The sequence below is a fragment of the Delftia tsuruhatensis NBRC 16741 genome (assembly GCF_001571325.1).
In the GTDB taxonomy this organism is placed as follows: Bacteria; Pseudomonadota; Gammaproteobacteria; order Burkholderiales; family Burkholderiaceae_C; genus Comamonas; species Comamonas tsuruhatensis.
Window position 1 is genome coordinate 1 of record NZ_BCTO01000011.1, and the last position, 50,247, is coordinate 50,247.

The following is a 50,247-nucleotide window of genomic DNA, read 5'->3' on the forward strand; positions in this document are numbered from 1 at the left end:
TTCCTCGGTGTCCCTGGTGTGAGGACGCGCCAGTTTTTAAGGTATTGCTGACTAGCTTTCAACTTTATTCGCGCAGGGGGGGCTTGACAGCTTCTGTAGGCTGAAACCGAGGGCGCCCGACACCGTGGCCTGCTTCCTTCATGGGATCGCAGGCCACGGCTGCGATGGGGCCGGTCTTTCTGCGAGAATTCGCGGGTTTCGCCTGCAAGGGCATACGGTTGAAGCACAAATCGCTATGACATTGGTAGCAATCATTCTGGCCACCCTGGCCGCCGGTATTGGCAGCGTCTGGGTGGCCGCGTTGTTGATGGGGCTGGGAGGCAACCGCTCGCCGGGCATGATGCCGCAGCGGCTGTTGAGCCTGGCGGCGGGCGCGCTGCTGGCCACGGCCTTCATGCACCTCTTGCCCGAAGCCTTCGAGAGCGAGGCCGGCGCGCACGACCTGTTCGTCACGCTGCTGGTGGGCCTGGTGTTCTTTTTCCTGCTGTCCAAGGCCGAGCTGTGGCACCACGGGCATGAGCACGGCGCGCCGCCGGCCCATGAGCACGATCACCACGAGCATCACGATCACCAGGGCCACGCCCATGACCATTCCCATGGCCACCATCATGGCCACCGCCACGGCGGCTGGGCGGTGCTGACCGGCGACAGCGTGCACTGCTTCGGCGATGGCGTGCTGATCGCCTCCGCCTTCATGGCCGACATGCGCCTGGGGCTGATCGCGGCGGTGTCGGTGCTGGCCCACGAGGTGCCACACCACATGGGTGACATCGTGGTGCTGCGCCAGTCCAGCTCCAACCGGCGCGTGGCCCTGATCAAGGTGTCCATGGCCGGGGCCGTGACCACGCTGGGCGGCATTGGCGGCTATTTCCTGGTCGGCCAGCTGCAGGAGCTGCTGCCGTACTTCCTGGCCGTGGCCTCCAGCAGCTTCATCTACGTGGCGCTGGCCGACCTGATTCCCCAGCTGCAAAAGCGCCTGAGCGCACGCGAGACCGTGGCCCAGGTGGGCTGGCTGATGCTGGGCATCGTGCTGGTCACCGTGGTCAGCCGCGCGGCGCACGCGCACTGAGCGGGCGGCGTTTCAGGCTATCCCGCACCGGCCTGCACGGGCGTGCTGCCCAGCAGGTCGGCATAGTCCACGGCGTACTTGATGAAGGCCGCATGGCCGTCGATGCGCAGCTTGCGGCGCAGGTGCAGCCGGTGGGTTTCCACGGTACGCACCGAGGTGCCCATCAGTGCCGCAATCTCCTTGTTGGAGCGGCCCTCCGAGATCCACTGCAGCACGCTGGCCTCGCGCGGCGTGAGGGCGCGCCGGGGGCCGGCACCGGCGCCGTCGTCCTCGACCACGGGCTGCAGGCCGGGGCTGAAGTACAGGCCGCCCGCGTAGACCCGGTCTATGGCCTCGATGAGCTGCTGCGCAGGCGCGTCCTTGAGCACATAGCCGCGCGCGCCCAGCGCCACGGCGCGGCGCACGTATTCGGGGTCCTCGTGCATGGACAGCACCAGCACGCGCACCAGGGGGAACTGATCGCGGAACAGCGCGGCCAGGTCGATGCCGCTGGCGCCCGGCATGCGGATGTCGGTCACCACCAGGTCGGGCGACAGCTCGCGCGCCAGCGGCAGGGCCTGGTCCATGCTGGCGGCCTCGCCCACGACACGGATATGGTCGGTGGCCTGCAGGCGCATGGACACGCCGTCGCGCACAAGAGGGTGGTCGTCCACCAGGAGGATGCGGATCATGGGGTTCATGCAGCGGCCTGTGGGAGTTCGAATTCCGGTGAGGGAGACAGCGGCATGCCGCCGCTGCGGTAGAGCACGGCGACCAGCCGGGTGCCCCGGGCGCCCGAGCTGATGCTCAGATGGCCGCCCAGGCCCTCGATGCGCTCGCGCATGTTGCGCAGGCCGATGCCGCCCTGGCGGTCGCGCTGCACGCGGCGCATGTCGAAGCCCTGGCCGTCGTCGCTGACCTGCAGCACCACGCGGCGGCGCTGAAAGTGCAGGCTGACGTCGATGCGCGTGGCCTGCGCATGGTTTTGCGCATTCGTCACGGCCTCCTGGGCCACGCGGAACAGGGCCGTGGCGTGGCTGGGCGGCAGAAAGCGGGTCTCGCCCCGGCAGCCGAACTGCATGCGCAGGCCGTCCTCGGCCTGCATCTGCTGGCTCATCAGTGCCAGGGCCGGGGCCAGGCCCAGGTCGTCCAGCAGGGCGGGGCGCAGGCCGTGGGAGACGCGCCGTATCTCCACCAGCGCGTGGTTGAGCTGCTCCAGTCCCTGGTCCACCATGCGCTGGGCCGTGGCCGGGTCCTGTGCGGCCAGGCGCCTGAGCTGGGCCTGGGCCGTCTCCAGCAGGAACTTGGACGAGACCAGCACCTGGACCACCCCGTCATGCAGGTCGCGCGCCACGCGCGTGCGTTCTTCCTCCTGCGAATGCACCACGCGCTGGGCCAGGCGCTGCAGCTTGGTGCTGGACACGCGGTGGTCGCTGAGATTGAACGCCAGCCCCGCCACGCCGATGAGCACGATGCACAGCGCCGCAATGCCGAAGATGCGCCAGCGCGTGGCCGCGATATTGGCCTGGGCGCTTTCGTCGATCTGGCGCAGCGCCTGCTCCACATCGTCCAGGTACAGGCCCGTGCCCAGCGACCAGCCCCATTCGGGGACCGTGGCCACGTAGGCGAGCTTGGCCTCGGTACGCAGCGAGGACGGCTTTTGCCATTGGTAGCGCACCAGGCCGCCGCCGCTGCGCGCGGCATCCAGGATGATCCTGGCGGGCCCTGCGCCGCCCGGGCTGTTGGGATCGCACAGGTCCACGCCCGACAGGCCCATCTGCCGCGCATCCAGCAGCACGTTGCCGTGTTCGTCGTAGACAAAGAAGTAACCGTCCTCGCCGAACTGCATGCGCGCCAGCGTATCCAGCGCCTGGCGCCGCTGCACGGATGGCTCCTCGCCGCTGGACTGGATGCGCGCCAGCGCCGTGGTCGCCAGCTGCACGTAGTGCCGCAGCTCGGTCTCCTTGCTGTGCAGGTAGGCGGTCTCGACCAGCTCTCGTTCCTGGCGGGCCAGCTCCAGTGTCTGGTGTTGCACGGTCACCGCGACCAGGCCCAGGGCCAGCGCGATGGCGGCAATCGACAGAAGCGCAAGTTTCAGCGGAAGTTGCATGGGAGCCTGTGTGGGGTGCACCGACGATCTTTTCCGCCCAGTGCACGGACCTTGTCAACAGGGCTTGCGCGCATGGCGCCGGGGCCCGGCAGCGGACCTTGAATGGCGGGCGTCGTATCTGCCAATGGCCTGTGCGCGCTGCATATCCACGCGCGCAGGAAAAGGAATTTGAATATCCCAAGGAAAATGCCATGGATAATATATTTCGCGCACGAAAGAATATCCCATTGACATAGGGAGTCCGATATGCATTTTCTTGGTGCGTTGTCCCCTTTTTGGGGTCTTGAATAATGGTTTTGCCGTATTGTGGTGCGCCGTCCCTCATCTGTCTGACATGCCTGGCTACGGTTGAGCAGATTCCGTGCCAAGCCGTTGTTTCAGAAGAGAGTTATCCTGCTGCGTAGCACTGCGCAAGCGGTCCTGCGTAGTGGTGCGTAGGGGAAAATTCATTATCGAATGCTCCAGATCCCTGCCTAGAATTTCTCCGTGAAATCACTGATTCGAATCATTTTGTGTCAATGATTCATGTCGCCTTCGATGACCCAATTAAATGGTGACGAAGTGTTTCCGGGGCGCCGTTGCAGTAATGCGCGGAACGGCAGTGGCAGTTTGTATTCTTGTTTCAGAAAGGCAATACCATGGATATTCGATCGAACCTGCGGCGCGTGGCGCTGGCATGCGGTGTGGCGGCGGCGGTAGCGACGCTGGCGGGCTGCGCCGCGCCCCACAAGCGCGAGGTGCTGTCCACCACGCAGATCTATCCGGCCATCGGCCCGTATTCGCAGATGGTGGCGCATGGCAACACGATCTACTTCTCGGGCGTGCTGCCGCTGAACGCGCAGGGCACGGCCATCCAGGGCACGACCATCGAGGAGCAGACGCGCGCCGTGCTGGACCACATCGGCGCCAAGCTCAAGTCCCAGGGACTGGGCTATGAGGATGTGCTGTCCACCTCGGTCTTCATGAAGGACCTCAACGAGTTCGCCGCCATGAACAAGGTCTATGGCGAGTACTTCAAGACCGGCGCCCCCGCTCGGGCCACGGTGGAGGTGGCGCGCCTGCCGCGCGATGTGAAGATCGAAATCTCGGCCATCGTCGGCCGCCGCTGACCGCTTGCGCAACGACAGGAGGACCGCATGAACGCACGACACCCCCAGATCGCGGCCGAGCAGGCCACATCCCTGACCGCCACTGCGGCCGCCGGCGAATCCGGCTATCCCGCGCGCTGGACTTCCAAGCGCCGCGACTTCCTGCGCATGCTGGGCTACGGCACCGGCGCAGCCACGCTGGGCCCACTGCTGGCTGCCTGCGGCAGCGGCAATGCCCAGACCTCGGCCGCTGCGCTGCGCGAGCAGCTCATGCGTGACGAGGCCTTCTGGACCGACGTGCAGAGCATGTTCATCCTCAAGCCCGAGAAGACCTATATGAACATCGGCACGGCGGGCTCCATGCCCAAGCTGGTGCTCGATGTGTTCGATACCGAAAACCGCAAGAAGGCCGCCGACTCGGGCAACGGCTACAGCAACCTGCTGGACCTGCGCAAGCAGGTGGCGCCGGGCTTTGGCGTGGATGCCGACGAGCTGGCCTTCTCGGCCAACACCTCCTCGGGCATGTGCCACGCCATCCTGGGCATCGACTGGCAGCGTGGCGACGTGGTGGTGACCACCAACCACGAGCACGGCGGCGGCGACACGCCGCTGAAGATCGCCCAGGACCGCTACGGCATCGAGGTCTCGCGCATTGCGCTGCCCGTGGGCAACAACCAGACGGCCGCCACCTACGTGAACCTGTTCGACGAGCGCATCCGCGCGCTCAAGGCCCAGGGCAAGCGCGTGCGCGCCATGATGTGGTCTTCTCCCACCTACAAGACCGGCACCATGCTGCCCATTGCCGACCTGATGGGCGTGGTCAAGGCGCACGGCCTGATCAGCATCGTGGACGGCGCCCACCTGCCGGGCATGATGGCCTACAACTATGCGGAGCTGGGCATGGACTTCATGTCGGGCGCGGGCCACAAGTGGCAGTGCGGCCCGGGCTCCACGGGCATCCTCATCATCCGCAACAAGATCCGCGCCTCCAACCCGCTGCCCCTGCCCAAGTGGTACCCGGTGCACACCAGCGCCTACCCGGCGCTGGAGCGCACGACCACGGCCAAGGAGACCTACGACATCGCCGCCTCGGTCACCTCCTGCGGCAGCGTGCACACGCCCATGTTCATGGCGCTGGCCCAGGCCTGCGCGCAGTGGGACAGCATCGGCCGCAAGAAAATCGAGACCTATGACCTGACGCTGTCGTCCTACCTCAAGGAAAAGATCGTCGAGCGCTGGGGCGTGGACTCGCTGTACTCGCCCAAGGACGATCCCAAGCTGCTGTCGGCGCTGACCTGCTTCAACCCGTTCCAGAACAAGGACGACGTGATGAACGGGACCAAGTCCTCGACCTTCGTGGCGCGCATGCTCAGCGACTATCCGCAGGGCTTCGTGATCCGCAACTCCAACTTCCCCGTGATCGGCGCGGCGGCAGACCACTACGGCGTGCGCGTGTCCACGCACCTGTGGCATGACGCGCGGGACATCGATCTGCTGGTGGATGCGATGTGGGATCTGTCTAGAAAAATGTAGCCCCTGAGGCGCTGCGCGCATTCCCCCCGAGGGGGACGACACCCTCGCTGCGGGGCGGCGCGGCCGGCATAGGCCCTTGCTCGGTGTCCCTCGCGTTGGGCCATGCTTGTGTTGGGGGCGTGCTTTCTGGCGCAGGGGGCTGTCTTGGGCCGGGCTCCTTGAGCCCTGCGCCTCAGCCGGGCTGTCCTTCGTCGCGGATGGCGGCGCGGACCTGGGGGAGCTGGCGGCGCGAGACCATGAGCAGTTCGGGGATGCCGTGCAGGCGCAGGGCCCAGCCTTCGCCTTCGGTGCGGTCGTCGTGGCGCTCCAGGCTGCGCAGGGCGCTGCGGGCCACCAGCGCGTTGCGGTGCACGCGCAGCAGGTGGTCGGCGTGGCGGGCCTCCAGGTCGGCCAGTGCACCGTCGAGGATGTAGCTGCGGCCCACGGTGCGCACGGTCACGTATTTCTGTTCGGCCTTGAGGTAGAGCACCTCCGACAGGGGCAGGCGCACGGTGGCGCCCCGGTCCTGTATCAGCAGCACGGGGCCGCTGTCGCGTTCGGCCGTCTGGTGCGCGGCCGTGCGCGCGGCCTTGGCCAGGGCCTGCTGCAGGCGTTCGCGGCGCACGGGCTTGGTCAGGTAGTCGGCAGCATCCAGGTCGAAGGCCTCGACCGCGTGGCCGGCATGGGCGGTGACGAAGACCACGGCAGGCGGCAGCGGCAGGCGGCGCAGCATATGGGCCAGGGCCAGGCCGTCCTGGCCGGGCATGTGGATGTCCAGCAGTGCCAGCTCCACGGGGCGCGGGCCCGGCGCCTGCAGCACGGCCATGGCCTGGCGGGCGTCCGCCGCCTCGCTGACCTGGTGCGGGCCGCTGCCCGTGCATGCCTGCACGTCGGCCAGCAGGGTGCGCAGCCGCGCGCGGGCCAGGGCTTCGTCGTCAACGATCAGGATGTGCATGGTGCTTCTTCTTCGATAAAGCCTTCGTGGGTTGGCTGGCAGGCGGTGCCAGCGGCAGGCTGATGCGCACCACGAAATGCCCGTTGAGCGTGCGCGCCGTGAGGTGGGCCTGCAGGTCGTGCAGCAGCGACAGCCGGGCGCGCACATTGGCCAGCGCAATGCCGTTGCCGCGCGTGCCGGCTGCGCTGGCGGAATCGATCTCGGAGGGCAGGGTGTTGGTGATGCGCACCTCCACCAGATCGCCACGGCGCTCGGTGCGCACCTGCAGCTTGCCGCCGCGTGCGCTGGGCTCCACGCCATGGCGTATGGCGTTTTCCACCAGCGGCTGCAGCAGCAGCGGCGGCAGCAGGGCGCCGTGGGCGGCAGGGTCCAGTTGCCAGCGCACCTGCAGCCGTTCGCCAAAGCGCACCTGCTCGATGGCCAGGTAGCGCTGGGCCAGCTCGATCTCCTCGGCCAGCGTGGTCGTGCTGTGCGGCTCGGCCAGCGCATAGCGGAACAGGTCGCTGAGGTCCTCCAGCAGGGCCTCGGCCTTGGCGGGCTCGGCGCGCACCAGGGCGATGGCGCTGTTGAGCGTGTTGAACAGGAAATGCGGGCGTATGCGCGACTGCAGCTCGGCCAGCCGCGCCTGCGTGTCGGCGGGTGCGTGGCCGCGTGCGCGCAGCACCAGGGCTGCGACCAGCAGGGCTGCCAACAGTCCGCCGGACACGGCGCTGGCCAGCCAGGGGGCGCTGGTGCCGCCGGCCAGGTGCAGCATGGCGCAGGCATACAGCCCGGCCGCCATGCCCAGCAGCACACCGGCCGCGTACTGGCCGGAGGCGGGCAGCCGCTGCAGCGGGTGCTTGAGCAGGCAGGCGGCCACCAGCCAGACCAGCGTGCCGGGCAGGCAGGCGCCGGTCAGCAGGGCCATGCCCTGCAGCCACTGCAGGGGCGAGTCGGCGCCGAACATCGAGGCCGTTGCCACCACGGCCTGCACAAACAGCACGGCGCGCAGCACCACGCCTACGTTGCAGGCGTCAAAGACCAGCGCCGCGGGCAGGGGCGGGGGGGCAGTGGTGGGGGTCGGCTGGGTCGGCAAGGGGCGGCAGGTAGTGTTTCGGCGGGTGGGGTTCGCGCCGCATGCCCGGATTATGGTCATGCCGGGCGGGCCTGCACAGCGGTCACACCGCCCATGCACACCCATGCACGCCCATGCAGGCCCGTGTAGGCCCGTGTAGGCCCGTGTAGGCCCCTGCACGGGCGTGGCGCCGCCCAGGTCGATAGAATCTTCGCTTCCTGCCTGCGCCGGGGGGCGATGCCGCCCGCCGCCTGCGCTGCCTGCACAGCCCCATCGAAGATCGCGTCCTCACATGTCTGCCAATCAACCAACGTCCGCCTCGCACAACCAGCTCGATACCAAGGCCCAGGCCTGGTCCGCTCTCTTCGAAGAGCCGATGAGCGATCTGGTCAAGCGCTATACCTCCAGCGTGTTCTTCGACAAGCGCCTGTGGCAGGCCGACATCACGGGCAGTTTGGCGCATGCCGAGATGCTGGCGGCCCAGGGCATCATCGCCGCCGCCGACCATGAAGCCATCCGCAAGGGCATGGCGCAGATCACGCAGGAAATCGAATCCGGCCAGTTCGAGTGGAAGCTCGACCTGGAAGACGTGCACCTGAACATCGAGGCCCGCCTGACCCAGCTGGTGGGCGACGCCGGCAAGCGCCTGCATACGGGCCGCAGCCGCAACGACCAGGTGGCCACCGACGTGCGCCTGTGGCTGCGCGGCGAGATCGACCTGATCGAAGGACTGCTGGGCGAGCTGCAGCTGTCCCTGGTCGAAGTGGCCGAGAAGAATGTGGACGTGATCCTGCCCGGCTTCACCCACCTGCAGGTGGCCCAGCCCGTGAGCTTTGCCCACCACCTGCTGGCCTATGTGGAAATGTTCAAGCGCGACGCCGAGCGCATGCTGGACCTGCGCCGCCGCGTCAACGTGCTGCCGCTGGGCAGCGCCGCCCTGGCCGGCACCACCTACCCGCTGGACCGCGAGCGCGTGGCCCGCACCCTGGGCATGGAAGGCGTCTGCCAGAACTCGCTGGACGGCGTCAGCGACCGCGACTTCGCCATCGAATTCACCTCGGCCGCCAGCCTGTGCATGGTGCACGTGAGCCGCCTGTCCGAAGAGCTGATCATCTGGATGAGCCAGAACTTCGGCTTCATCCGCATCGCCGACCGCTTCACCACCGGCTCGTCGATCATGCCGCAGAAGAAGAACCCCGACGTGCCCGAACTGGCACGCGGCAAGACCGGCCGCGTGGTCGGCCACCTGATGGGCCTGATCACCCTGATGAAGGGCCAGCCCCTGGCCTACAACAAGGACAACCAGGAAGACAAGGAGCCGCTGTTCGACACGGTGGACACCCTGAAGGACACGCTGCGCATCTTCGCCGAGATGATCGGCGGCCAGGCCGACCCGGCCACGGGCGGCAAGAAGGGCGGCATCACCGTCAACGCCGAAGCCATGCGCGCCGCCGCGCTCAAGGGCTACGCCACCGCCACCGACCTGGCCGACTACCTGGTCAAGAAGGGCCTGCCCTTCCGCGACGCGCACGAGACCGTGGCCCATGCCGTCAAGCTGGCCTCGCAAAAGGGCGTGGACCTGACCGAGCTGCCGCTGGCCGAACTGCAGGCCTTCAATCCCGGCATCGAGGCCGATGTCTTCGAGGCACTCAGCCTGGAAGGCTCGCTCAATGCGCGCAACACCCTGGGCGGCACGGCGCCGGCCCAGGTGCGCAAGCAGCTGGCAGGCCACCAGGCGCGCTTGAATGCACGCCTGAACGCGCGCCTGGGCTGATCCCCCCGTTCGCCGGAGCCACGCCATGACATCCTCCCGCCGCCAACTGCTGACGGGGGCGCTGCGCGCCGCCGGCGCAGTGACCGCCGTTGCCGCCTCGTCCGCCCTGGCTCCGCTGGCCTGGGCCCAGCCGGGGCAGGCCATTCGCGTCCTCGTGGGCTTTCCGCCGGGCGGCGGCACCGATGCCATCGCACGCCTGCTGGCCGACCGTCTCAAGGACGTGCTGGGCACCACGGTGCTGGTGGACAACCGCCCCGGCGCGGGCGGCCAGATCGCGGCGCAGCAGCTCAAGGCGGCTGCGGCCGATGGCCACACGCTGTTCCTCACGCATGACCACACCATCTCCATCCTGCCCCAGGTGGTGAAGAAGCCGGGCTTCGACCCGGCCCATGACTTCGTTCCCGTGGCCGGCTTTGCCACCTTCGTGAACGCGCTGGCGGTCTCCGCCAACACGCCGGCGCGCAACCTCGCCGAGTATGTGGAGTGGGTGCGCCAGGGCGCAAAGCGCGGCAGCATCGGCATACCCGCGCCCGCGTCCACGCCGGAATTCCTGGTCAGGCTGCTGGGCGAGCACTACAGGCTGGACCTGGTGGCCGCGCCCTACCGGGGCAGCGCGCCCATGCTGGCCGACATGCTGGGCAACCAGATCCCGGCCGGCATCGCCTCGGTGCAGGACTTCATGGAAAACCACAAGGCCGGCAAGCTGCGCGTGATCGGCGTGCTGGGCACGCGCCGCCAGGCCACCATGCCCGAAGTGCCCACGCTGGCCGAGCAGGGCGTCAAGGGCTTCGAGGACACGCCCTACTACGGCATCTACGCGCCGCGCGGCACGCCCCAGGCCTTCATCGACCGCTTCTCCGCCGCCGTGGCCACCGTGCTCAAGCAGCCCGATGTGCACGAGCAGCTCACCGCCCTGGGCCTGACCGTGGGCCACATGCCGCCCGCGCAACTGGCCGAGCGCGAGCAGGCCTATACCCAGGTCTGGAAACGCATCATCCAGACCAGCGGCTTCCAGCCGCAGTAAGACAGGCGGACTGCGGGGCGACAGCCTCCGCGGCCGGCAGGCGCTGTGAACCGGCAAGCGCTGTGTCTTGGTGCTGCCATCGCCGGGGTTGGCAGCGCGGCGTGTGGCGCGAATCCTTGTGATCAGACATATATGACGCCCTTGTGCGCCGATGTCTTACAGATGGATACACCGCAGACCCGGTTCCGGGCACCTGCAGCAGGGCCTGCAGCGGATGCGGCCCGGTATCATCCCGCGCAGTGGTTTTCAGCCGCAGCGGATGCGGCCCTGCATTCGGCGCATGCGGGCGGCGGGCATCTGCCTCGTTGCAGCCCTTGCCGCCGAGCCCTGCCGCAGCGCAGGGCTTTTCATTTGCAGCCTGTGCATCGTGCACGGCGCGCGCCGCAGCGCTGAAAGCCTGCTCATTCCAAGAAAACACCGGGCCATCTGAGCCCGACAGAAGGGATTGCCATGGGGGTGCTTCGCACGACAGCGATCAAGGGGTTCCAGAGTCCGCCGGCGCACGGCCGGGCCTGGGGCCGGTGGGGTTTGGGCCTGCTGCTGGGATCGGCGGCGCTGGCGGCGCAGGCCGTGGGCGTGCGCCAGTTCAGCCCGCAGGGAGAGGTGGCCAAGGTCGAGCAGGTGGTGGTGCAGTTCGATGGCACGGCCGTGCGCTTTGGCGACCCCAAGGCCGCCGCGCCGGTCACGCTCAGCTGCAGCGATGCGGCGGCCACCCAGGGCACGGGCCGCTGGAACAGCGACCGCGAATGGGTGTTCGACTTCAAGCAGGCCCTGCCGCCCGGCGTGCGCTGCACGGCCCAGCTCGTGGCCGGTTACAAGTCGCCTGCGGGCACGGCCGTGACGGGCGCTGCCAGCTACCAGTTCCAGACCGGCGGCCCGGCCGTGCTGGACATGGCACCCGACACCTATGAACAGATCGACGAGGAGCAGTACTTCGCGCTGCGCCTGTCGGGCCCGGCCACCGTGCAAAGCCTGCAGCAGCACATGTGGTGCACGGCCGAAGGCGTGGGCGAGCGCATTCCCGTGCGCCTGATCGAAGGCAAGGAGCGCGACGAGCTGCTCAAGCACCGCGGCTGGGACAAGGCCGCTGCCAAGAACCCGCTGCAGTACGCCACGCTGGCCTGCAACCGCCGCCTGACGGCGGGCACGACCATGAAGCTGGTCTTCGGCGCCGGCATTGCCACGCCCAACGGCGTGGCCAGCCGCCAGGACAAGCGCTTCGAGTACCGCGTGCGCGAGCCCTTCGCCGCCGAGTTCAGCTGCGAGCGCGAGAACGCCCAGGCCGCCTGCCTGCCGATCCGTCCCATGCGCCTGCGCTTCAATGCCCCCGTGCCGCGCAAGCTGGCCGAGGGCATCCGCCTGAGCAGCGGCGCCTCCAAGGTGGCGCCCGTGATCGACAGCGAATACGGCGAAAAGCTCAGCGAGGATTCGCTGGTGCAGAACCTGAGCTTCCCGGCCACCATGCAGGCCCAGGCGCGCTACACGGTGGAGCTGCCTCCGCAGTTCAAGGACGCGGCAGGCCGCAGCCTGAGCAATGCCGACATGTTCCCGCTGCAGGTGGCCACGGGCGCGCTGCCGCCGCTGGCCAAGTTCGCGGCCTCGCCCTTCGGCATCGTCGAGCGCTACGCCGAAGGCCCGGACGGCCCGGCCCTGCTGCCCGTGACGCTGCGCAATGTGGAGTCCGAGCTGGCCACCAGGTCCCTGGATGCCAGCCGCGTGAGCACCAAGCAGCCCGGCAGCGATGCCGAGATCATCGCCTGGATGCGCCGCGTGGCCGACTACGAGTCCTCCGACATGGACCGCAAGCGCGCCTCGCGCGACATCAAGGGCCCGCTGCCGCCCGTGATCGACAACGAAAACCGCGACTATGTGCAGACGCGCATGCTGTCGCTGCTGGCCGGCCAGGGCGACGTCAAGACGCTGGAGCTGCCCAAGCCCGTCAAGGGCGATCCGCGCCCCTTCGAGGTGGTGGGCATTCCGCTCACGCCGGGCTTTCACGTGGTCGAGATCGCCTCGCCGCTGCTGGGGCAGTCGCTGCTCGATGAGCGCTACGGCTCGGCGCGCAGCATGTATGTGCGCACCTCGGCCCTGGTGACCAACCTGTCCGTGCACTTCAAGCTCGGCCGCGAGAACGCGGCCGCCTGGGTCACCACGCTGGACAAGGGCCAGGCCGTGGCCAATGCCAGGGTCCAGGTCTCCGACTGCAATGGCAAGGTGCTGACCTCGGCCACCACCGATGCCAGCGGCGTGGCGCGCCTGGACGGCCTGTCGCCCGAGCCGCCCCAGTGCACGGGCGGTGTCGGCTACCGCTCGCCGGCCTACTTCGTCAGCGCGCGCGCCCAGGGCAAGGACGGCCAGCAGGAGCTGGCCTTCACCTGGAGCGACTGGCAGCGCGGCATCGAGTCCTGGCGCTTCAACGTGCCCACCAGCCGCAGCGCCCAGCGCGACGAAGTGGCCCACACCATCTTCGACCGCACGCTGCTGCGCGCCGGCGAGACCGTGTCCATGAAGCACCTGATGCGCACCCAGACCGGCATCGGCCAGGGGCAGGGCGGCTTTGCGCTGCCCGAGCAGCGGCCCACGCAACTGGTCATCACCCATGAAGGCAGCGGCCAGCAGTACACGCAGCCGCTGCAGTGGCGTTCCACGGGCACCGGCGGCCTGAGTGCGGAAAACAGCTTCTCCGTGCCCAAGGGCGCCAAGCTGGGTTCGTACTCCGTGGAGCTGCGCGGCGAGGGCAACGGCTCGCGCGGGCGCAACAACCGCTTTGGCACGGGCAGCTTCCGTGTCGAGGAATTCCGCCTGCCCGTGCTCGAAGGCCGCGTGGGCCCCGAGGGCAAGCAGGCCCTGGTCGGCGTCTCCAGCCTGCCGGTGCAGGTGCAGGTGAACTACGTCTCCGGCGGCCCGGCCGCCAATTTGCCGGTGCGCGTGTCCGCCCTGGTGCGCTCCACCTGGATGGACCGCAGCGACTGGCAGGGCTTCAGCTTCTCGGCACCGCGAAGCGCCCAGGACACGGGCCAGAGCGATGACGAGGAGGCCACGGCCGCCCAGGACAGCAAGGTGGTGGCCGACAAGCTGCCCGTGACGCTGGACCGTGAAGGACTGGGCAAGCTCAAGATCGAGAACCTGCCCAAGCTGCGCGAGCCGCGCGAACTGCTGATCGAGGCCACCTATGCCGACCCCAATGGCGAGGTGCAGACCCTGCGCAGCACGCAGATGCTGTGGCCCGCGGCCATCGTGGCCGGCGTGCGCGCCGAAAGCTGGATCACCACGGGCCGCAAGCTGCAGTTCCAGGCGCTGGCCCTGGGCGTGGACGGCAAGCCCCAGGCCGGCGTGCCGGTCAAGGTGGAGGCCATCTCCCGCGTCACCACCAGCAGCCGCAAGCGCCTGGTGGGGGGCTTTTACAGCTACGACAACCAGACCGCGCTCCAATCCATGGGCACGGTGTGCACGGGCAACAGCGATGCCCAGGGCATGGTGCAGTGCGAGGCCCAGCTGTCGCAGCCCGGCGAGGTCGAGCTGATCGTCACCGCCTCCGACAAGGACGGCCGGCCCGCCCAGGCCGCCTCCAGCGTCTGGGTCACGCGCCAGGGCGAACTGTGGTTCGGCGGCGAGGACCATGACCGCATGGACGTGCTGCCCGAAAAGCGCAGCTACGAGCCCGGCGAGACCGCGCGCTTTCAGGTGCGCATGCCCTTCCGCTATGCGACGGCCCTGGTCGCCGTGGAGCGCGAAGGCATCGTCAGCACCCAGGTCATGCAGCTCAATGGCCAGAACCCCACCGTGGAGCTGAAGGTCCAGCCCGACTGGGGGCCCAACGTCTACGTGAGCGTGCTGGCCCTGCGCGGGCGGCTGCGCGAGGTGCCCTGGTACAGCTTCTTCACCTGGGGCTTCAAGGCGCCGCGCGAGTGGTGGAATGCCTTCTGGCACGAGGGCAAGGAATACATCGCGCCCACGGCCCTGGTCGATCTGTCCAAGCCCGCCTACCGCCTGGGCATGGCCGAGATCCGCGTGGGCACCAAGGCCCATCGCATCGACGTCAAGGTCACGGCCGACCAGGCCAGCTACCAGGTGCGCGGCACCGCCAAGGTCACCATCAGCGCCACGCTGCCCGACGGCAAGCCCGCCGCTGGCGCCGAGGTGGCGCTGGCGGTCGTGGACCAGGCCCTGCTGGAACTCATGCCCAACACCAGCTGGCAACTGGCCGACGCCATGCTGCGCCGCCGCGAGTGGGGCGTGCAGACCTCGACCGCGCAGATGGAGGTGATCGGCAGGCGCCACTACGGCCGCAAGGCCGTGGCCGCTGGCGGCGGCGGTGGCCGCAGCCAGACGCGCGAGCTGTTCGAGACGCTGCTGCTGTGGAATCCGAGCGTGGTGCTCGATGCCCAGGGCAAGGCCCAGGTCAGCGTGCCGCTCAACGACTCGCTGACCACCTTCCAGGTGGTGGCGGTGGCCGACCATGGCGTGTCGATGTTCGGCACGGGCCAGGCGCCCATCCGCACGGCCCAGGACCTGCAGATCATCAGCGGCCTGCCGCCGCTGGTGCGCGAGGAGGACCAGTTCCGTGCCATGGTCACGCTGCGCAACACCTCGGCCAAGGCCATGAAGGTGCAGGTCACGCCGCGCGCCACGCTGCTGGAGCTGGCAGCGCAGACCGTGGAGATTCCCGCGGGCGAGGCGCGCGAGGTGGGCTGGAACGTCACCGCCCCGGCCCAGCTGGGCCAGACCCGCGCCGAGTCGCTGATCTGGGAGATCGAGGCCCGTGACACTGCGGGTGGCGACAAGCCCGCCAGCGACAGGCTGAAAGTCAGCCAGCGCATCATCCCGGCCGTGCCGCTGACGGTACAGCAGGGCACGCTGATGCAGGTCGATGGCAGCATCAACCTGCCCGTGCAGCTGCCGGCCGACGCGCTGGCCGGCCGCGGCGGCCTGCGCATGTCGCTGGCGCCCAAGCTGGCCGAAGGCCTGCCGGGCGTGCGCGACTGGTGGGCGCGCTATCCCTACAGCTGCCTGGAGCAGGTCACCAGCAAGGCCGTGGGCATGAGTGACGCCACGCTGTGGCAGTCCACCATGGGCCAGCTGCCCAGCTACCTGGACAGCGACGGCCTGGCCAGCTACTTCCCGCTGGCCGGCGACGGCTCGGGCCGTGCGGCCCGCGGCAGCGATACGCTGACGGCCCACCTGCTCAACCTCTCGGCACTGGCGCAGGGCGTGGACAAGCGCTTCGTGCTGCCGGCGGCCGAGCGCGAGCGCATGGAAAACGGCCTGATCGCCTTCGTCGAAGGCCGCATCCAGCGCAGCTTCTGGAGCCCGCGCAAGGACCTGGACATGCGCAAGCTGGCCGCCATCCAGGCGCTGGCGCTGACGGGCCGCGCCAATCCGCGCATGCTCGACAGCATCACCATCGCGCCCAACGACTGGCCCACGCATGCCGTCATCGACTGGGTGGCCCTGCTCAAGCACATGCGCGAGCTGCCCCAGCGCGAACAGCAGCTGGCCCAGGCCCAGCAGATCCTGCGCGCCCGCCTGAGCTACCAGGGCACGCGCGTGGCCTTCAGCAACGAGCAGGACGACCAGTGGTGGTGGCTGATGCAGGGCCCCGAGGTCAACCTGGCCCGCCTGATGCTGATCAACATGGACGACCCGACGTGGAAGGAAGAGCTGCCGCGCCTGGCCAACGGCTTCATCTCGCGCCAGAGCAACGGTGCCTGGGGCACGACCACGGCCAACCTGTGGGGGGCGCTGGCACTGCAGCGCTTCTCGCAGCAGTTCGAGGCCACGCCCGTGACGGGCGCCACCCAGGCGGCTTTGGGCGCGTCCCAGGCCCGCGTGGAGTGGAGCCAGGTCACGCGCATGCGCGCCAGCGACACCGAGGGCGCGGCGCACCAGGCGTCCAGCTTCGGCGCGACCACGGTGGTCGGCGGCCTGCGCAACAACACCATGTTCCTGCCCTGGAGCGCGGTGGGCGAGGCCCGCAAGGGCCAGCTGACGGTGACCCAGCAGGGCACGGGCAAGCCCTGGCTCACGCTGCAGTCTGTGGCGGCCGTGCAGTTGAAGGCGCCGTTCAGCGCCGGCTACACCGTCACGCGCACGGTCAAGCCCGTGGAGCAGGCCGACAAGAGCCTGCCCGCAGGCCAGTACTCGCGCGGCGACGTGCTGCGCGTCACGCTGGAGGTGCAGGCCCGCACCGACATGACCTGGGTGGCCATCACCGACCCCGTGCCCACGGGCGCCACCATCCTGGGCGGCGGTCTGGGGCGCGACTCGGAGATCGCCTCCGGCGGCGAGCGCGCAGAAGGCGCGGGCTGGCTGGCTTATGAAGAGCGCAGCTTCGAGGCCTACCGCGCCTACTACCAGTACCTGCCCAAGGGCAATACGCGCGTGGAGTACACCGTGCGGCTGAACAATGCCGGCGACTTCGCGCTGCCGCCCACACGGGTGGAGGCACTGTATGCGCCCGAGATGTTCGGCGAGGTTCCCAACGCCCGCATCAAGGTGGGCGACAAGCGCTGATGCAGCGTTGATGGCGCCCTGACAAGGGGGCGGCCCTGCGGCCTATGATGGCTGCAGGACCGCCCCCTTTTTTCATCACCCTCCGCTCCATGGCACAAGTCATCCTCTCCCCGGTTCCCGCGGGCAGCGCCCTGCAGGACCGCCTCAAGACCGCCTATTTCCACGACAGCTACCAGCTGCAATTGCCGGACGACGGCAGCAGCCCCATGGCGCTGTACCTGCGCTGCGTGGGCCGCACGCCGGGCTGGATCGACTTTCTGATGCGCCTGCGCAACCGCGTGGTGGCGCCCTTCGGCATCAAGGACCTGGGCACGCTCAGCGGCGTCGATGCGCAGCGCCAGCCATCGAGCTACCGCGTAGGCGACCGCGCCGGCATCTTCCGCATCCATGCGCTGAGCGATGGCGAGGTGGTGCTGGGCGACAGCGACCGGCACCTGGACGTGCAGGTCTCCCTCATGCGGCTGCCCGGCCCCGAGGGCGCGCCGTCCGCCACCTTCACCGCCGCCATGTCCACCGTGGTCCATGTGCACAATGCCCTGGGCCGTATCTACATGCTGGGCGTGGCGCCGGCGCACCGCGTCATCGCCCCGGCCGTGGTGGCCAGGCTGGCCGGCTGACCTGGCCTGAAGGCATCACGTCAGCAAAACGGAAGCCTTCAGGGCCTGCGTCCGACGCGGGCAGACGCGAAGAGTCACGATACTTGCGGCCTTTGCCCGGCGGACATACCCCGAGCAGGGAACGCGGCCCGCCCCACAAGGGCAAGGCCGCCACCATTGCGAATCGGTTCCCGGGCACACCATTGATCACAAGAGAGAGAGGGTCTATGCCAGACATGAACACCGATCCCCGCACGGCGCCACCGGCGGCTCCGCCACCGGATGCGCCGCAGGCGGCCACGCCATCGCCTGCAGAGCCTGCACCGCGCATCACGTTCTCGGGCCCCGTCGTCATTCCTTCCCTGCTGGTGCTGGGCCTGCTGCTGCTGTACTGCGGCTTCATGCCCGACAGCGCCGACCGGCTGTTCTCCAGCGCCCAGGCCTGGGTGGTGGGGCACATGGACTGGTTCTATGCCGTCTCGGTCACGCTGTTCCTGGTCTTTCTGATCTTCGTCGCGTCCAGCCGCTTCGGCGACATCCGCCTGGGTCCCGATGATGCGGAGCCCGAGTTCAGCTTCATCTCCTGGACCGCCATGCTGTTCGCCGCCGGCATGGGCATCGGCCTGATGTACTTCGGCGTGGGCGAGCCGCTGCAGCATTTCCTCAAGCCGCCCACGGCCGTGCCTTCCACGCCGGCCGCCGCGCGCGAGGCCCTGCAGTCCACCTTCTTCCACTGGGGCTTCCATGCCTGGGCCGTCTACGGGACCATGGGCCTGGTGCTGGCCTACTTCGGCTTTCGCTACAACCTGCCGCTGACCATGCGCTCGGGCCTGTACCCGCTGCTGGGCAAGCGCATCAACGGCCCCATCGGCCACAGCGTGGATGCCTTCGCGCTGGTGGGCACCATCGCGGGTATCGCCACCACGCTGGGCTACGGCGCGCTGCAGCTGGCCGCCGGCCTGCACACCCTCACGGGCTGGGACACCTCTGCGGCGGCTTTCCGCATCGCGGTCATCGTCATCGTGGTCTGCCTAGCCGGGCTGTCGGCCGTCTCGGGCCTGGACAAAGGGGTGCGGCGCCTGAGCGAGTTCAACCTCATGCTGGCCTTCATCCTGCTGGCCTTCGTCATCGTCGCCGGGCCCACGGTCTTCCTGTTCGAGGCGCTGAGCGAGAACATCGGCAACTACGTGTCTGGCCTGGTGCAGCTGTCGTTCCGCACCTTTGCCTACGAGCCGCCCAGCCAGGAAGGCTGGTTCGGCGGCTGGACCATCCTCTACTGGGCCTGGTGGATCTCCTGGTCGCCCTTCGTGGGCATGTTCATCGCGCGCATCTCGCGCGGGCGCACCATCCGCCAGTTCGTGACCGGCGTGCTGCTGGTGCCCACGGCCTTCAACCTGCTGTGGATGACGGCCTTCGGCAACAGCGCCATCTGGATAGACACCCACGTGGCCATGGGCGCGTTGGGGCAGACGGCCTCGAACGTGGATGCGCTGCTGTTCCGCTTCTTCGAGTACCTGCCCTGGTTCAAGCCCGTGGCCTGGCTCACCATCGTGCTCATCGCGGTGTTCTTCGTCACCTCGGCGGACTCCGGGGCCTTCGTGGTGGACAACATCGCCTCGCGCGGCCATGCGCGTTCGCCGGTCTGGCAGCGGCTGTTCTGGGCTGCCGTGCTGGGTGCGACGGCCATGGTGCTGATGCTGGCCGGCGGCCTCAAGGCGCTGCAGGCCATGACCCTGGTGGCGGCCCTGCCGGTGGCCGTCATCATGCTGGCGCTGTGCTACGGGCTGTGGCGCGGCCTGCTGGCCGACCGCGCGCACTTCTCGCCCGACCTGGCTCCGGCCACCAGCTTCTGGAGCGGCCAGCACTGGCGCAAGCGCCTGGAGCAGATCGTGCACCAGCCCTCGCGCGCCGATGTGCGCAGGTTCCTGGCCGGCGTGGTGCTGCCCGCCATGAACGAGGTGGCAGCCGAAATGCACAAGCGCGGCGTCGAGGCGGTGGTCACCGAGGACCTGGACGGCGAGGGCGCCGTGCGCCTGACCGTGCCCGATCCCTCGCTGCGCGACTTCGTCTACGGCGTGCGCGCCACGCGCCGCACGGTGCCCACCTTCCTGGTGAGCGAGGCGGCCAACGAGCAGGAGCGCCGCCATGTCTACGAGCCCATCACGTTCTTCGAGGACGGACGCCTGGGCCACGACATCCAGTACCTGCGCAGCGAGGAAGTCATCGCCGACATCCTGCGCCACTACGAGCGCTACCTGTCGCTGAGCGCCGACCAGCGCACGCATCTGCTGAACCGGGCGCCGGGCCACAGCTGAGCCGTGCCTGGCAGCGCCGCCGTCGCGGCACCCCGGGCCTTTGGGTAAACACCGGGGTGCCAGCCGGCGGCCGCCTGCGGATACTGGGCGCTGCCATGCAGCTCGAATACTCCACCCATTCGCAGGAGCCACGCCATCGTTTCGACTACTGGCACGAGGTGGTCTGCCGCCACTGCATCCCGGCCGACAGCCACCGCGCGCAGGGGGATGGTGCCGGTCCCGGCGGCTTCGGGGCCACGCTGTCCGTGCGGTCCCTGGGACTGCTGGAGATCAGTGCCATGTCGGCGCCCAGCCACCGCTGGGTGCGCAACGCAGCCCACCTGCGCCTGCATGCCCGCGACGAGCTGTGGCTGGGCTATCTGCTCCAGGGCCAGGCCGAGGTGCGCCAGGGCGGGCAAGTGGCCCGGCTGAGTGGGGGCAATCTGGTGCTTTATGACGCTGCGCAGCCTTTCGAATTCTCGGTGGCGCCCCGCGATATCCTGCTGATGCGCATTCCGCGCAGCGAATTGTTGAATCGATTTGCCCGTGCACCCTTGCACGCGGGACGGGCGCTGCATGGCCATGCCCCGGCCGTGGCGCCGCTGCGGGCCATGCTCGGCGAGGCCATGGCCATGCCGCCTGCGCCGCACGGTGATGCCTTGGCGCAGCGCTTTGGCATGGCGCTGCTCGACGTGCTGGCCCTGGCGCTGGAGATGCAGGAAATGGCCGTGCAGCCCCGCGCGGAAAGGGACCTGCATGGCCGCATCCAGGCGTTCATCCAGGACAACCTGGGCTCGCCCGAGCTGTCGCTGCAATGGCTGGCGCAGCAGCACAACGTCTCGCCCCGTACCGTGACGCGGGCCTTTGCGCGGCACAACCAGACGCCCATGGGCCTGGTATGGCAGCTGCGGTTGCAGGCCAGCCGCCAGGCCCTGATGCAGGGGCGCTGCTCCAGCGTGACCGAGGCGGCCTTCGCGCATGGGTTCTCCGATGCGGCGCACTTCAGCCGAGCCTTTCGCAAGGCGTTCGGCTGCACGCCCCGCAGCCTGCTGGCCGCCTGAGCAAGGTCGCTGACCCTCCCGAACAAGCGTGGGTGCCGCCGGCTCCCTAGCATGGGGCTGCCGCGCGTCCCGTGCGGCTTTTCCAGTGCAACAACGGTGGCGCCCCGGAGCCGGGCGCCGGGAGACATGCCATGAACGACAGCGAACTGCACCATCTCGAACTGCTGGAGGTGGGGCGCGAGATCCAGTCCCGCCGCATTTCGTCGGAAGAGGTGACCCGCCACATGCTGGCGCGCATCGAGGCCGTGGACGCGCGGCTGCACAGCTACGTGACGGTGATGGCGCAGCAGGCGCTGGAGGACGCCCGCCGCGCCGACGCCGAGATCGCGCAGGGCCGCCGCCGCGGTGCGCTGCACGGCGTGCCGCTGGCGCTCAAGGACCTGCTGTGGACCCGGGGCGTCCCCACCACGCATGGAATGACGCTGCACCGCGACCATCGCCCCACGGAAGATGCCACCGTGGTGCGCAGGCTGCGCGAGGCCGGCGCCGTCATCCTGGGCAAGCTGCAGCAGACCGAAGGCGCCTTCGCCGACCACCATCCCGAGATCACTGCCCCCGTCAACCCCTGGGGCGCCCAGCTATGGCCCGGGGCCTCGTCCAGCGGCTCGGGCGTGGCCACGGCGGCGGGGCTGTGCTTCGGATCGCTGGGCACGGACACCGGGGGCTCCATCCGCTTTCCATCGGCCGCCAACGGCATCACGGGGCTCAAGCCCACCTGGGGCAGGGTGAGCCGCCACGGCGCCTTCGAACTGGCCGCGTCCCTGGACCACATAGGCCCGATGGCGCGCAGTGCCGCCGATGCCGCAGCCATGCTCGCGGCCATCGCCGGGGCGGACCCGCTGGACCCTACGGCCAGCCAGTGCAGCGTGCCCGACTATCTGGCCATGATGACGCGCGGATTCTCCGGCCTGCGCCTGGGCATGGACCGGCAATGGGCACTGGACGGCGTGGATGCCCCCTCCCGCCAGGCGGTGGAGCAGGCCCTGGCGGTGGCGCAGCGCCTGGGTGCCAGCGTGCAGGAGGTCCGCTTTCCCGATGCCACCCAGGCGGTGGAGGACTGGCCGGCGCTGTGCGCGGTGGAGACCGCCGTGGCGCACGGCGCCACGTTCCCTGCACGGCGCGAGGCCTATGGCCCCGGGCTCGCCGGGCTGATCGACCTGGGGCTGGGCCTGTCCGCCACCGACTACCAGCGGCTGCTGCTGCGCCGCGCGGACTTCACGGGCCGGGTACGCGCACTCTTCGCGCAGGTGGACCTGCTGCTGGTCCCCGCCACGGCCTTTGCGGCCCCCACGCTGCAGCGCATGGCGCATTTCGGCTCCGATGCCGAGCTGTTCTCGGGCATGCTGCGCTACACCTGCCCGTTCGACCTGACGGGCAGCCCCACGATCACGCTGCCCGGCGGACGCACTCCCGAGGGCGCGCCCGTGGCCTTCCAGTTCGTGGCCCCCGACTTCCGCGAAGACCTGCTGGTGCGCGCGGGCTGGGCGTTCCAGCAGGCCACGGACTGGCACAGACGGCACCCTGCTGCCTGAGCTGCCTGAGCTGCCTGAGCTGCCTGAGCTGCCTGAGCTGCCTGAGCTGCGCGGGGCGCCAGTCCGGTGGCGCGACACGGGCCTGTCACACAGCCTTCCTAGACTGGCGTGATGTCCTTGATCGAGATGGAAGGTGTTGCCAAGTCCTGGGGCGGCACCACGGCACTGCAGGCGCTGGATCTGCGCATTGAACCCGGATCCTTTTGCGTGCTGCTCGGTCCCTCGGGCTGCGGCAAGTCCACCACGCTGCGCATCATCGCGGGCCTGGAAAGCGCCACCTCGGGCCGTGTGCGCATCGATGGGCAGGACGTCACCCAACTGCCGCCCGCTCGGCGCGGCATTGCCATGGTGTTCCAGAACTACGCGCTGTTCCCGCACCTGACGGTGGCGCAGAACATCGGCTTCGGCCTGTCCGTGCGCAAGGTCCCGGCGGCCGAGGCACGCCGGCGCATCGACGAGGCCGCCGCGCTGCTGGGCCTGGACGCGCTGCTGGCGCGCCGGCCCGGCCAGCTGTCGGGCGGCCAGCAGCAGCGCGTGGCGCTGGGCCGCGCCCTGGTGGCCCGCGCCCGGGTCTGCCTGATGGATGAGCCGCTGTCCAACCTCGACGCCCAGCTGCGCCAGGAAATGCGCACCGAGCTGCGCGAGCTGCAGCGGCGCCTGGGCCTGACCGTGGTCTATGTCACGCACGACCAGGCCGAGGCCATGGGCATGGCCGACCAGGTGGTGCTGCTCAGCCAGGGGCGCGTGGAGCAGTGCGCCGCGCCCCAGGAGATCTACCGCCGGCCCGCCACCACCTTTGCCGCGCGCTTCATCGGCACGCCGGCCATGAACATCGCACGCCTCGACGGCCTGCACATTGCGGGCAGCCATGCCAGCGCCGCGCCCGCCGGCCTGCAGCAGCCGGGCCAGGCGCGCTGGCTGGGCGTCAGGCCCGAGGACATGCGCCTGTCGCTCCATGGCGATGTCGGCAGCGGCCCCGTGGTCGCTGCCGACATCGAGAGCCTCGAATACCTGGGCGCCGACCTGGTGCTGCGCTGCCGCGTGGGCAGCGAACAACTGATGGTGCGCACCGCTGGCAGCCAGCTCGGCGGCCTGCAGCCGGGCCAGCTCGTGGGCCTGCGCTGGGCGCGCGAGGCCACGCATTTCTTTGACGAACAGGGGCGGCGCTGCACGGCCTGAGGCCGTGGCACCGCTCCTATCTTCCTCCGCAGTTCCACCGTTTCAGCCGTTCCGGCTTTCGCACCCGAAGCACCTTCCAGGAGAGTCCGCCATGCAACGCCATGCCTTCCTCAAAACCCTCGCAGCCGCTGCCGCCCTGGCCGCCACGGGCCTGCTGCACACCGCCAGCGCGCAGACGCCGCTGGAGGTGCCGTTCTACTTTCCCGTGGCCGTGGGTGGCCCCATCACCAAGGTGATCGACGGCTATGCGGCCGAGTTCAACAAGGCCCATCCGCAGTACCGGATCACGCCCGTCTATGCGGGCACCTACCAGGAGACCATCGTCAAGGCGCTGACGGCCCACAAGTCGGGCAAGCCGCCGGCCACCTCGGTGCTGCTGTCCACCGACATGTTCACGCTGATCGACGAGGACGCCATCGCCCCCATCGACGACTTCGTGAAGACCGATGCCGACCGGGCCTGGCTCAAGGGCTTCTACCCGGCCTTCATGGCCAACAGCCAGGCGGGCGGCAAGACCTGGGGCGTGCCCTTCCAGCGTTCCACCGTGGTCATGTACTACAACAAGGAAGCCTTCAAGGAAGCCGGCCTGGACCCGAACAAGGCGCCGCAGAACTGGAAGGAACTCAAGGAAGCCGCCCACAGGCTGACGAAGAAGGACGCCAGCGGCAAGGTCGTGCAGTACGGCATCCAGATCCCGTCCACCGGCTTTGCCTACTGGATGCTGCAGACGCTGACCACGCCCAATGACGTGCTGCTGGCCAACGAGGCCGGCACCCAGGTCACGCTGGACAGCCCCAAGGTAGTGGAGGCGCTGGACTACTGGGTGGGCCTGGTCAAGGAAGGCGTGCACCCTGCCGGCGTGGTGGAGTGGGGCACGACGCCCAAGGACTTCATGGAAAGAAAGGCCGCCATCATCGTCACCACCACGGGCAACCTGACCAATATCCGTGCCAATGCCAAATTCGACTTCGGCGTGGGCCAGATCGCAGGCAATGTGCGCAAGGGCTCGCCCACGGGCGGGGGCAACTTCTACCTGTTCAAGAAGGCGCCCCGGGAGCAGCAGGAGGCGGCCTTCCAGTTCATGAAGTGGGTCACCCAGCCCCCGCTGGCCGCGCAGTGGAGCATGGACAGCGGCTACGTGGCCGTCTCGCCCGCCGCCTATGACACGCCCGCGCTCAAGAAGTACGGCCAGGACTTCCCGCAGGCCCTGGTGGCGCGCGACCAGCTGCCCGTGTCGGTGGCCGAGTTCTCCACGCATGAGAACCAGCGCGTGACCAAGGTGCTCAACGACGCCGTGCAGGCCGCCCTCAACGGCAGCAAGACCTCGGCCCAGGCCCTGCAGGATGCGCAAAAGGAAGCAGACCGCATCCTGCGCCGCTACAAGTGATGGCGCAGTGCCGCTGACCGCATGAGCTCCGCCCCCGCCTCCCTTGTCCGCGGCCGCCAGGCCGTCCATGCCTGGCTGATGCTGCTGCCGGCGCTGGTGCTGCTGGTGGCCTTCACGCACTGGCCGGCCGTGGCCACGCTGATCGACAGCCTGCATGCCACGCCGCGCGGCGGCCAGCCGGGGCCATGGGTGGGGCTGGAGAACTACGCCGTCATGGTGGACGACCCGGTGTTCTGGCAGGCCGTGCGCAACAACCTGTGGTTTGCGGCGGCCACGATTCCGCTGTCCATGGCGCTGGCGCTGGCCATGGCGCTGTGGGTCAACGAGAGGCTGGCCGGCCGCGCCTTCGTGCGCATGGCGTACTTCACGCCCACGGTGCTGCCCATGATTGCCGTGGCCAACATCTGGCTGTTCTTCTACACGCCGCAGTACGGGCTGCTGGAGCAGTTGCGCGGTGCGCTGGGGCTTCCCGCGCACAACTGGCTGGGCGACCCGTCCACGGCGCTGGCCTGCGTGACCGTGGTGGCGGTGTGGAAGGAGGCGGGCTTTTTCATGATCTTCTACCTGGCCGCGCTGCAGACGCTCAATCCCAGCCTCAGGGAAGCTGCGGCCATCGAGGGAGCCTCGCGCTGGTACTTCCTGCGCCGCGTGCAGTGGCCGCTGCTGATGCCGACCACGCTGTTCGTGCTGGTCAACGCGGTGATCAATGCCTTTCGCCTGGTGGACCATCTCTTCATCCTCACGCGCGGCGGGCCGGACAACGCCTCCACGCTGCTGCTCTACCACCTGTACGAGGTGGGCTTCCAGTTCTGGGACACGGGCTATGCGGCGGCCATCACCGTGGTGCTGGTCGTGGTGCTGGCGGCCGTGGCGCTGCTGCAGTTCTTCGTGCTCGACAAGAAGGTGCACTACCAATGAGCGCCGCACCCGTTGCCCCGCGCCATGCGCCGCCCGCGCTGTACGGCGCCACCTGGCTGGACACGCTGGCCGCCTGGCTGCTGGCCCTGCTGTGGATACTGCCGCTGGCCTATGCGTTCTGGACGGCCTTCCATCCGCCCGAATACTCGGCACGCTTCGACCTGGCCGCGCCCTGGACGCTGGAGAACTTTCGCCGTGCCTGGCAGGCCGCGCCCTTTGCGCGCTATTTCCTGAACACGGCCGTGCTGGTGGTCATGATTTTGGCGGCCCAGCTGGTGCTGGGCACGCTGGCGGCCTATGCCTTTGCACGCTACCGCTTTCGCGGCCAGGGCCTGGCCTTTGCGCTGGTGCTGGTGCAGCTGATGATCATGCCGGACATCCTGCTGGTGGCGAACTACCAGACCGTGTCGCGCCTGGGCGCCGTCGATACGCTGCTGGGCATAGGCCTGCCGTACTTCGCATCGGCCTTCGCGATCTTTTTGCTGCGCCAGACCTTCCTGGGCATTCCCCGGGAACTGGACGAGGCCGCGCGGGTGGAGGGTGCCAGCACCCTGCAGATCCTGTGGCGCGTCTACGTGCCGCTGGCGCGGCCCGTGTACCTGGCGTTTGCGCTGGTGTCGGTGAGCTTTCACTGGAACAACTTCCTGTGGCCGCTGATCATCACCAACAGCGTGCAGGCGCGCCCGCTCACTGTGGGGCTGCAGGTGTTCTCCAGCGTGGAGTCGGGCGTGGAATGGGCCACCATCACGGCCGCCACGCTGATGAGTTCGGGCCCGCTGCTGGTGGCCTTCGTGCTGTTCCAGCGCCAGTTCGTGCAGAGCTTCATGCGTGCGGGGATCAAGTGACGGCGGTGCTAAAGTCACTCTTCCCTGCTTTCAATGCCGAGGTTCACCATGTCCGGACCCGCTAGCGCCGGCCTGTTCATCTACGCCAAGCAGCCTGACAGGCTGGCGCTGTTCTACATGGAGGTGCTGGCCATGCGCATGCTGCACCACACGAGCGAGCTCATGGTGCTGCAGTCGCCGGACCTGCAACTGGTGCTGCACGCCATTCCCGAGGCGATTGCGCGGCACATCACCATCACCGAGCCACCCCAGCCGCGCGAGAACGTGGCCATCAAGTTCTTTGCCACCGTGAAAAGCTTTGCGGCCGTGCGCCCCCTGGTCATCGCCCATGGCGGCCAGCTGTGGGAGCAGTCCTGGCTGGGCCCGGGCTTTCGCGTGTGCAACGCCATGGACCCCGAAGGCAACCTGTTCCAGCTGCGCGAGCCGCTGTCCGCATGATGCAGATCCTCACCTGGAACACCCAATGGTGCCTGGGCCTGGACGGCCGCATGGACCCGGAGCGCATCGTGGCGCATGCACTGTCCATGGCCGATATCGACGTGCTGTGCCTGCAGGAAATCGCCATCCACTATCCGGGCCTGCAGGGCGCGCCCGGCGACCAGGTGGAGCAGATCCGCCAGGCCCTTCCCGAAGGCTGGAAGGTCTTCTTCGGCGCGGCCGTGGACGAATTCACGGCCGTGGGCCGGCAGCGCTTCGGCAACCTGGTGGCCACGCGCCTGCCTGCTCTGCAGGTGGCCCATCACCGCCTGCCGTATCCGCACGATGGCGGCGTGCGCAGCATGCCGCGCTGCTGCACGGCAGTGACCGTGATGGATGCCGCACTGGGCCCCGTGCGCGTGATGAGCACCCACCTCGAATATTTCTCGCGCCGCCAGCGCATGGCCCAGGCGCTGGCGCTGCGTTCCCTGCAGATCGAGGCTCTGGGCCAGGCCGAGGCGCCGCCCCAGCCCGCCAGCGACGGCTCGCCCCAGCAGACCAAGCCGCACACGCCGCATGCCGTGCTCTGCGGCGACTTCAACTTCGAGCCGCACGAGGATGAATACGCCGGCCTGTCCGCCCCCTGGGCGGCCGGCGAGCAGGGCGCCCTGAGCGCCGGCCAGTGGCACAACAGCTGGAGCGTGCTGCACCCGGACCAGCCCCAGCCGCCCACCTTCCGGTTATTCGACCGCCAGTGGGGCCCCGAGCCCGGCGCCTGCGACTTCGCCTGGGTCAGCGACAGCCTGCGCGGCCATGTGCGCGGCTGGGCCGTGGACAGCGACACAAGGCTCTCCGACCACCAGCCCGTGCTGCTGCAGCTGGATTGATCCAGGTCAGGGTCCGCCGCCAAGCCGGCCTTCGCCTACAGACAGTGTGGCGGGCCTGCTCCAAGGTCATGGGGACTGTTTTGAAGGAGCATCCATGAGCCCCAATCCGCTGTCCACGATTCTTCACCGCACCTGGTGGGTGCTGCTGCTGCGCGGCCTGGTCGCCATCGCCTTCGGCGTGCTGACCTGGGCGCAGCCGGCGGTATCGCTGGCGGCGCTGGTGCTGACCTTCGGTGCCTTCACCTTCGTCGATGGCCTGCTGGGCGTGTATTCGGCCATCCAGGGGCGCGACCAGATGCGCCATTGGTGGGTGCTGCTGCTGTGGGGCCTGGCCGGCGTGGTGGTGGGCGTGCTCACCGTGGTCGCGCCCGGCGTCACGGCCCTGGTCATGACGCTGTACATCGGCGCCTGGGCCCTGGTCACGGGCCTGCTGCAGATCGTGGCGGCCGTGCGGCTGCGCAAGGAGATCACGGGCGAGTGGCTGCTGATCCTGGGCGGCGTGCTGTCCGTGCTGTTCGGCGCCTTCGTGCTGGCCCAGCCGGGCGCGGGCATGATGGCCATGCTCTGGGTGCTGGCCACGTATGCGGTGGTCTTCGGCGTGCTCATGGTGCTGCTGTCCTTCAAGCTCAAGAAGGGCATACGCCATTCTTCCTGAGCCGCTGGTGCAAAGGCGGACAATGCCGGCTCCATGATCGAATCCCGGCGACCTTCTCCCTTCATGCGTCTTCCCCGCGCGGCCCTGGCGGCCGCGCTGCTGTTCGCGGCGGCCGGTGCCGCCCAGGCGCTGCCCAGCTTTTCCGAAGTCCGCGAAGGCCACCGCTCCTCCGAGACCGAACTGCTCTCGCGCGAGGGCGAGGTGCTGCAGCGCCAGCGCACCGACGCCAGCGTGCGCCGTGGCGACTGGGTGGCCCTGGCCGACATCTCTCCCGCGCTGCGCACGGCCCTGGTGCTCAGCGAGGACAAGCGCTTCTACGAGCACAGCGGCGTGGACTGGGCGGCCGTGTCCGCCGCCGCCTGGGGCAACCTCTGGAACCAGCGCACGCGCGGCGCCAGCACCATCACCATGCAGTTGGCGGGCCTGCTGGACGGCGACTGGCGCCAGGGCCCGGGCGGGCGCAGCGTGGTGCAGAAACTGGGTCAGACCGTCTCTGCCCAGGTGCTGGACCGGCGCTGGCGCAAGGACCAGATCCTGGAGGCCTACCTGAACCTGGTGCCCTTCCGGGGCGAGATCGTGGGCATCGATGCGCTGTCGCGCACCCTGTTCGGCAAGGCCGCGCACGGGCTGGACGCACGTGAGGCCGCCATTGCCGCCGCCCTGGTGCGCGCGCCCAACGCCTCGCCCGAGCGCGTGGGCCGGCGCGCCTGCGGCGTGCTGCAGTCGCTGGCGCCCGAGGATGCGGCGGCGCGCGACTGCACTGCCATGGAACTGCTCACCGCCAGCGTGCTGCTGCGCCGGCAATGGGCGGCCAGCGAAGGCCAGGCCCCGCATCTGGCGCGCCGCCTGCTGGCCGAGCCGCAGTCCAAAGGCCAGGCCCGCGTGCGCTCCACGCTGAGCGCGCCCGTGCAGCGCTTTGCCGTGCAAAGCCTGCAGCAGCAACTGCGTGAGCTGCAGGGCCGCAACGTGGAGGACGGCGCCATCGTCGTGCTGGACAACGCCACGGGCGAGGTGCTGGCCTGGGTGGGATCGTCGGGCGAATTGAGCCAGGCGGCCGAGGTGGATGGCGTCACGGCCATGCGCCAGCCCGGCTCCACGCTCAAGCCCTTTCTCTACGCCCAGGCCATTGCCGAGCGGCGGCTGACGGCGGCCTCGCTGATCGAGGATTCATCGGCCCACATTCCCACGCAGAACGGGCTCTACATCCCGCAGAACTACGACCGGCGCTTCAAGGGCTGGGTCTCGGCGCGCACGGCGCTGGCGTCGTCGCTCAACGTGCCGGCCGTGCGCACCCTGGTCATGGTCACGCCCGATGCCTTCTTCTCGCAACTGCAGCGCCTGGGCCTGCCGCTGCGCGAAAGCGGCGGCTACCACGGCTTCAGCCTGGCGCTGGGCAGTGCCGAGGTGCCGCTGCTGCAGCTCACCAACGCCTACCGCGCCCTGGCCAACGGCGGGCAGCTGACGCCCGTGCGCTGGGCGGCGCAGCCCACGGGCGCGGGGTCCGCAGCGCAAAAGCCGGCTGCGCCCGTGCAGGCCATCGATGCACGCGCGGCCTTCATCGTGGGCGACATCCTGTCCGATCCCATGGCGCGCGCGCCCACCTTCGGCACCGACAGCGTGCTGGCCACGCGCTTCTGGACGGCCGTCAAGACCGGCACCAGCAAGGACATGCGCGACAACTGGGCCGTGGGCTGGTCGCAGCGCTACACCGTGGGCGTGTGGGTGGGCAATGCGCGCGGCGAGGCCATGCACTCGGTCAGCGGCACCAGCGGCGCGGCACCTGTCTGGGCCGCCGTGATGGGCTTCCTGCATGCCCGCACGCCCAGCCGCGCGCCCAAGGCGCCGGCGGGCGTGCTGCAGCAGGCCGTGCGCTTCGGTCCCGATGCGTCGGGCCTGCCGCTGGAGAGCGCGCGCAGCGAATGGTTCGTGGCGGGCACGCAGCAGAGCCTGTTCGCCATGGCGGGCAGCGGCCTGCCTGCCGCATCCGCATCGACACGCGGGACTTCGGCCGCCTCGCCCGTGCGCATTGCGCGCCCGGCCAACGGCACCATCCTCGCGCTGGACCCCGACATTCCGCCAGACCGCCAGCGCGTGCAGCTGTCGGCCCGCCCCGCAGGCACGGCCGCCACGCAGGAATGGCAGGACGCCAGCCTGCGCTGGCGCATGGTCAGTGCTGCCGCGCCCGGCGCGGCCGAGCCGCCGCCCAAGGAGATCGGCCGGGGGGCTGCCGCCGCCTGGATGCCCTGGCCCGGCCGCCACCGGCTGGAACTGGTCGATGCCAAGGGGCAGGTGCTGGACAGCGTGCAGGTGGAGGTGCGCGGCGCCGGCGTGGTGGCTTCGCGCGCGGGCGGGCGCTGAAGGCCGCAGTGCGGCCCCAGGGCAACCTCAGGGCAGCATCAGGGCCGAGCCCGCACGAAGCGCTGCTCGGTCACGGTCTCGCCCCATTGCTGGCCCGGCCATTCCTCGGCCAGGGTGAAGCCTGACGATTCGTAGAGCCGGCGTGCCGCATCCAGGCCGCTGAACGTCCACAGCTGGGTGGCCTCGAAGGCCTGCTGGTCGCAGAACGCCAGGGCCTGCTGCAGCAGCTGGCGCCCCGTGCCGGCGCCGCGCAGGCCGTCGTCCAGGATGAACCAGCGCAGGTGCGCCTGGCGGTCCTCGGGGTGCTTGGCCAGGTCCTCGCCATCGATGGCCACGGAGCCCACGACGCGGTCGCCGTCCAGCGCCGTCCACAGCTGGTTGCAGGGCTTGTCCAGCCGGCTAGCGAACTCGGCCAGGCCGCTGGCCACGCGGCTTTCGAAGAAGACGCCGAAACCTGCGTGGCGTGCATAGAAGCGCGCATGCATTTCCACGATGCGGCCGATGCAGCCGGGCCGGTATCCGGGCAGGACCTGTATCTGCGCGGGTGCGGGCAGGGGCTCCTCCTGCCGATGCGCCTGCAGTGCCTGGGCGTAGAGGGCCAGCCCGCGCGAGACCGCCTGTTGCTGCGGCGGCTGCATGCGGTCCAGCGCGGCCGTCACCTGCTGGCGCCCGAAGGCCTCGATGGCGGCCAGCGTGCGCCGGCCCTTGGCGGTGAGGGCCAGCCGCTTGACGCGGCCGTCCTCGCCATCGGCGGTTTCCTTCAGCTCGCCGGCCTCCACCAGCTTGCGCACCATGCGGCTGACGCTGGATTTCTCCAGCCCCAGCGCCTGGGCCAGCTGCGAGGCCGCCATGGACCCCTGCGCGCCGATCTCCAGGATGGCGTGCACGGCCGAGGGCGGATAGTCCGTGGCCGCCAGCGTGGCCTGCATGAAGCCCAGCTCGCGCACCATCTGGCGCGAGGCGGCGCGGATGTCGTCCACCAGGGAAAGATCGTGCTGCGGCATGGGTGCTCCTTGGGGCCGTGCAGGGTTTGAATATGGTTGCATGGTACAACCATAAATGCCGCTGCGCATCTGTTGATGCAGCGATGCGTACCCCAGGCGCAAAAAAGCCGCCCGGCGCATGCGGGCGGCTGGGGCCTGGCGCAGATGCGCAAGGCTCAATTGACCATCAGGCGGAACGGCCAGACATAGGCCTGCAGCGTCACGAAGATGCCCATCAGGCAGGCCAGGGCGACGGAGTGGAAGAACACGTAGCGCAGGATGTCGCCCTCGTGGTTGAACCAGCGCGTGGCCGTGGAGGCGACGACGATGGACTGCGCATCGATCATCTTGCCCATCACGCCGCCCGAGCTGTTGGCCGCGCCCATGAGGTTGGGCGACAGGCCCAGCTGCTCGGCCGCCACCTTCTGCATGCCGCCGAACAGCACGTTCGATGCCGTGTCCGAACCCGTGAGCGCCACGCCCAGCCAGCCCATCAGCGTGCCGAAGAAGGGGTAGAACACGCCCGTGTTGGCGAAGGCCAGGCCCAGCGTGGTGTCGGTGCCCGAGTAGCGCGTCAGCGTGCCCAGCGCCAGCATCAGCACGATGGTGATGAGCGAATAACGCACCAGCCAGAGGGTGCGCACGAACTGGCTGACCAGTTGCACGGGGTTGTACTTCATGACTAGGCCGCCCACGATGGCCGACAGCAGGATGCCCGTGCCCGTGGCCGACAGCAGGTTCAGCGTGTAGATGGCGCCTTCCTTGGTGGGCTGGCGCACCACGGGCGGCACCTTCTCGACCATGTTGTGCAGGCCTTCCATGGGAAAGGCCGGTGCGAACAGGCCATTGAGCGCCGCCTTGACCGAGGGCAGGCCCCAGATGAAGACGAAGACCGTGAGGATGGCCCAGGGCGTCCAGGCGCGGATCACGTCGGCGCGCGGGTGCTGGGTCACGGCGCGGGGCGCCTGGGCCTCGCCGCCGCTGCTCTCATGGCCCTTGAGCGAGGTCGAGCGCCAGATGGTCCTGGGCTGCCATATGCGCAGGAAGCCGACCGTGCAGACCATGGAGACGATGGCCGCGATGATGTCCACCAGCTCGGGTCCGATGAAGTTGGACACCAGGTACTGCGGAATGGCGAAGGACACGCCGGTCACCAAAATGATGGGCCAGATCTCCATCATGGCCTTGCGCCCGGCAAAGGCCCAGATCAGCCAGAACGGCACCAGCACCGAGAAGAACGGCAGCTGGCGGCCGACCATGGCCGTGACCTCCATCAGGTCGTAGCCATGGACCTTGGCCAGCGTGATCACCGGCGTGCCCAGCGCGCCGAAGGCCACGGGCGCGGTATTGGCGATCAGCGACAGGCCCGAGGCGGCCAGCGGCGAAAAGCCCAGGCCGATGAGGATGGCCGCCGTCACGGCCACGGGCGTGCCGAAGCCGGCCGCGCCCTCGAAGAAGGCGCCGAAGGCGAAGGCGATCAGCAGCAGCTGGATGCGCCTGTCCTCGGTGATGCCGGCAATGGAGTCCTGCAGGATCTTGAAGCTGCCGTTCTTCTCGGTCAGCTGGTGCAGGAAGATGATGTTCAGAACGATCCAGCCGATGGGCAGCAGCCCCGTGAAGCCGCCGAACAGCGCCGCGCGCCCGGCCATGCCGGCCGGCATGTTGTAGACGAAGACCGCGATCACCAGCGCGGCAACCAGCCCGGCGCCGGCCGCCAGATGGGCCTTCATGTGCAAAAAGCCCAGTCCCACCAGCATGACCACGACCGGAATGGCCGCAAGCAGTGTGGACAGCCACATGTTGGAAAGAGGGTCGTAGACCTGTTGCCAAACCATAGGAGCTTCTCCTGAAGAGTTTTTAGGATGTTGTGCGGGGCGGATCGTTACTCCCATGGCGGTTTGGCGCACTAGCGTTAGCCCTGGGTTGGGCTGCGAGAGAGAAAATTTCAATCGGCGCACAAATCACTTCAAACCCGAACGGGTGGCCGGAGCCCGCGCACGGCACTACCATGCTCGGCAGTCCCGCGGCATGCGGGTTCCAGAAAGCCAGCAAACGTGTCCACCGACCTTTCCAAAATCACCTGCATCGAAGACCTGCGCGTCGTGGCCCAGCGCCGCGTGCCGCGCATGTTCTATGACTACGCCGATTCGGGTTCCTACACCCAGGGCACCTACCGCGCCAACGAGGACGACTTCCACCGGATCAAGCTGCGCCAGCGCGTGGCCGTGAACATGGAGGGGCGCAGCACGCGCACCACCATGATCGGCGAGCAGGTCGCCATGCCCGTGGCCATCGCGCCCACGGGCCTGACCGGCATGCAGCATGCCGACGGCGAGATCCTGGGCGCGCGCGCGGCCAAGGCCTTCGGCATTCCGTTCACTCTGTCCACCATGAGCATCTGCTCCATCGAGGACATTGCCGAGCACACGGGCCGCCATCCGTTCTGGTTCCAGCTCTATGTGATGCGCGACCGCCGGTTCATGGAGCGCCTGATCGAGCGTGCCCGTGCCGCCAACTGCTCGGCCCTGGTGCTGACGCTGGACCTGCAGATCCTGGGCCAGCGCCACAAGGACATCAAGAACGGCCTGTCCACGCCACCGAAGCCCACGCTGCGCAACCTGGCCAACCTGGCGACCAAGCCGCACTGGTGCCTGGGCATGCTGGGCACCAAGCGCCGCACCTTCGGCAACATCGTCGGACATGTGGATGGCGTGGCCGATATGAGTTCGCTGTCGTCGTGGACCGCCAGCCAGTTCGATCCCAGCCTGAACTGGGGCGACGTGGAGCGCATCAAGAAGCTCTGGGGCGGCAAGCTCATCCTCAAGGGCATCATGGACGCCGAGGACGCGCGCCTGGCGGCCGACAGCGGCGCCGACGCGCTCGTCGTCAGCAACCACGGCGGGCGCCAGCTCGATGGCGCACCCTCGTCCATCGAGGCGCTGCCGGGCATTGCCGAGGCGGCGGGCAAGGACATCGAGGTCTGGATGGACGGCGGCATCCGCAGCGGGCAGGACGTGCTCAAGGCGCGTGCCCTGGGCGCCCAGGGCACCATGATCGGCCGCAGCTTCCTCTACGGCCTGGGTGCCTACGGCGAGCATGGCGTGACGCGCGCCCTGCAGATCATCCAGAAGGAGCTGGAGACCACCATGGCCTTCTGCGGCCACACGCAGATCGATACCGTGGACCGCAGCATCCTGCTGCCCGGAACCTATCCGGGCGCCGTGCGCTGAACCGGCAAAAGCTGCACGAGAAAAGGACCGCCTCGGCGGTCCTTTTCTCCTTTCAGGCTGCGCCTCAGGCTTGGGCAGGTACGCGCCGGTTTTCCGGCTGCGCCGCCACCAGCCGGCCCGCCGCATGCAGCACGGCCAGGATGGACGCGGTCACGATGTTGGCATGGCGCCCCGCACCGAAGCGCGTGCCCGCCACGCCGGGCAGGGCGGCCTCGACGATGGCCAGCGCCGTGGCGCCGGCGCCCTGGCCCAGGCTGCGCTCCTCGTAGTGGTCTATGCGCAGCGCCACGCCCAGGTGCTGGCCGATGGCAGCGGCCACGGCGTCGATGGGACCGCTGCCCTCGCCATGCAGCTGCATTCGAAGCCCGTCCGTCCGCACCACTTCCAACGCAATGCCCTGGCCCTTGGCGCTGTCGAACAGATGGTGGCTGTGGTAGCGCCAGGGAAGCTGCCGGGGTGCGAGGTAGGTGGACTCGAACAGCTCCCACAGGTCTTCACTGGCCAGCTCGGCCTCGCTGGCGTCGGCCTGGCGCTGCACCACGGCGCTGAATTCCACCTGCATGCGCCGGGGCATGGTCACGCCATGGTCGCGCTGCAGCAGGAAGGCGATGCCGCCCTTGCCCGACTGGCTGTTGACGCGCACGATGCTGTCGTAGGTGCGGCCCAGGTCCTGCGGGTCGATGGGCAGGTAGGGGACGCGCCAGGGCGCATCGGGCCGTTGCGCCGCAAAGCCCTTGGCGATGGCGTCCTGGTGCGAGCCCGAGAACGCCGTGAACACCAGGTCGCCCACATAGGGGTGGCGCGGGTGGATGGGCAGGGCCGTGCATTCCTCCGCAATGCGCGCCACGGCGGCGATGTCCGAGAAGTCCAGTCCCGGCGCGATGCCCTGCGTGTACAGGTTGAGCGCCAGCGTCACCACATCGAGGTTGCCGCTGCGCTCGCCATTGCCGAACAGGCAGCCTTCCACGCGCTGGGCGCCGGCCAGCAGCGCCTGCTCGGCGCAGGCCACGCCCGTGCCCCGGTCGTTGTGCGGGTGCACGGACAGCACGATGTGCTCGCGCCGCTCCAGGCGGCGGTGCATCCACTCGATCTGGTCGGCGAAGACATTGGCCGTGCTCACCTCCACCGTGGTCGGCAGGTTGATGATCATGGGCCGCGCGGGGCCTGCATCCCAGGCGCGGATGGCCGCGTTGCACACGGCCAGCGATACCTCCAGCTCGGCCATGCAGAACGTCTCGGGCGAGTACTGCAGAACCCATTCGGTCTCGGGGTGGGCATCGGTGAGTTCGCGCAGCAGGGCGATGTGCCGCTCCACCATGGCGATGATCTCGGGCACCTGCATGCCGAAGACGATCTCGCGCCAGGCCGGTGCCACGGCGTTGTAGAAGTGCACGATGGCGCGCCGCGCGCCGGCCACGCTGACCACCGTGGCGCGGATCAGGTCCTCGCGCAGCTGGGTGATGACCATGGGCGTCACGTCGGCGGGGATCAGCCCTTCGTCGATCAGGTGGCGCACGATGGCGTAGTCGGTCTGCGAGGCAGAGGGAAAGCCCACCTCGATCTCCTTGAAGCCTATGCGCACCAGCTCGTGGAACAGGCGCAGCTTGCGCTCGCGGTTCATGGGCTCGAACAGGGCCTGGTTGCCGTCGCGCAGGTCGGTGGACAGCCACACGGGCGCCTGGCTCAGCTGGCGCGAAGGCCATTGGCGGTCGGGCAGGTCGACGGCGGGGAAGGGAAGGTATCTGGACGCGGGATTCTTCAGCATGCGGGCCTCGCAGGAAACGCTGGGTATGCAGCCACCGGATCGGCCGGCAGCCCCGCTCTCCTGGCTTCCCGGTGTGGGGAAGCTGCGCCAGGCCGGGATCAGGGAGAGTCGGTGCGAAATGCGGCGCCTGCGCAGGCGCCCGGACCCCGGCCATGGGCCAGGGATGGTAGGGAGGGCGAGGGCAGGCGGTGCATGGTGCGATGGCGGTGAATCACAGGGAACGGTTGCCAGTTTGCGGGCAGGGCGTTTGTCTGTCTTTATAGAATTTCTCATTTTCTCCATGGATCTGGACAAACATGCGCACTGCCGCCGACCTTCCCGCCGTGCCCTGTGGCCATGCCGGCCTGCCTGAGCTGCAGGCTGCCGCGCCCTTGCCCGTCACGGGCGTGGCCGGCGACTACCCGGCCGGGATGGAAGTGCAGGAGCACTCCCACGAATGCTGCCAACTGCTCTATGCCGTTCAGGGCGTGCTGGAGGTGCGTGCGCGCAGCGGGCGCTGGGTGGTGCCACCCACGCGCGGCGTCTGGCTGTGCTCGGGCGTGCCGCACAGCCTGCGCATGCGTGGTGCCGTGCAGGTGCGCAGCCTGTTCGTGGATGCCCAGGCGGCGCAGGGGCTGCCGGTGGCGGACTGCGTGATCGAGGTCTCGCCGCTGTTGCGCGAGCTGATCAGCGAGGTCGCGCGCTGGCCGGCGGCGCCGCAGCGCGGACAGGATGAAACGAGAAACCGGCTGGTCGTCGAACTGCTGCTGCAGGAATTGCGCCAGCCGCCTGTCGTGCCATTTCACCTGCCCTGGCCGCAGGATGCGCGCATGGCGGCTGTCTGCCGCGCGCTGGCCGAAGAAGGCCAGGCCGTGGGCCAGGGCGGTGAACGGGCTGAAAACCTGGCCGCCACGGCCGCCGACTGGGCCGCACGGCTGGCCATGGGCGAGAAGACCTTCCACCGCCATTTCCTGCAGGCCACCGGCCTGAGTTTCGGCCGCTGGCGGCAGCGCGCGCGGCTGCTGTCGTCCATGCAGGCCCTGCTGGCCGGCCGGCCCATCGTGCAGGTGGCGCTGGAGGCCGGCTATGAAAGCCACAGCGCCTATTCGCTGGCCTTCAGGCGCCAGTTCGGCATGCCGCCCTCGGCCTTCGGGGCAGGGGGCGGGCAGCCGTAGCGGCACCGGTGGCGGCGGATCAGGAAGCCTTCCAGATGATGTAGTCGGCCTGGTACTGCACCACCTGCTTTTGGCCCAGCGTGGAGCTGTTGCAGGCCATGGCCGGCGCCACGCCGCCGCGCGTGGCCACGCGCTGGATATAGGTCACGCCCTGCATGGCGCCCATGCCGGTGGCAGGTTCGGCCTTGACCAGTTGCAGGGGGATGTTGCCTGCGCTGGACGGAGCCACCGCGACCTGGGTGGCCGTGACCTTGGAGCCGTCCTGGTGCGCCCAGGTGGCGGGCGGGCCGAAGTAGCGGCCGATGACGCGGCCCTGGCGGTCCGTCAGGCGGGCATCGGGGCCGACGAAGGCCCACTCCTGCTCCATCGCCTGGTCCTTCTTGGCGCGGCACTCGTAGGTGATCTGGCCGATGCCGACGGTTTCCATGGCGACCTTGTGGCCTGCGGGCACCTGCACGGCGGCCGGCAGGCCGGACTGGGAATAGCTCTTGCTCATGTCCATGGAGGAGCAGGCGCCAAGCGTCAGTGCAGCCATGGTGGCCAGGCCGAGGGGGAGGATGTAGCTCATGAGGTTCTCCAGGTCGAGGGGTTGAGGGATGTCGCCTTGGACCGCTGTCCGGGGCGCGACACACGGAATACGCAGCATGGGTGAGGTTGGATTCACCTGGGTGCAAAAAAAATTTATCCGCATCCGGTTCGCAATGTGCTGCGTATTGCCCAGTGAGAGCCGGCGCAGGCCGGCAGACCGGTACCAGACCCCCTGCAGGCCACCGATATGACCCCTGCAGCCGATTGAAGGACACGACAAGCCCCCCGGGGCGGCGACGCAACAGTGCGGGCCACGGGGCCGCCCGCTCGCCCACAATGCGTGCATGGGCACCACACCAACCGACCAAGAGCTGATGGACCTTCTGGACCGCATCGCAGCGCAGGACGAGCCCGCGCTCCGCAGCCTGTACGAGGCCACCTCGTCCCGGCTGTACGGGCTTGCGCTGCGCATCCTGCGGCACAAGGACTGGGCCGAAGACGTGCTGCAGGACAGCTACCTGCACATCTGGCGCAGCGCCTCGGGCTACCGGGGCTCGCTGAGCCCGCCGCTGGCCTGGATGGGCCTGGTGGTGCGCAGCAGGGCGCTGGACTTCCTGCGCCGGCGCCGCGCCGAACGCCTGCACCTGAACGAGGAGTTCGATGAGGCGCAACTGGCGGCCCATGGCGGCGGTAGCGATGAAAGCCAGGGCCCGCTGCAACTGGCCGAGGCCAGCGAGCAGGCGGTGGCGCTGTACCAGTGCCTGGAGCGGCTGGAAGGCCGCCAGCGCGAGGTGGTCAGCCTGGCCTACCTGCGTGACCTCAGCCACGGCGAACTGGCCGGCCAGCTGCAGTTGCCGCTGGGCACGGTCAAAACCTGGATCCGGCGCGGCCTGGAGCAGTTGCGCCGCTGCCTCTCGCGCCATGCGTGATGCAGATGACATGCTCTGAGCGGCCCAAGGATTTGCCATGAATATTTCCCGACACCCCGAACTGCTGGACCGGCTGGCCGCCGCATACGCCCTGGGCACGCTGCGCGGTGCGGCACGCCGCCGCTTCGAGCAACTGGCCCGTGACCAGGCCCCGGTGCGCGCCGCCGCCCTGCTGTGGCAGGGCCGCTGGTCGGCCCTGTCCGAAATGCAGGCTCCCGTGCGCCCCGACGATGCGGTCTGGGTCCGCATCGACAACCTGCTGCAGGCCGAAAAAGCCCGCGCCGCCCAGCCGCACCGGCGGCGCGCCGTTGATGGGCAAGGCCTGGACGAACGCGCGAAATCCGGCGTGGGCCGTGCCCTGGCCTGGTGGCGCGGCGCGGCCCTGCTGGGCGCCTGCGCCACCGTGGCGGCCGTGGCCGTGGGGCTGTGGTCGCACCAGGACCTGCGCCAAAGCGGTGAGCGCCAGCTGGCCGTGCTGCGCAACCAGCTGCAGGCCGCCCAGGTCGCGCTGCAGGCAACGCCCCAGATCCAGTACGTGGCCGTGCTGGCCGACGACAAGGCCGATGCCTCCATGCTCGTGACCTTCGACCCCGGCAAGAACAGCCTGGTGCTGCAGCGCGTGGGCGACTTCCACGAGGCCGCAGACAAATCGCTGCAGCTGTGGGCCCTGCCGCCCCAGGGCGGCCCGCAATCGCTGGGCGTGCTGGGACGCGACAAGCTCGTGAAGCTGACGGCAGCGGCCGCCGAAGTCCAGGGCGTGCCTGCCTTGGCCATCAGCCTGGAGCCCAAGGGCGGCGTGCCCAGCCAGACCGGGCCCACGGGACCGGTGCTGTTCAAGGGCGCGCTGATCCGGCGCGACCTGTAGCGCGCCGCGCAGGCCCGCTCGCCATTGGCGACGGCCGTGCTGCTGCACAACGCAGCCTGCTTGCCCTGGCCAGAGCAGGGCGCGCGTGCAGCGTTGGCTGGCCGGCCTCTGTTTCGCTGCCGGGCGCGGCAGCCTTCTCCAAGTGCGTGCGCCTGGTGCCCGACCGGCGGCTATGCTGGCCGGCACTCAGTCGCCCGCGCCATGCCGGCGGTGCCTTCCCTTTTTTGCCGACATGCTTTCTTCCCTCCAAGACCTGACCTGGCTGTGGGTGCCCGTGGTGCTGTTCGCCGCAGCCGCCCAGACTGTGCGCAATACGGCCCAGCGCTCGCTGACCTCCGAACTCGGCACCCTGCCGGCCACCCTGGTGCGCTTTCTCTACGGCCTGCCGTTTGCCGGCATCTACCTGCTGGCGCTGTACCTGGGAGGGGACGGGGCCTGGGCGCTGCCCCGGTTCTCCTGGGCCTACCTGGGCTGGATCGCGCTGGGCGCCTTCTTCCAGGTAGCGGCCACGGCGGCCTTGCTGCTGGCCATGAAGGAGCGCAACTTCGCCGTGGCCGTCACCCTGTCCAAGACCGAGGTGCTGCAGGTCGCCCTGTTCGCAGGCCTCTTCCTGCACGAGCTGCCCACGGCCGTGGCCCTGCTGGCCATGGCGCTGGCCACCTTGGGCGTGCTCATCCTGTCGCTGCCGCCGCGCGGCCAGATGCTGTCGCTGTCGGCCTGGGCCAGCCGCTCGGCGCTCTACGGCCTGGCCTGCGGTGCCTGCTTTGCCATCGCCACCGTGGGCTACCGGGGCGGCGCCGTGGAACTGGCGCGCCTGGGCGAGATATCTCCCTGGCTGTCGGGCGCCTGGGGCGTGCTGATTGCCCAGCTCATGCAGACCCTGGGCCTGGGCGCTTGGATTGCGCGCACCCACGCGCAGGGCCTGCGCCCCATCTTCCGCGCCTGGCGCGTGTCGCTGCTGGCCGGCGGCATGGGCGCGGCCGCCTCGCTGGCCTGGTTCACCGCCTACGCCCTGCAAGGCGCCGCGCCCGTGCGCACGCTGGGCATGGTCGAGGTGGTGTTCAGCTACATCGTCTCGCGCCGCGTGCTCAGCGAAAGCCTGAGCCGCCAGGAGAAGATCGGCATGGCTCTGATGGTGCTGGGACTGGTCCTCATCTGCCTGCAGGGATGAATGGTCCAGGGCCTGTGGGAACAAGCCCTGCAGGCTGTATGAATGCACAGTTGCCGCAATAATGGCGGCGTGCCTGAAACGACACCCACGACACCCGCAAGCCCTGCCGATGCTGCGCCTGCGCGCCGCATCGCCCACCTGGACATGGACGCCTTCTATGCCTCGGTGGAGCTGCTGCGCTATCCGCAGCTCAAGGGACTGCCCGTGGTCATCGGCGGCGGGCGCCGCGCGCATGACGAGGCGCTGGATGCGCGCTACGCCGGGCGGCTGCACGAGATTCCGGTGGACGAGTTCTCGCGCCTCAAGGACTACGTCGGCCGGGGCGTGATCACCACGGCCACCTACCCGGCGCGCCAGTTCGGCGTGGGGTCGGCCATGGGCATGATGAAGGCCGCGCGCCTGTGCCCCCAGGCCATCATGCTGCCCGTGGACTTTGCCGAGGTGCGGCGCTTCTCGCGCATGTTCAAGGAGATCATCGTCTCCATCGCCCCGCTGATGGAGGACCGCGGCGTGGACGAGGTCTACATCGACTTCACCGACGTGCCTGGCGGCCAGCGCGAAGGCGGGCGCGTGCTGGCTCGGCTGATCCAGAAAACCATCACCGACGCCACGGGCCTGACCTGCTCCATCGGCGTGGCCCCCAACAAGCTGCTGGCCAAGATGGCCAGCGAATTCAACAAGCCCAACGGCATCTCCATCGTCCAGCCCGAGGACCTGCAGACCGTCATCTGGCCGCTGGCCTGCCGCAAGATCAATGGCATAGGCCCCAAGGCCGACGCCAAGCTGCAGGCGCTGGGCATACGGACCATCGGCGAGCTGGCCGCGCAAAGCCTGCCCCAGCTCGTGCAATGGTTTGGCCGCGCCTACGGCAACTGGCTGCATGGTGCCTCCTGGGGCCGTGACGACCGGCCCGTGGTCACGCACAGCGAGCCCGTCTCCATGAGCCGCGAGACCACCTTCGAGCGCGACCTGCACGCCGTGCGCGACCGGGCCGAACTGAGCGCCATCTTCACCGACCTGTGCGAACGCCTGGCCCAGGACCTGCAGCGCAAGGGCTACATGGGCCGCACCGTGGGCATCAAGCTGCGCTACGACGACTTCAAGACCGCCACGCGCGACCACACGCTGGAGCTGCCCATGGCCGATGCCGCCACCCTGCGCCGCGCCGCAGGCCAATGCCTCAAGCGCGTGCCCCTGGCCAAGCGGCTGCGCCTGCTGGGCGTGCGCGTGGGCAACCTCGTTCGCACGGCCGACTGGAACGCCACCGCCCACGACCCGCTGGCGCGCGAGCAACTGCTCAGGGGACCGGCCCAGCCCGCGCCGGACAGCGATCCCTTTACACCTCAACTGTTCTGAATCATCACCACAAATCTGGCGCACACGCTGTAAAACCATGCACCAGTTCCGAGCATGGGACTGAGGTTGCCGTGCTGTGAGATGATTTGGAAATGTGAATTTGTGTTTCCGTTTGATGGATTCCGGTGGCTTCAGAGCGCTTCGCCTTGCCATTTCACAAGAACAAGAGACATCCCAAAGGAGTGGTACCCATGCGCGTGAATTTGCCCGTCAGCCAGCTCAACTACGACTTTCCGGGCGATGAGCTGCTGGTATCCGTCACCAACACCAAGGGCGAGATCACCCATTGCAACCCTGCCTTCGTGCGGGTCAGCGGCTATACCTACGAGGAACTGATCGACCAGCCGCACAACCTCATCCGCCACCCGGACATGCCGGCCGCCGCCTTCAAGGACATGTGGCGCACCATCGCCCACGGCTACCCGTGGACTGCCCTGGTCAAGAACCGGCGCAAGAACGGCGACCACTACTGGGTGCGCGCCAACGTCACGCCCATCATGGAAGGCGGCCGGCCGCGCGGCTACCTGTCGGTGCGAACCAAGCCCCGGCCGGACGAGATCGAGGCCGCCGAAGCCCTCTATGCCCGCATGCGCGCCGAAGCCGATGCCGGCCAGGAAACCCTGCGACTGCGCGGCGGCGAACTGCGCCGCCTGGGCCTGGCCGGGCTGTGGGACCGCCGCAGCGACCTGGGCCTGACAGCCCGCATGGCACTGATGCTGGGCGGCGTGGGCCTGGCGGCCATGCTGCCCGACCTGCTGGGCTGGCAGGGCGCCGCAGCCTGGGGCACGCGCCTGGCCGCCTTGTTGGCGGGTGGCAGCTTTGTGCTGTGGCGCTTCCAGCAGCGCTGCGTGGCGGGCCTGGAGCAGGCCAGCGGCTTTGCCGCCGACATTGCCAGCTGCCAGCTGGGCACTGACATGCAGCACGACTACAGCGGCCCCATGGGCGCCCTGATGCAGCGGCTGCAGCAGATCCAGATCAACCTGCGCGCCGTGGTCGGCGACGTGCGCACCGAAATGCGCGGCTTTGCCACGACGGCCCACGAGATCGCCCAGGGCAGCTTCGACCTCGCGCAGCGCACAGAATCCCAGGCCACCAGCCTGCAGCAGACGGCGGCCTCGATGGAAGAGATATCGGGCACCGTCGCACAGACCGCCGACACGGCCCAGCTCATGGCCCATGAAAGCGACCAGAGCCGCCAGGTCGCCGGCAAGAGCGGCGCCGCCATCCAGGAAGTGGGCGCTGCCATGGAGCACATCCGCGGCTCCTCGCGCCGCATGGGCGAGATCATCGGCGTGATCGAGAGCATTGCCTTCCAGACCAACCTGCTGGCCCTGAATGCCGCCGTCGAAGCGGCACGCGCAGGCGAGCAGGGCCGCGGCTTTGCCGTCGTGGCCGGCGAAGTGCGGGCCCTCGCCCAGCGCAGCGCCTCGGCCGCCAAGGAAATCAGCGGCCTCATCAACCGCACCGTGGACGGCATCAACGATGGCAACGCCCGCATGGACGCCGCAGGCCGCACCATCGACGGCATGGTCGACGCCGTGGGCCGCGTCAGCGACTTGGTCCACCAGATCAGCATCGCCACGCGCGAACAATCCGTAGGCATCGCCCAGGTCAACGACGCCGTGGCCCAGCTCGACTCCGTCACCCAGCAAAACGCCGCACTGGTAGAGCAATCGGCCGGCGCGGCGGGCTCGCTGCGCGCCAGCGCTCAGTCGCTGGAGCGGTCGCTGGAGGTGTTTACGTTGAGGTGAGGGGAAGGGCCGGTTGGAGGGGGTCTGCTTGGGGCAGGCCACAGTCAGGCCATGGGCTGTGACTGCCTTGAAATGCCGGGACAGTTCAGAAATCCCGGCTTTCGATAAAACAGAATTCGGTGCGGTTCGCGCCTGAGTCGGTTTTGAGGCGAGAGTCCGCGCTGACGATATGCAGCTCGTTGCCATAAGCATGCACGTAGTTGAAATCATTGCCGGATGCCACTACACCTGATTCTGTATCTATGCTTGTATGGACTGATTGGTCTTGCTGACTGATGCGGTGCACTAGGAGCTTCCTATCATTTACGCCAACCCAGGCAATGTCTTTGCCCACCTCTACCATCTTCCCAAAAATGGAAGCGATGTTCTGGCGTTGATGAAGCTTGGTTCTCCATAGAAATCCAAAATTCTCCGAACGTTTTTCTACATAGAGCTGCTCGCCGATCCAGTAGCTGATGGCCAGGCCTCCATCTTTGAGTGCAATGCCTGTGGTTGCAGTTGAATTCAAAGGGATTTCAATCAACAGATTTCCTGTGGCACCATAGACTCTCAGTGCCGATCCGATAGATTGCTGAGAGATTTTTTCTACGTAATAGTTGAGAATTCCGATGATGCGCCCCTGGCTTTCGAACAGCGCCGTTATCTCCCCTTGGCGATTACCTTGTATTTTTAGTGGCTTGCTTTTCTGTAGGTCATGGCTGAGATACTGTAGGGATGGCATATCTTTTTCTGTTATTCCTCCTATGAAATAGCCCTTGGCACTTGCGGCGATGCTGAGGACAAGTGTCATTTCGCTCAATGGTCTGGTGCGCGATACCATTGACAAGTCTTTCTTCAATTGCAGAATTGTCGAATCACCTTTGTGGCCCATGTGAATTAGTAATGGACGGTATTGGGTGGTTTCTGCAAATGACGGGAGAATATAGAGGCTGATCGGTGAATTTATTATCTCGGTGGATTTTTCTGAGCCACATCTCATCTCCTGGGTATATAGAGTTGGGGTGTTTTCAGATGAGTGTGTTCTTAATATTGACTTGACTAGATGCGAGGTGCCATTTCGTGAGATTAATTGTACATACGGAGGATGTGCTGGCTTTGTATTTGTAGTGGATAAATTTAACTTTGCGTACGCTTGAGTGATGCTGGTCGCAAAATATATGATCAATAATCGGAATATTTTCATGAAATATTCCGAATGGTTTGATGAATGATTGTCTGGCGTACGACATGTTGTGGAATGTGTTCTGGATTGTTCATGCATCGGCATAAAGTACAACATGAAAGAACACAGGCTTACGGGGTTTGCATCCATATCATCATGGATGGGCTGGAGTTTATTTTCCTGCATATGCCCCTTATTGAATGTTCTGAGTAATTGCTTCTGTCTAGCGCCACTTATAAGGTTTAGCGGTGATTTCCACTTTGTCATCTCGAAATATGACAATCATCTTCAATTGGGTATTTGGGCGGTCTGCTCGGACTTTTGAAATAAGCTCTGGAGTCAGTATGGGAGTCAGGTCCACACGCTGTACGTAATGGGGGTTGGTGGCCCAGAGTTTCTCATAAATTTCATCGCTTTTGCTCGAGTACTTTATTTCTTGCGGAGTGTTTTTTGACCAATCGAGAAATTCATTGCTATAAATAAACCACTCTATTTCTACAGATCTTGGTATTCCTCCTTGTGTATCTCCTGGCATAAAACTCATATGTGATCCTCCTCCTCCTGGGCCAAGTGGACCAGGAAATGGTCCTCGTCGTCCGTCAAAATCAAAACGCTTTGCTAATAATGAGCTTATTCCTTTGTTGTAAAAAGACAATGACAAGCCAATGCCTTGCTTTCTATTTGCGCAACTGGCTAATGGTAATAAAAATGATGAGGAAAAATAAACTATCGCAGTGCGACGGTTAGTCCATAATTTTCTTGTAGCCATTTTGCATATTCCCTTATATCTATATCTCCAGTAATAGCTGATACACCATCTCTATCAAATCCCGGCCTGTCTCTATATTTGATGAATTTTTGGCTCTCGGCGTGCGTCAGTCCTTCTATCTCTGCAACACGTCGATAGATACAATCACCTTTCTTTTCATTGTTCTTTTTTAAACAAAAAAGGCTGTCTTCTGGAATTCCGCCGGGAGGTGTAGTGCTTTTGTCGTGAAGAACGGGCTCGGTTACTGTGCCCCATTTTTTGTCACCAGCCTCCTCCCAGCTTCTCATTGCTAAACCACTCTCCTTTGCCTTCTCTGTAATCCAGTTCAGCGCCACATTGGACAAGTCGCCCGTCCCAAAGCTGCCGCCAATATCGGAATGGCTTCCAATAAAGCCTAACTGGATGCCTCGATCAATAGCTTCGCCAGGGAATATTGAGCGATGCTCATTCAGCGCCACGGCCTGGAATACATGTTGAATTTCAGCAGGAATAGCGAGTTGCCATTCGTCATTGCTGGCTCCAAGGGCACCAAACTGTGCTACGGTATCCCACAGCCCCAGGAAACGCATTTCCACACAGTCGGATTTTTCCTTCCATCGACGCTCCTTGGTACGAGTGATCACCCGGTTTGCAAAGTCCCTGGCCATGGCGGCACCACGGCTGAAACCTACAATATCTATACTTACTCTCTTTCCGTCCGCAAACTGATGAGACTCCATGTACTTATCCAGCTGTCCCAGCATGTAGTCCACACGTTCGCGGGCTGTGACACCCCTGGAATAGTCTCCCATTCGTGTGCGGATACCTTTATCCAAGTCATTACGGCCCACACCATTGATATGCAGGCGCGGTCCATTAGCTGTCTCGTCATACGCTAGAAAAAACTTGTAGACATTGGATAACGTGTCATTTTCGGGTGGTGGATTGGAATTACCTGTTCCATCAAACGCAAACAGAATCAACCCCTCCGGATCCACATACCGCAGCGGATTGCCCCGCACATAGCTGTAGGGATTGGGTCCATCCGGCATGCCCAACGGATCGGGTGTGAGGTATTGGCCCCGGTCCGGTTCGTAGTAGCGGTGCAGGTTGTAGTGCAGCCCGGTTTCGGCATCGTGGTACTGGCCCGGCAGGCGCAGCGGCATTTCAAAGCTCGGGGCTGAAGGTTGGGACATCACCTGCTGCCGGCCAAACGCCGTGTAGCGGGCGCGCCAGATCAACTGGCCCTGCGTGTCGGTGGCCGCTTCCACGGCACCCAGGTGGTTGGTGTGCAGCCAGGCCAGGCGTTCGCCGCCGCCCACCCAACGGCCCGCGATGGTGCCCAGGTCCTGCACGATGCGCCCCAGCGTGCCGGGGCCATCCGCAGGCTTGCGGCCTTGGGGCGTGTCGATGACGGCCAGGGGCCACTGGCCCAGGTGGATGTACTGGCGCGTGATGTGGCCCTGGGCATCGAGTTCGGCGCTGAGTTGGCCGGATTCGTAGAGGTACGCCCGGCTGCCTCCTTGGGCCTTGCCGGTGTGCTTGGCAATGCGCTCGCCCCGGTGGTTGTAGCGGTAGCGGGCCAGCGAGGCGCCCTGTTCGCTGACCTGTTCCAGCCGCCCCAATGCGTCCCAGCGGTAGCTGCGCGGGCCTGCCTGCAGGGGCTGGCCGTTGGCGTTGTACTGGGTGCGTTGCGTGGTTGTGTCTTTCTGGTCCGCTGCACGCTCGGCACTCCAGCGGTGGCTGCCTGGCAGGTAGGCGATGGCCCGCGTGCCCGCCTGCAGATCGCCGGAGGCCACGTTCTGCTGGTCCAGGGTGCGCCTGCCGGCCTCGTCATAGTGGTAGCGGCTGGAGCGCAGTTCCTGGCCAGTGCGCTGGACCTGGACGATCAGGCGGTCGTGCATGTCGTAGGCATGGCTGTCCTGGTGCAAAGTCTGCGGGGCTTGGCTGTAGTGGTCCTGGCGCAGCAGCAGGTTGCCTTGGCTGTCCCACAGGTAGCGCATGTCCAGCAGGGCTTGGGGGTCGGTGGGCTGGCCCAGGGCTCCCGGCTGGTCGGGCGCCGGTTCGGCTGTCGTTTGCGCGGCAGTTGCTGCAGTGGCCTGTGCCTTGGCTTGCATGGGCTCGGCCGCATGGGCCGGGGTCAGGCCTAGCAGTTGCTCTGCAATGTCGGTGGGCCGGGCACCCAGCATCCAGTCATGGGATGTGCCAGAGGCAGTGCGTGTGTTGTTCTTGCCGGTCTGGCGGTAGACGATGCGCGCCAGCAGACCTTCGCGGCTGCGCTGATAGCGGGCCTCGATGCCGTTGCCTGCCTGCCAGCTGCGCAGTCCCACCAGGTCGCGCTCGAATCCGGTGGCAATGGTTTGCGCCGGGCTGAGCCAGCGCAGCCAGGGAGTGCGCACGCGCTGCCGCTGCAGGCCGGTGATCTGGCCATGGCCGTCGCGCAGGTAGTGCAGCCAGCTGCCGTCGGGAAGGCTGGCGGCGGAGAGTCTGCCGTGGCTGTCGTATTCGTAGTGGAGGGTGTGGTGCTGGCTGCTCTCCCCGCTTTCACCGTTTGCACCGCTTTCTTCATGGCGGGTGATGCGCTTGCGCACGCGCAGGCCCCTGTCGTTGTATTCGTAGGCCTCGCTTTGCTCGGGATGCTCCAGCGCCACCAGCCTGGGGCCCTGGTAGCGCCAGCGGGTGGTGGTGGTGCGTGGCCGCGCGCCATCTTGCGGCAGTTGCGTGATGGTTTGGCGCAGGATGCGGCCGCGCAGGTCGTATTCGTAGCGCGCCTGCTGGCCCAGGGCGTCGCGGCCCGAGACCAACCGGTCGGTGGCGTCGTAGCCGCGAATGCTCAGGCCGCTGTCGGGGCTGAGGGTGGCGACGCTGCGGCCGAAGTCGTCGTAGAACTGGCGTGCCTGCGGTGCAGTTTCAGTGCCGGCCTTGTCTGCGGCGGATGGCGGCTGCTCTGGCGCGCCGGGCTGGTAGGTCTGCACCTGGGCCATGAGGCGGCTGCCGTCATCGGCGCGGCCACCGTAGCGACCGGACTGCAGCAGGCGGCTTTCCGTGTCGTAGCGGTGCTGTGTGAAGCTGCCTCGGACATCGGCGCTCCACAGCAGGCGGCCCAGGGCGTCATGGTGCTGGCGGGTCTGGGCCGCATAGGCGGCATTGCCCGTCTTGTCCCCGTTGCCGGGCCAGCCGCCGGTGCCGGTTTCCGTGAGGTGGCCCAGCGCGTCGTAGCGCCAGCTTTGCTCTTGCAGCACGCTGGCGTCGGGGGCCAGGCTGCGCATGGCCACCAGTCGGGCCTGGGCGTCGTGGCGCAGTTCGGTGCGCCAGCCCGTTTCGTCCTCCTTGGCCGAGGGATCCCGGCTGTGCATCTGGATGATGCGCCCGGCCTTGTCATGCTCCAGCGCCACGGC

The 50,247-nt window shown here is 67.7% G+C and carries 36 protein-coding genes; 25 read left to right on the top strand and 11 right to left on the bottom strand.

The genetic code is table 11. The features are described from left to right. Nucleotides 1–235 precede the first annotated feature (235 nt). On the top strand, nt 236–1,069 hold the full coding sequence (locus DTS01S_RS04745; RefSeq protein WP_016445804.1) for a ZIP family metal transporter: 834 nt from the start codon (nt 236–238) through the stop codon (nt 1,067–1,069). Nucleotides 1,070–1,086: 17 nt separating this feature from the next. Here DTS01S_RS04745 and DTS01S_RS04750 read toward each other — a convergent pair whose 3' ends face one another. Together DTS01S_RS04750 and DTS01S_RS04755 are read right to left on the bottom strand one after the other, a co-directional pair. Next, nucleotides 1,087–1,749 (bottom strand): response regulator, encoded by a 663-nt coding sequence (locus DTS01S_RS04750; protein ID WP_017405417.1) that lies wholly within the window; start codon nt 1,747–1,749, stop codon nt 1,087–1,089. Further along, the gene (locus DTS01S_RS04755) at nt 1,746–3,158 is read right to left on the bottom strand and encodes a cache domain-containing protein (protein ID WP_016445806.1); all 1,413 of its coding nucleotides are present in this window, start codon (nt 3,156–3,158) and stop codon (nt 1,746–1,748) included. The genes DTS01S_RS04750 and DTS01S_RS04755 overlap by 4 nt, the downstream gene beginning before the upstream one ends. A 638-nt stretch (nt 3,159–3,796) precedes the next feature. Between DTS01S_RS04755 and DTS01S_RS04760 the strand changes: the two genes are divergently transcribed. Together DTS01S_RS04760 and DTS01S_RS04765 are read left to right on the top strand one after the other, a co-directional pair. Next, the gene (locus tag DTS01S_RS04760; protein WP_016445807.1) at nt 3,797–4,267 is read left to right on the top strand and encodes a Rid family detoxifying hydrolase; all 471 of its coding nucleotides are present in this window, start codon (nt 3,797–3,799) and stop codon (nt 4,265–4,267) included. Between the two features lie 27 nt (nt 4,268–4,294). Next, nucleotides 4,295–5,779 (top strand): aminotransferase class V-fold PLP-dependent enzyme, encoded by a 1,485-nt coding sequence (locus DTS01S_RS04765; RefSeq protein ID WP_016445808.1) that lies wholly within the window; start codon nt 4,295–4,297, stop codon nt 5,777–5,779. Nucleotides 5,780–5,951: 172 nt separating this feature from the next. On the opposite strand, the gene DTS01S_RS04770 is transcribed toward DTS01S_RS04765, so the two are convergent. Both DTS01S_RS04770 and DTS01S_RS04775 read right to left on the bottom strand, forming a co-directional pair. Further along, entirely contained in the window at nt 5,952–6,713 is a 762-nt protein-coding gene (locus DTS01S_RS04770) for a LytR/AlgR family response regulator transcription factor (RefSeq protein ID WP_026062439.1), read from the bottom strand. Continuing rightward, the gene (locus tag DTS01S_RS04775; protein ID WP_026062438.1) at nt 6,694–7,848 is read right to left on the bottom strand and encodes a sensor histidine kinase; all 1,155 of its coding nucleotides are present in this window, start codon (nt 7,846–7,848) and stop codon (nt 6,694–6,696) included. The genes DTS01S_RS04770 and DTS01S_RS04775 overlap by 20 nt, the downstream gene beginning before the upstream one ends. Nucleotides 7,849–8,059: 211 nt before the next feature. Between DTS01S_RS04775 and argH the strand changes: the two genes are divergently transcribed. The 15 genes from argH to pbpC all read left to right on the top strand — a co-directional run bounded on the left by argH (nt 8,060) and on the right by pbpC (nt 31,207). Then, nucleotides 8,060–9,541: an argininosuccinate lyase gene (gene argH, locus DTS01S_RS04780; protein ID WP_016445811.1), complete on the top strand. Its 1,482-nt coding sequence runs from the start codon at nt 8,060–8,062 to the stop codon at nt 9,539–9,541. Nucleotides 9,542–9,566: 25 nt separating this feature from the next. Beyond that, nucleotides 9,567–10,565: a Bug family tripartite tricarboxylate transporter substrate binding protein gene (locus DTS01S_RS04785; RefSeq protein WP_017405630.1), complete on the top strand. Its 999-nt coding sequence runs from the start codon at nt 9,567–9,569 to the stop codon at nt 10,563–10,565. A 450-nt stretch (nt 10,566–11,015) separates the two neighbouring features. Then, nucleotides 11,016–17,078: an alpha-2-macroglobulin family protein gene (locus DTS01S_RS04790; RefSeq protein ID WP_026062437.1), complete on the top strand. Its 6,063-nt coding sequence runs from the start codon at nt 11,016–11,018 to the stop codon at nt 17,076–17,078. Nucleotides 17,079–17,167: 89 nt separating this feature from the next. Continuing rightward, entirely contained in the window at nt 17,168–17,695 is a 528-nt protein-coding gene (locus DTS01S_RS04795; protein ID WP_016445816.1) for a DUF2867 domain-containing protein, read from the top strand. A gap of 206 nt (nt 17,696–17,901) precedes the next feature. Then, nucleotides 17,902–19,989 (top strand): BCCT family transporter, encoded by a 2,088-nt coding sequence (locus tag DTS01S_RS04800; protein WP_026062436.1) that lies wholly within the window; start codon nt 17,902–17,904, stop codon nt 19,987–19,989. Nucleotides 19,990–20,084: 95 nt separating this feature from the next. Next, the gene (locus DTS01S_RS04805) at nt 20,085–21,029 is read left to right on the top strand and encodes a helix-turn-helix domain-containing protein (RefSeq protein WP_061287404.1); all 945 of its coding nucleotides are present in this window, start codon (nt 20,085–20,087) and stop codon (nt 21,027–21,029) included. 131 nt (nt 21,030–21,160) lie between these two features. After that, nucleotides 21,161–22,561, top strand: a complete 1,401-nt coding sequence (locus DTS01S_RS04810; RefSeq protein ID WP_034396725.1) for an amidase — start codon at nt 21,161–21,163, stop codon at nt 22,559–22,561. A 111-nt stretch (nt 22,562–22,672) separates the two neighbouring features. Beyond that, complete coding sequence (locus DTS01S_RS04815; RefSeq protein ID WP_047217398.1) at nt 22,673–23,740, top strand: ABC transporter ATP-binding protein; 1,068 nt, start codon at nt 22,673–22,675, stop codon at nt 23,738–23,740. Nucleotides 23,741–23,831: 91 nt separating this feature from the next. After that, the gene (locus DTS01S_RS04820) at nt 23,832–25,127 is read left to right on the top strand and encodes an ABC transporter substrate-binding protein (protein WP_061287398.1); all 1,296 of its coding nucleotides are present in this window, start codon (nt 23,832–23,834) and stop codon (nt 25,125–25,127) included. A gap of 21 nt (nt 25,128–25,148) precedes the next feature. Next, nucleotides 25,149–26,045, top strand: a complete 897-nt coding sequence (locus tag DTS01S_RS04825) for a carbohydrate ABC transporter permease (RefSeq protein ID WP_061287399.1) — start codon at nt 25,149–25,151, stop codon at nt 26,043–26,045. Next, nucleotides 26,042–26,890 (top strand): carbohydrate ABC transporter permease, encoded by an 849-nt coding sequence (locus DTS01S_RS04830; protein ID WP_061287400.1) that lies wholly within the window; start codon nt 26,042–26,044, stop codon nt 26,888–26,890. The genes DTS01S_RS04825 and DTS01S_RS04830 overlap by 4 nt, the downstream gene beginning before the upstream one ends. 48 nt (nt 26,891–26,938) lie before the next feature. Continuing rightward, entirely contained in the window at nt 26,939–27,328 is a 390-nt protein-coding gene (locus DTS01S_RS04835; RefSeq protein WP_016447842.1) for a VOC family protein, read from the top strand. Next, entirely contained in the window at nt 27,325–28,194 is an 870-nt protein-coding gene (locus DTS01S_RS04840; RefSeq protein ID WP_061287401.1) for an endonuclease/exonuclease/phosphatase family protein, read from the top strand. The genes DTS01S_RS04835 and DTS01S_RS04840 overlap by 4 nt, the downstream gene beginning before the upstream one ends. A gap of 94 nt (nt 28,195–28,288) precedes the next feature. Next, nucleotides 28,289–28,849 (top strand): HdeD family acid-resistance protein, encoded by a 561-nt coding sequence (locus DTS01S_RS04845; protein ID WP_012207099.1) that lies wholly within the window; start codon nt 28,289–28,291, stop codon nt 28,847–28,849. A 33-nt stretch (nt 28,850–28,882) separates the two neighbouring features. Then, nucleotides 28,883–31,207 carry a penicillin-binding protein 1C gene (pbpC, locus tag DTS01S_RS04850; protein ID WP_061287402.1) on the top strand — a complete coding sequence of 775 codons (2,325 nt, stop codon included), beginning with the start codon at nt 28,883–28,885 and terminating at the stop codon, nt 31,205–31,207. 38 nt (nt 31,208–31,245) lie between these two features. Here pbpC and DTS01S_RS04855 read toward each other — a convergent pair whose 3' ends face one another. Both DTS01S_RS04855 and DTS01S_RS04860 read right to left on the bottom strand, forming a co-directional pair. Next, entirely contained in the window at nt 31,246–32,211 is a 966-nt protein-coding gene (locus DTS01S_RS04855) for a bifunctional helix-turn-helix transcriptional regulator/GNAT family N-acetyltransferase (RefSeq protein WP_016447839.1), read from the bottom strand. Nucleotides 32,212–32,366: 155 nt separating this feature from the next. Next, a complete protein-coding gene (locus DTS01S_RS04860) occupies nt 32,367–34,025 on the bottom strand; it encodes an L-lactate permease (RefSeq protein WP_016447838.1) in 1,659 nt (552 codons plus the stop codon). A gap of 219 nt (nt 34,026–34,244) precedes the next feature. Between DTS01S_RS04860 and DTS01S_RS04865 the strand changes: the two genes are divergently transcribed. Further along, nucleotides 34,245–35,420, top strand: a complete 1,176-nt coding sequence (locus DTS01S_RS04865) for an alpha-hydroxy acid oxidase (RefSeq protein WP_016447837.1) — start codon at nt 34,245–34,247, stop codon at nt 35,418–35,420. A 64-nt stretch (nt 35,421–35,484) separates the two neighbouring features. Here the strand turns inward: DTS01S_RS04865 and DTS01S_RS04870 are convergent, their stop codons facing one another. Next, entirely contained in the window at nt 35,485–37,185 is a 1,701-nt protein-coding gene (locus DTS01S_RS04870; protein WP_061287403.1) for a 2-isopropylmalate synthase, read from the bottom strand. A 296-nt stretch (nt 37,186–37,481) separates the two neighbouring features. On the opposite strand from DTS01S_RS04870, the gene DTS01S_RS04875 reads away from it, so the two are divergent. After that, nucleotides 37,482–38,339: an AraC family transcriptional regulator gene (locus DTS01S_RS04875; RefSeq protein ID WP_016451140.1), complete on the top strand. Its 858-nt coding sequence runs from the start codon at nt 37,482–37,484 to the stop codon at nt 38,337–38,339. A 19-nt stretch (nt 38,340–38,358) separates the two neighbouring features. On the opposite strand, the gene DTS01S_RS04880 is transcribed toward DTS01S_RS04875, so the two are convergent. Beyond that, nucleotides 38,359–38,907 (bottom strand): DUF3455 domain-containing protein, encoded by a 549-nt coding sequence (locus DTS01S_RS04880; RefSeq protein ID WP_016447834.1) that lies wholly within the window; start codon nt 38,905–38,907, stop codon nt 38,359–38,361. 304 nt (nt 38,908–39,211) lie between these two features. On the opposite strand from DTS01S_RS04880, the gene DTS01S_RS04885 reads away from it, so the two are divergent. The 5 genes from DTS01S_RS04885 (at nt 39,212) to DTS01S_RS04905 (ending at nt 44,939) form a co-directional block, all read left to right on the top strand. Continuing rightward, nucleotides 39,212–39,796, top strand: coding sequence for an RNA polymerase sigma factor (locus DTS01S_RS04885; protein ID WP_016447833.1), 585 nt, complete (start codon nt 39,212–39,214; stop codon nt 39,794–39,796). Between the two features lie 37 nt (nt 39,797–39,833). Continuing rightward, nucleotides 39,834–40,661 carry an anti-sigma factor gene (locus DTS01S_RS04890; RefSeq protein ID WP_016451141.1) on the top strand — a complete coding sequence of 276 codons (828 nt, stop codon included), beginning with the start codon at nt 39,834–39,836 and terminating at the stop codon, nt 40,659–40,661. 232 nt (nt 40,662–40,893) lie between these two features. Next, nucleotides 40,894–41,832, top strand: a complete 939-nt coding sequence (locus DTS01S_RS04895) for a DMT family transporter (RefSeq protein ID WP_017404187.1) — start codon at nt 40,894–40,896, stop codon at nt 41,830–41,832. Between the two features lie 42 nt (nt 41,833–41,874). After that, entirely contained in the window at nt 41,875–43,188 is a 1,314-nt protein-coding gene (locus tag DTS01S_RS04900) for a Y-family DNA polymerase (protein WP_016447830.1), read from the top strand. A gap of 191 nt (nt 43,189–43,379) precedes the next feature. Further along, complete coding sequence (locus tag DTS01S_RS04905; protein ID WP_046239606.1) at nt 43,380–44,939, top strand: methyl-accepting chemotaxis protein; 1,560 nt, start codon at nt 43,380–43,382, stop codon at nt 44,937–44,939. Nucleotides 44,940–45,024: 85 nt separating this feature from the next. Here DTS01S_RS04905 and DTS01S_RS30295 read toward each other — a convergent pair whose 3' ends face one another. The 3 genes from DTS01S_RS30295 to DTS01S_RS29415 form a co-directional block, all read right to left on the bottom strand. Further along, a complete protein-coding gene (locus DTS01S_RS30295; RefSeq protein ID WP_139223788.1) occupies nt 45,025–46,122 on the bottom strand; it encodes a hypothetical protein in 1,098 nt (365 codons plus the stop codon). Nucleotides 46,123–46,324: 202 nt separating this feature from the next. After that, nucleotides 46,325–46,870 carry a hypothetical protein gene (locus DTS01S_RS31130; protein ID WP_254787892.1) on the bottom strand — a complete coding sequence of 182 codons (546 nt, stop codon included), beginning with the start codon at nt 46,868–46,870 and terminating at the stop codon, nt 46,325–46,327. After that, the coding region (locus tag DTS01S_RS29415) for an RHS repeat-associated core domain-containing protein (RefSeq protein WP_174538858.1) at nt 46,828–50,247 on the bottom strand (3,420 nt) is incomplete at its 5' end. The genes DTS01S_RS31130 and DTS01S_RS29415, both read right to left, overlap by 43 nt.

What these genes read in the sequence shown, in the direction of transcription:
- DTS01S_RS04745 (WP_016445804.1), top strand. Translation starts at nt 236, where the DNA reads ATGACATTGGTAGCAATCATTCTGGCCACCCTGGCCGCCGGTATTGGC.
- DTS01S_RS04750 (WP_017405417.1), bottom strand. Translation starts at nt 1,749, where the DNA reads ATGAACCCCATGATCCGCATCCTCCTGGTGGACGACCACCCTCTTGTG.
- DTS01S_RS04755 (WP_016445806.1), bottom strand. Translation starts at nt 3,158, where the DNA reads ATGCAACTTCCGCTGAAACTTGCGCTTCTGTCGATTGCCGCCATCGCG.
- DTS01S_RS04760 (WP_016445807.1), top strand. Translation starts at nt 3,797, where the DNA reads ATGGATATTCGATCGAACCTGCGGCGCGTGGCGCTGGCATGCGGTGTG.
- DTS01S_RS04765 (WP_016445808.1), top strand. Translation starts at nt 4,295, where the DNA reads ATGAACGCACGACACCCCCAGATCGCGGCCGAGCAGGCCACATCCCTG.
- DTS01S_RS04770 (WP_026062439.1), bottom strand. Translation starts at nt 6,713, where the DNA reads ATGCACATCCTGATCGTTGACGACGAAGCCCTGGCCCGCGCGCGGCTG.
- DTS01S_RS04775 (WP_026062438.1), bottom strand. Translation starts at nt 7,848, where the DNA reads ATGACCATAATCCGGGCATGCGGCGCGAACCCCACCCGCCGAAACACT.
- argH (WP_016445811.1), top strand. Translation starts at nt 8,060, where the DNA reads ATGTCTGCCAATCAACCAACGTCCGCCTCGCACAACCAGCTCGATACC.
- DTS01S_RS04785 (WP_017405630.1), top strand. Translation starts at nt 9,567, where the DNA reads ATGACATCCTCCCGCCGCCAACTGCTGACGGGGGCGCTGCGCGCCGCC.
- DTS01S_RS04790 (WP_026062437.1), top strand. Translation starts at nt 11,016, where the DNA reads ATGGGGGTGCTTCGCACGACAGCGATCAAGGGGTTCCAGAGTCCGCCG.
- DTS01S_RS04795 (WP_016445816.1), top strand. Translation starts at nt 17,168, where the DNA reads ATGGCACAAGTCATCCTCTCCCCGGTTCCCGCGGGCAGCGCCCTGCAG.
- DTS01S_RS04800 (WP_026062436.1), top strand. Translation starts at nt 17,902, where the DNA reads ATGCCAGACATGAACACCGATCCCCGCACGGCGCCACCGGCGGCTCCG.
- DTS01S_RS04805 (WP_061287404.1), top strand. Translation starts at nt 20,085, where the DNA reads ATGCAGCTCGAATACTCCACCCATTCGCAGGAGCCACGCCATCGTTTC.
- DTS01S_RS04810 (WP_034396725.1), top strand. Translation starts at nt 21,161, where the DNA reads ATGAACGACAGCGAACTGCACCATCTCGAACTGCTGGAGGTGGGGCGC.
- DTS01S_RS04815 (WP_047217398.1), top strand. Translation starts at nt 22,673, where the DNA reads ATGTCCTTGATCGAGATGGAAGGTGTTGCCAAGTCCTGGGGCGGCACC.
- DTS01S_RS04820 (WP_061287398.1), top strand. Translation starts at nt 23,832, where the DNA reads ATGCAACGCCATGCCTTCCTCAAAACCCTCGCAGCCGCTGCCGCCCTG.
- DTS01S_RS04825 (WP_061287399.1), top strand. Translation starts at nt 25,149, where the DNA reads ATGAGCTCCGCCCCCGCCTCCCTTGTCCGCGGCCGCCAGGCCGTCCAT.
- DTS01S_RS04830 (WP_061287400.1), top strand. Translation starts at nt 26,042, where the DNA reads ATGAGCGCCGCACCCGTTGCCCCGCGCCATGCGCCGCCCGCGCTGTAC.
- DTS01S_RS04835 (WP_016447842.1), top strand. Translation starts at nt 26,939, where the DNA reads ATGTCCGGACCCGCTAGCGCCGGCCTGTTCATCTACGCCAAGCAGCCT.
- DTS01S_RS04840 (WP_061287401.1), top strand. Translation starts at nt 27,325, where the DNA reads ATGATGCAGATCCTCACCTGGAACACCCAATGGTGCCTGGGCCTGGAC.
- DTS01S_RS04845 (WP_012207099.1), top strand. Translation starts at nt 28,289, where the DNA reads ATGAGCCCCAATCCGCTGTCCACGATTCTTCACCGCACCTGGTGGGTG.
- pbpC (WP_061287402.1), top strand. Translation starts at nt 28,883, where the DNA reads ATGATCGAATCCCGGCGACCTTCTCCCTTCATGCGTCTTCCCCGCGCG.
- DTS01S_RS04855 (WP_016447839.1), bottom strand. Translation starts at nt 32,211, where the DNA reads ATGCCGCAGCACGATCTTTCCCTGGTGGACGACATCCGCGCCGCCTCG.
- DTS01S_RS04860 (WP_016447838.1), bottom strand. Translation starts at nt 34,025, where the DNA reads ATGGTTTGGCAACAGGTCTACGACCCTCTTTCCAACATGTGGCTGTCC.
- DTS01S_RS04870 (WP_061287403.1), bottom strand. Translation starts at nt 37,185, where the DNA reads ATGCTGAAGAATCCCGCGTCCAGATACCTTCCCTTCCCCGCCGTCGAC.
- DTS01S_RS04875 (WP_016451140.1), top strand. Translation starts at nt 37,482, where the DNA reads ATGCGCACTGCCGCCGACCTTCCCGCCGTGCCCTGTGGCCATGCCGGC.
- DTS01S_RS04880 (WP_016447834.1), bottom strand. Translation starts at nt 38,907, where the DNA reads ATGAGCTACATCCTCCCCCTCGGCCTGGCCACCATGGCTGCACTGACG.
- DTS01S_RS04885 (WP_016447833.1), top strand. Translation starts at nt 39,212, where the DNA reads ATGGGCACCACACCAACCGACCAAGAGCTGATGGACCTTCTGGACCGC.
- DTS01S_RS04890 (WP_016451141.1), top strand. Translation starts at nt 39,834, where the DNA reads ATGAATATTTCCCGACACCCCGAACTGCTGGACCGGCTGGCCGCCGCA.
- DTS01S_RS04895 (WP_017404187.1), top strand. Translation starts at nt 40,894, where the DNA reads ATGCTTTCTTCCCTCCAAGACCTGACCTGGCTGTGGGTGCCCGTGGTG.
- DTS01S_RS04900 (WP_016447830.1), top strand. Translation starts at nt 41,875, where the DNA reads ATGCACAGTTGCCGCAATAATGGCGGCGTGCCTGAAACGACACCCACG.
- DTS01S_RS04905 (WP_046239606.1), top strand. Translation starts at nt 43,380, where the DNA reads ATGCGCGTGAATTTGCCCGTCAGCCAGCTCAACTACGACTTTCCGGGC.
- DTS01S_RS30295 (WP_139223788.1), bottom strand. Translation starts at nt 46,122, where the DNA reads ATGAAAATATTCCGATTATTGATCATATATTTTGCGACCAGCATCACT.
- DTS01S_RS31130 (WP_254787892.1), bottom strand. Translation starts at nt 46,870, where the DNA reads ATGGCTACAAGAAAATTATGGACTAACCGTCGCACTGCGATAGTTTAT.